The organism is Weissella sp. MSCH1, assembly GCF_045799135.1.
Classification (GTDB): Bacteria; Bacillota; Bacilli; order Lactobacillales; family Lactobacillaceae; genus Weissella.
In genome coordinates this window covers 115,343-171,383 of the sequence record NZ_JBJMBA010000040.1, presented here as the reverse complement: position 1 = coordinate 171,383, position 56,041 = coordinate 115,343, and the positions used below count along the sequence as shown (strand labels likewise).

General features: G+C 46.4%; 57 protein-coding genes, 1 pseudogene and 1 other annotated feature (1 of these 59 only partly in view). Of the genes and pseudogenes, 54 read left to right on the top strand and 4 right to left on the bottom strand.

The annotated features are described in order from the left end of the window. The first annotated feature begins 287 nt into the window (after positions 1-287). The 10 genes from arcA (at position 288) to ACJ28U_RS06450 (ending at position 11,515) form a co-directional block, all read left to right on the top strand. A complete protein-coding gene (gene arcA, locus ACJ28U_RS06495) occupies positions 288-1,526 on the top strand; it encodes an arginine deiminase (protein ID WP_099088303.1) in 1,239 nt (412 codons plus the stop codon). A gap of 29 nt (positions 1,527-1,555) precedes the next feature. Then, positions 1,556-2,602 carry an ornithine carbamoyltransferase gene (gene argF / locus ACJ28U_RS06490; RefSeq protein ID WP_407618739.1) on the top strand — a complete coding sequence of 349 codons (1,047 nt, stop codon included), beginning with the start codon at positions 1,556-1,558 and terminating at the stop codon, positions 2,600-2,602. 2 nt (positions 2,603-2,604) lie between these two features. Further along, positions 2,605-4,038: an arginine-ornithine antiporter gene (gene arcD / locus ACJ28U_RS06485; RefSeq protein ID WP_407618738.1), complete on the top strand. Its 1,434-nt coding sequence runs from the start codon at positions 2,605-2,607 to the stop codon at positions 4,036-4,038. A gap of 17 nt (positions 4,039-4,055) precedes the next feature. Next, the gene (arcC, locus tag ACJ28U_RS06480) at positions 4,056-5,000 is read left to right on the top strand and encodes a carbamate kinase (protein WP_010371013.1); all 945 of its coding nucleotides are present in this window, start codon (positions 4,056-4,058) and stop codon (positions 4,998-5,000) included. A 135-nt stretch (positions 5,001-5,135) separates the two neighbouring features. Beyond that, positions 5,136-5,837 carry a helix-turn-helix domain-containing protein gene (locus ACJ28U_RS06475; RefSeq protein WP_407618737.1) on the top strand — a complete coding sequence of 234 codons (702 nt, stop codon included), beginning with the start codon at positions 5,136-5,138 and terminating at the stop codon, positions 5,835-5,837. Between the two features lie 143 nt (positions 5,838-5,980). Beyond that, a complete protein-coding gene (locus ACJ28U_RS06470; protein ID WP_172437056.1) occupies positions 5,981-6,139 on the top strand; it encodes a hypothetical protein in 159 nt (52 codons plus the stop codon). 514 nt (positions 6,140-6,653) lie between these two features. Then, complete coding sequence (locus tag ACJ28U_RS06465; protein ID WP_010371001.1) at positions 6,654-7,016, top strand: DUF1304 domain-containing protein; 363 nt, start codon at positions 6,654-6,656, stop codon at positions 7,014-7,016. Between the two features lie 566 nt (positions 7,017-7,582). Next, positions 7,583-8,335 (top strand): ABC transporter ATP-binding protein, encoded by a 753-nt coding sequence (locus ACJ28U_RS06460; RefSeq protein WP_099088300.1) that lies wholly within the window; start codon positions 7,583-7,585, stop codon positions 8,333-8,335. A gap of 12 nt (positions 8,336-8,347) precedes the next feature. Then, positions 8,348-10,126: an FtsX-like permease family protein gene (locus ACJ28U_RS06455; RefSeq protein ID WP_407618736.1), complete on the top strand. Its 1,779-nt coding sequence runs from the start codon at positions 8,348-8,350 to the stop codon at positions 10,124-10,126. A 243-nt stretch (positions 10,127-10,369) separates the two neighbouring features. Next, a complete protein-coding gene (locus tag ACJ28U_RS06450; protein ID WP_407618735.1) occupies positions 10,370-11,515 on the top strand; it encodes an MFS transporter in 1,146 nt (381 codons plus the stop codon). A 58-nt stretch (positions 11,516-11,573) separates the two neighbouring features. Here the strand turns inward: ACJ28U_RS06450 and ACJ28U_RS06445 are convergent, their stop codons facing one another. After that, complete coding sequence (locus ACJ28U_RS06445; RefSeq protein ID WP_407618734.1) at positions 11,574-12,122, bottom strand: nucleoside 2-deoxyribosyltransferase; 549 nt, start codon at positions 12,120-12,122, stop codon at positions 11,574-11,576. A 241-nt stretch (positions 12,123-12,363) separates the two neighbouring features. Here ACJ28U_RS06445 and ACJ28U_RS06440 point away from each other — a divergent pair, with 241 nt between their 5' ends. Continuing rightward, complete coding sequence (locus ACJ28U_RS06440; RefSeq protein WP_407618733.1) at positions 12,364-12,708, top strand: hypothetical protein; 345 nt, start codon at positions 12,364-12,366, stop codon at positions 12,706-12,708. Here the strand turns inward: ACJ28U_RS06440 and ACJ28U_RS06435 are convergent. Next, positions 12,705-12,971: a hypothetical protein gene (locus ACJ28U_RS06435; RefSeq protein WP_099088294.1), complete on the bottom strand. Its 267-nt coding sequence runs from the start codon at positions 12,969-12,971 to the stop codon at positions 12,705-12,707. The two genes, ACJ28U_RS06440 and ACJ28U_RS06435, sit on opposite strands and share 4 nt — an antisense overlap. A 112-nt stretch (positions 12,972-13,083) precedes the next feature. On the opposite strand from ACJ28U_RS06435, the gene ACJ28U_RS06430 reads away from it, so the two are divergent. Next, positions 13,084-13,650, top strand: coding sequence for a hypothetical protein (locus ACJ28U_RS06430; RefSeq protein WP_407618732.1), 567 nt, complete (start codon positions 13,084-13,086; stop codon positions 13,648-13,650). Positions 13,651-13,694: 44 nt separating this feature from the next. On the opposite strand, the gene ACJ28U_RS06425 is transcribed toward ACJ28U_RS06430, so the two are convergent. Beyond that, entirely contained in the window at positions 13,695-14,627 is a 933-nt protein-coding gene (locus ACJ28U_RS06425) for a LacI family DNA-binding transcriptional regulator (protein WP_407618731.1), read from the bottom strand. Between the two features lie 223 nt (positions 14,628-14,850). Between ACJ28U_RS06425 and ACJ28U_RS06420 the strand changes: the two genes are divergently transcribed. The 3 genes and pseudogenes from ACJ28U_RS06420 to pgmB all read left to right on the top strand — a co-directional run bounded on the left by ACJ28U_RS06420 (position 14,851) and on the right by pgmB (position 19,125). Continuing rightward, the gene (locus ACJ28U_RS06420) at positions 14,851-16,173 is read left to right on the top strand and encodes an SLC45 family MFS transporter (protein WP_099088291.1); all 1,323 of its coding nucleotides are present in this window, start codon (positions 14,851-14,853) and stop codon (positions 16,171-16,173) included. Positions 16,174-16,188: 15 nt separating this feature from the next. Next, positions 16,189-18,453 (top strand): glycoside hydrolase family 65 protein, encoded by a 2,265-nt coding sequence (locus tag ACJ28U_RS06415; RefSeq protein ID WP_407618730.1) that lies wholly within the window; start codon positions 16,189-16,191, stop codon positions 18,451-18,453. Position 18,454: 1 nt separating this feature from the next. Next, a pseudogene (gene pgmB / locus ACJ28U_RS06410) lies at positions 18,455-19,125 on the top strand (beta-phosphoglucomutase). 106 nt (positions 19,126-19,231) lie between these two features. On the opposite strand, the gene ACJ28U_RS06405 reads toward pgmB, so the two are convergent. Continuing rightward, positions 19,232-19,903, bottom strand: coding sequence for a GntR family transcriptional regulator (locus ACJ28U_RS06405; RefSeq protein ID WP_099088288.1), 672 nt, complete (start codon positions 19,901-19,903; stop codon positions 19,232-19,234). 307 nt (positions 19,904-20,210) lie between these two features. Between ACJ28U_RS06405 and ACJ28U_RS06400 the strand changes: the two genes are divergently transcribed. The 39 genes from ACJ28U_RS06400 to rpiA form a co-directional block, all read left to right on the top strand. Further along, complete coding sequence (locus ACJ28U_RS06400; RefSeq protein WP_407618729.1) at positions 20,211-21,761, top strand: MFS transporter; 1,551 nt, start codon at positions 20,211-20,213, stop codon at positions 21,759-21,761. Then, positions 21,762-23,423, top strand: a complete 1,662-nt coding sequence (locus ACJ28U_RS06395) for a mannitol dehydrogenase family protein (protein ID WP_407618741.1) — start codon at positions 21,762-21,764, stop codon at positions 23,421-23,423. Next, positions 23,416-24,537, top strand: coding sequence for a mannonate dehydratase (gene uxuA, locus ACJ28U_RS06390; protein WP_407618728.1), 1,122 nt, complete (start codon positions 23,416-23,418; stop codon positions 24,535-24,537). Before ACJ28U_RS06395 ends, uxuA begins: the two co-directional genes overlap by 8 nt. Positions 24,538-24,539: 2 nt before the next feature. Next, positions 24,540-25,946 carry a glucuronate isomerase gene (gene uxaC / locus ACJ28U_RS06385; RefSeq protein WP_407618727.1) on the top strand — a complete coding sequence of 469 codons (1,407 nt, stop codon included), beginning with the start codon at positions 24,540-24,542 and terminating at the stop codon, positions 25,944-25,946. Between the two features lie 25 nt (positions 25,947-25,971). Next, complete coding sequence (locus ACJ28U_RS06380; protein WP_010370951.1) at positions 25,972-26,634, top strand: bifunctional 2-keto-4-hydroxyglutarate aldolase/2-keto-3-deoxy-6-phosphogluconate aldolase; 663 nt, start codon at positions 25,972-25,974, stop codon at positions 26,632-26,634. A 1-nt stretch (position 26,635) separates the two neighbouring features. Then, complete coding sequence (locus ACJ28U_RS06375) at positions 26,636-27,592, top strand: sugar kinase (protein WP_407618726.1); 957 nt, start codon at positions 26,636-26,638, stop codon at positions 27,590-27,592. 124 nt (positions 27,593-27,716) lie between these two features. Then, positions 27,717-27,866: a hypothetical protein gene (locus ACJ28U_RS06370; RefSeq protein WP_407618725.1), complete on the top strand. Its 150-nt coding sequence runs from the start codon at positions 27,717-27,719 to the stop codon at positions 27,864-27,866. Between the two features lie 53 nt (positions 27,867-27,919). Next, positions 27,920-28,190, top strand: a binding site (T-box leader). A 98-nt stretch (positions 28,191-28,288) separates the two neighbouring features. Beyond that, positions 28,289-29,188 carry a MetQ/NlpA family ABC transporter substrate-binding protein gene (locus tag ACJ28U_RS06365; RefSeq protein WP_407618724.1) on the top strand — a complete coding sequence of 300 codons (900 nt, stop codon included), beginning with the start codon at positions 28,289-28,291 and terminating at the stop codon, positions 29,186-29,188. 23 nt (positions 29,189-29,211) lie between these two features. Further along, on the top strand, positions 29,212-31,083 hold the full coding sequence (locus ACJ28U_RS06360) for a S9 family peptidase (protein WP_407618723.1): 1,872 nt from the start codon (positions 29,212-29,214) through the stop codon (positions 31,081-31,083). Between the two features lie 161 nt (positions 31,084-31,244). Further along, positions 31,245-31,736, top strand: a complete 492-nt coding sequence (locus ACJ28U_RS06355) for a hypothetical protein (protein ID WP_128735562.1) — start codon at positions 31,245-31,247, stop codon at positions 31,734-31,736. Between the two features lie 58 nt (positions 31,737-31,794). Beyond that, on the top strand, positions 31,795-32,604 hold the full coding sequence (locus ACJ28U_RS06350; protein WP_063083548.1) for a Cof-type HAD-IIB family hydrolase: 810 nt from the start codon (positions 31,795-31,797) through the stop codon (positions 32,602-32,604). A 250-nt stretch (positions 32,605-32,854) separates the two neighbouring features. Beyond that, positions 32,855-33,031 (top strand): hypothetical protein, encoded by a 177-nt coding sequence (locus tag ACJ28U_RS06345; RefSeq protein WP_010370908.1) that lies wholly within the window; start codon positions 32,855-32,857, stop codon positions 33,029-33,031. A 320-nt stretch (positions 33,032-33,351) separates the two neighbouring features. Beyond that, positions 33,352-33,600, top strand: a complete 249-nt coding sequence (locus ACJ28U_RS06340) for a hypothetical protein (RefSeq protein WP_043708469.1) — start codon at positions 33,352-33,354, stop codon at positions 33,598-33,600. Positions 33,601-33,747: 147 nt separating this feature from the next. Continuing rightward, entirely contained in the window at positions 33,748-34,110 is a 363-nt protein-coding gene (gene folB / locus ACJ28U_RS06335) for a dihydroneopterin aldolase (RefSeq protein ID WP_407618722.1), read from the top strand. A 3-nt stretch (positions 34,111-34,113) separates the two neighbouring features. Further along, the gene (folK, locus tag ACJ28U_RS06330) at positions 34,114-34,611 is read left to right on the top strand and encodes a 2-amino-4-hydroxy-6-hydroxymethyldihydropteridine diphosphokinase (protein WP_407618721.1); all 498 of its coding nucleotides are present in this window, start codon (positions 34,114-34,116) and stop codon (positions 34,609-34,611) included. After that, complete coding sequence (gene folE / locus ACJ28U_RS06325) at positions 34,598-35,143, top strand: GTP cyclohydrolase I FolE (protein ID WP_063083539.1); 546 nt, start codon at positions 34,598-34,600, stop codon at positions 35,141-35,143. Before folK ends, folE begins: the two co-directional genes overlap by 14 nt. Next, positions 35,144-36,391 carry a bifunctional folylpolyglutamate synthase/dihydrofolate synthase gene (locus ACJ28U_RS06320; RefSeq protein WP_407618720.1) on the top strand — a complete coding sequence of 416 codons (1,248 nt, stop codon included), beginning with the start codon at positions 35,144-35,146 and terminating at the stop codon, positions 36,389-36,391. Beyond that, a complete protein-coding gene (gene folP, locus ACJ28U_RS06315; protein WP_407618719.1) occupies positions 36,354-37,187 on the top strand; it encodes a dihydropteroate synthase in 834 nt (277 codons plus the stop codon). Before ACJ28U_RS06320 ends, folP begins: the two co-directional genes overlap by 38 nt. A gap of 293 nt (positions 37,188-37,480) precedes the next feature. Beyond that, the gene (locus tag ACJ28U_RS06310) at positions 37,481-38,269 is read left to right on the top strand and encodes an ABC transporter permease subunit (protein ID WP_407618718.1); all 789 of its coding nucleotides are present in this window, start codon (positions 37,481-37,483) and stop codon (positions 38,267-38,269) included. Further along, entirely contained in the window at positions 38,269-38,982 is a 714-nt protein-coding gene (locus ACJ28U_RS06305; RefSeq protein WP_407618717.1) for an ABC transporter ATP-binding protein, read from the top strand. The genes ACJ28U_RS06310 and ACJ28U_RS06305 overlap by 1 nt, the downstream gene beginning before the upstream one ends. A 14-nt stretch (positions 38,983-38,996) precedes the next feature. Next, positions 38,997-39,965 (top strand): aliphatic sulfonate ABC transporter substrate-binding protein, encoded by a 969-nt coding sequence (locus ACJ28U_RS06300; protein WP_407618716.1) that lies wholly within the window; start codon positions 38,997-38,999, stop codon positions 39,963-39,965. Between the two features lie 15 nt (positions 39,966-39,980). Next, on the top strand, positions 39,981-41,489 hold the full coding sequence (locus ACJ28U_RS06295; RefSeq protein ID WP_407618715.1) for an AMP-binding protein: 1,509 nt from the start codon (positions 39,981-39,983) through the stop codon (positions 41,487-41,489). Positions 41,490-41,493: 4 nt separating this feature from the next. Next, on the top strand, positions 41,494-42,651 hold the full coding sequence (locus tag ACJ28U_RS06290) for an acyltransferase family protein (RefSeq protein WP_407618714.1): 1,158 nt from the start codon (positions 41,494-41,496) through the stop codon (positions 42,649-42,651). A 137-nt stretch (positions 42,652-42,788) separates the two neighbouring features. After that, on the top strand, positions 42,789-43,127 hold the full coding sequence (locus ACJ28U_RS06285; protein WP_118123150.1) for a PadR family transcriptional regulator: 339 nt from the start codon (positions 42,789-42,791) through the stop codon (positions 43,125-43,127). Beyond that, a complete protein-coding gene (locus ACJ28U_RS06280) occupies positions 43,128-44,174 on the top strand; it encodes a DUF4097 family beta strand repeat-containing protein (RefSeq protein ID WP_407618713.1) in 1,047 nt (348 codons plus the stop codon). Between the two features lie 200 nt (positions 44,175-44,374). Then, on the top strand, positions 44,375-45,124 hold the full coding sequence (locus tag ACJ28U_RS06275; protein WP_407618712.1) for a hypothetical protein: 750 nt from the start codon (positions 44,375-44,377) through the stop codon (positions 45,122-45,124). A 62-nt stretch (positions 45,125-45,186) separates the two neighbouring features. Then, complete coding sequence (locus ACJ28U_RS06270; protein WP_407618711.1) at positions 45,187-45,357, top strand: hypothetical protein; 171 nt, start codon at positions 45,187-45,189, stop codon at positions 45,355-45,357. A 105-nt stretch (positions 45,358-45,462) separates the two neighbouring features. Continuing rightward, the gene (locus ACJ28U_RS06265) at positions 45,463-46,446 is read left to right on the top strand and encodes a LacI family DNA-binding transcriptional regulator (protein ID WP_099088262.1); all 984 of its coding nucleotides are present in this window, start codon (positions 45,463-45,465) and stop codon (positions 46,444-46,446) included. A gap of 231 nt (positions 46,447-46,677) precedes the next feature. After that, positions 46,678-47,424 (top strand): sugar phosphate isomerase/epimerase family protein, encoded by a 747-nt coding sequence (locus ACJ28U_RS06260; protein ID WP_407618710.1) that lies wholly within the window; start codon positions 46,678-46,680, stop codon positions 47,422-47,424. 2 nt (positions 47,425-47,426) lie between these two features. After that, positions 47,427-48,713 (top strand): gluconate:proton symporter, encoded by a 1,287-nt coding sequence (locus tag ACJ28U_RS06255; RefSeq protein ID WP_407618709.1) that lies wholly within the window; start codon positions 47,427-47,429, stop codon positions 48,711-48,713. A gap of 20 nt (positions 48,714-48,733) precedes the next feature. Beyond that, positions 48,734-49,699: a sugar kinase gene (locus ACJ28U_RS06250; RefSeq protein WP_407618708.1), complete on the top strand. Its 966-nt coding sequence runs from the start codon at positions 48,734-48,736 to the stop codon at positions 49,697-49,699. Continuing rightward, positions 49,699-50,319, top strand: a complete 621-nt coding sequence (locus ACJ28U_RS06245) for an orotidine 5'-phosphate decarboxylase / HUMPS family protein (protein WP_085637773.1) — start codon at positions 49,699-49,701, stop codon at positions 50,317-50,319. The genes ACJ28U_RS06250 and ACJ28U_RS06245 overlap by 1 nt, the downstream gene beginning before the upstream one ends. Continuing rightward, complete coding sequence (gene hxlB / locus ACJ28U_RS06240; protein WP_010370852.1) at positions 50,319-50,861, top strand: 6-phospho-3-hexuloisomerase; 543 nt, start codon at positions 50,319-50,321, stop codon at positions 50,859-50,861. Before ACJ28U_RS06245 ends, hxlB begins: the two co-directional genes overlap by 1 nt. Positions 50,862-51,257: 396 nt before the next feature. After that, positions 51,258-51,455, top strand: coding sequence for a hypothetical protein (locus ACJ28U_RS06235; protein ID WP_143699572.1), 198 nt, complete (start codon positions 51,258-51,260; stop codon positions 51,453-51,455). Positions 51,456-51,558: 103 nt separating this feature from the next. Continuing rightward, positions 51,559-52,551, top strand: coding sequence for a ribose utilization transcriptional repressor RbsR (rbsR, locus tag ACJ28U_RS06230; RefSeq protein WP_010370849.1), 993 nt, complete (start codon positions 51,559-51,561; stop codon positions 52,549-52,551). Positions 52,552-52,727: 176 nt separating this feature from the next. Beyond that, the gene (gene rbsD / locus ACJ28U_RS06225; RefSeq protein ID WP_407618707.1) at positions 52,728-53,123 is read left to right on the top strand and encodes a D-ribose pyranase; all 396 of its coding nucleotides are present in this window, start codon (positions 52,728-52,730) and stop codon (positions 53,121-53,123) included. A 16-nt stretch (positions 53,124-53,139) separates the two neighbouring features. Next, entirely contained in the window at positions 53,140-54,492 is a 1,353-nt protein-coding gene (fucP, locus tag ACJ28U_RS06220) for an L-fucose:H+ symporter permease (protein WP_407618706.1), read from the top strand. A 9-nt stretch (positions 54,493-54,501) separates the two neighbouring features. Continuing rightward, entirely contained in the window at positions 54,502-55,440 is a 939-nt protein-coding gene (gene rbsK, locus ACJ28U_RS06215) for a ribokinase (RefSeq protein WP_407618705.1), read from the top strand. A 14-nt stretch (positions 55,441-55,454) separates the two neighbouring features. Continuing rightward, positions 55,455-56,041, top strand: partial view of a ribose-5-phosphate isomerase RpiA gene (rpiA, locus tag ACJ28U_RS06210; protein ID WP_407618704.1) — the 5' portion only. The gene runs 106 nt beyond the window's last position; the window shows 587 of its 693 coding nt (coding positions 1-587); its start codon is at positions 55,455-55,457; the stop codon falls past the right edge of the window.

The following is a 56,041-nucleotide window of genomic DNA, read 5'->3' as shown; positions in this document are numbered from 1 at the left end:
GTTGAGTTGCCGCTCAACGTCTTTTTCTTTGCCTTTATTACCACTATTATACCAAAAAGCAGGCGCAAACCCTTGATATACATGGGTTTGCGCCTGCTTTTATTCAAAATGTTCAGCTGAGTTTTGTCCCAGCCTCTTTTTGCGCGTTTTTGTGTCTTTAGCGATTTGGCTAAAAATATCTAGACAAAGTGCCATATCGAGGTAATGGGTCTTGGTGCAATAATAATCACGTAGCAAAGGAAACGCTTACAAAAGTGCTTTGTTAAAAGTTCATAAGGGGGAAAATCATGAACAATCCTGCGATTAATGTTAATTCTGAAATCGGGACACTCAAGTCAGTGCTTTTGAAGCGACCTGGGGCCGAGGTTGAGAATATCACACCAGACACAATGGAACGGTTGTTATTTGATGACATTCCATTTTTGAAAATTGCCCAAGAAGAACACGATTTCTTCGCTGATACGCTGCGCGATAATGGCGTTGAAACGTTGTATGTCGATGATTTGGCGGTTGAAGCGTTAGATAGCGATGACGTGATTCGGCACCGGTTTGTCCAGCAGTACCTGGATGAAGCTGGCTACGGTATTGGTACGACACACGATGCCTTGTTTAATTACTTGGAGACGTTTGATACTCGGGACATGGTGACGAAGTTGTATGCCGGTATTCGACGTAACGAGTTTGATTTTGAAAATGATTCTTTGCATGATTTGGCAGGTCGCGATGCGGCGAACCCATTCTTGTTGGACCCATTACCTAATGCGTATTTCACACGTGATCCGCAAGCTTCAATGGGAAACGGTATCACCATTAACCACATGACGTATAAGGCCCGTCAACCAGAGTCGTTGTTTACGGAATTTATCATGCAGTATCACCCACGCTTTGCTGGGCATGTGGATATCTGGCGTGACCGTAACCACAACACACGCATTGAAGGTGGGGATGAATTGATTTTGAACGACCACGTGATTGCCATTGGGGTATCGCAACGCACGTCATCAAAGTCAATTGAAGCCTTAGCCAAGGAGCTGTTTGCTAATCCAAATAGCCACTTTGATACGGTGGTCGCTGTCGAAATTCCGCACAACCACGCCATGATGCACCTCGATACGGTCTTCACGATGGTTAACCGCGATCAATTTACGGTTTTCCCAGGCATTATGGATGCCGGTGGTCAAATGAACATTTTCATTATGACGCCAGGACCTGATGGCACAGTGAAGTTGGCTCACCGCACCGATTTGGGCAAGACGCTGCAAGAAGTGTTAGATCTGCCAGAATTGGATTTGATTGAAACTGGTAGTGGTGATGAAATTGTGGCACCACGTGAGCAATGGAACGATGGGTCAAATACGTTGACGATTGCCCCAGGTGAAGTCGTGACCTACAACCGAAATTATGTCAGCAACGAATTGTTGCGTCGCCACGGCATTATTGTACACGAAGTGATTTCAAGTGAGTTGTCACGTGGCCGTGGTGGTCCACGTTGCATGTCGCAACCAATCTGGCGTGAAGATTTGTAATCAACAGACAAAGATGAGGAGTAAAAATCATGGCAATTAATTCAGTATTTCAAGGGCGTTCATTCTTAGCTGAAAAGGACTTCACATCAGCTGAAATCCAATACTTGGTTGATTTTGGGTTACATTTGAAGACATTGCAAAAGAATCACATCCCACACCGTTACCTAGAGGGAAAGAATATCGCCTTGCTCTTTGAAAAGACGTCAACACGGACGCGTTCAGCCTTTACCACGGCAGCGGTAGAACTTGGGGCACACCCAGAATATTTGGGGGCCAATGACATCCAATTGGGGAAGAAGGAATCTGTTGAAGATACCGCCATTGTGTTAGGCAGCATGTTTGATGGTATTGAGTTCCGCGGCTTCAGTCAGGCGGATGTGGAAGGCCTGGCCAAGCATTCAGGTGTGCCGGTTTGGAACGGTTTGACTGATCAATGGCACCCAACGCAAATGATTGCCGACTTTATGACGGTGAAAGAAAATTTCGGTCATTTGCGTGGCTTAACGCTCACGTTTGTGGGAGATGGGCGTAACAACATGGCAAACTCATTGTTGGTTACTGGGGCCATGCTGGGCGTAAATATCCACATTGTCGCGCCTGAAGAATTGCATCCAACGCAAGAAGTGGTGGATTTGGCCAATACGTTTGCAAAGGAAACCGGAGCAGAGCTACTCGTGACAGCTGATATCGATGCGGGCGTCAAGGGTTCAAATGTTATTTACACAGATGTTTGGGTATCGATGGGTGAAACAGACTGGGAGACCCGTGTGAAGTTGTTGACGCCTTATCAAGTTAATATGGCGATGTTGCGTAAGACGGGTACGCCAGATGATGAGTTAATCTTCATGCACTGCTTGCCAGCTTTCCACGACGTGAATACGAAGTACGGCCAAGAGGTGCAATCTCAATATGGCATCACTGAAATGGAAGTGACGGATGAAGTCTTCCGCAGTAAGTTTGCGCGTCAATGGGACGAGGCTGAAAACCGCAAGCATTCAATTAAGGCGATTATGGCAGCAACGTTGGGTAACTTGTTTATTCCCGATGTGCCAGCGCTTGAAGAAAACGGTAAGTAGCTATGGCAGATACTAAGGATCACGGGATTGCGCTACCGGCCTTAGTTGCCCTTGTTATTAGTTCCGCAATTGGAGCCGGCATCTTTGATTTACCGGCCACGCTTGCGCAAGGGGCAACACCCGGTGCCGCCATCTTAGCCTGGATTATTACTGGGGTTGGCATATTGATGTTAGCGCTTAGCTTAAATAATTTGGTATTGAATAAACCTGAATTAACGGGTGTATCAGATTACGCGCGGGCTGGTTTTGGTGACTTTGCTGGGTTCATTTCTGGTTGGGGGTACTGGCTATCAGCATGGCTTGGTAATGTGGCGTTTGCCACGATGTTAATGTCAGCGCTAGGATACTTTTTCCCGGTGTTGCAGTCCGGCAATAGTGTGCCAGCAATTGTGTTGGCATCACTGGTGTCGTGGGCATTAACGCTCTTGGTGACGCGGGGGATTGAATCAGCTGCGGCAATCAACACGATTGTTACGATTACGAAGTTGGTCCCGATTTTTGCCTTTGTGGTGGTAGCCATTTTGAGCATTAAGGCGGGCGTATTTACGGCCCATTTTTGGCAAAATATGAGCACCAATGTGGGTGGTAAACTCGTTTTTAGTTCAGCAACTGGTACTGGGATTGCCGAGCAAATCAAGAACTGTGTCATGGCAATGATGTGGGTGTTCGTTGGTATTGAAGGCGCCACGATGATGGCAGCTCGCGCCAAGAAAAAGTCCGACGCGGGTAAGGCGACAATTATCGGGTTAATTTCGTTGCTGATTATCTACATGGTGGTCTCAATCTTGCCATATGGCTATCTCTCATTGCAGGAGTTACAACATGTGCAGCATCCAGCTTTGTTGTACTTATTTGAAAGTATGACTGGTCCGATTGGTGGTGCGTTTATCAGTATCGGGTTGATTATCTCGATCTTAGGGGCATGGTTGTCATGGACGATGTTACCGGTGGAAGCAACGTCATTAATGGCAGAACAGGGTTTGTTACCTAAGTGGTTTGGTGTTTTGAATAAGTACCGGGCACCGCAACATTCATTGTTGTTAACTCAGGTATTGATTCAAATCTTCCTGATTACGCTTTTGTTTACTGACGAAGCCTATAATTTTGCCTACTCATTGTGTACGGCAGCAATCGTGGTTTGCTATGTCCTAGTGGGGGCCTATCAACTAAAGCTGGGGTTACAACTGAAAAAGCTGTCGGTTATTCTGCCGGGGCTGATTGCAGTTGTCTTTGAAGTGACCGCGATTGTATTTTCAGGCATGCAGTATTTATGGCTCTGCACGATTCTTTATGTCTTAGGGTTCATGCTGTATGTGAGAGCACGGCGAGAAGTCCAACAGGTGATTTCAAAGACAGAGCTCATGATGATGGGTGTCGTGATTGTTCTTGCACTAGGTGCCATTGTGGCCTTAGCAACGGGGAACTTAAAGATTTAAGTAAAGGAGTGTCGCGAATGACGAAACGAATCGTGGTGGCTCTTGGGGGAAACGCCATTTTGACGGACGATCCCAGCGCAGCCGCACAACAACAGGCAATCCAGCAAACCGCGCAACAATTGATTAATTTCTTAGCGGCTGGGGATGTGCAACTTGTTTTGACTCATGGTAATGGGCCACAAGTCGGTAATTTAGTGCTCCAACAATTACAAGGTAGTTCGGTGAAGAACCCGGCAATGCCGTTAGATACGGTCGGGGCGATGACGCAAGGTGAAATTGGTTTATGGTTGGCTGATGCCTTGAATTATGAAATTAGTATTCGTGGTTTATCACAACGGGTGGCCACAGTATTAACGCGCACGGTCGTTGATGAAGCTGATCCAGCTTTCCGTCAGCCAACAAAGCCAATTGGTCCGTTTTACACGGTTGATGAACTACCGGCGATTAAGCAGCAGTATCCAGATTGGCAATTTGTCGCTGATGCTGGCCGTGGTTTCCGCCGGGTTGTCCCATCACCTAAGCCGGTTAGTATCATGGAGGCCGCTGAAATTCAGGCCTTGGTACAAGATGGCGTGACATTAATTGCCGGCGGTGGCGGTGGTGTACCGGTGATCGAAAAGGAAGGTCACGTGACAGGGGTCGAAGCAGTTATTGATAAGGATTTTACGGCAGCTAAGCTAGCTGAACTGGTCGACGCCGATGAATTGTTGATTTTGACGGCGGTACGCTATGTGGCGAAGGACTTTAACCAACCGTCGCAGACGATGATCAAACGGATTAGCGTGACGGAAATGCAGCAATTGGTAGATGCTGGCCAATTCCCGGCCGGGTCGATGAAGCCTAAGGTTGAAGCAGCTATTAGCTTCGTACGGAATACGGGGCGGCCTGCCGTCATTACATCGCTTGATAATGTGCAAGCATATCTTGCTGATGGGGATGGGACAGTGATTGTACCAGATTAATCGAGTTATAGTTAAGCGAGCGGTCATGCTCGCTTATTTTTTCGTAAACCCAAAAAATTTAAGGGGCTGCCTGCATGAGGACGCTTATAATTAAGGAGGAGAGTTTTTGAGCTGCGATTTCAAGGGGGAAATACAATGCTACAAAATTTCATGACACAGTGGCTGTATATTTCAGACTACGATACAGCCTTGGACCAAGCTTTTATTAGTAAAGCTAAAATAAACGGTGTTGATTTGGAGCAACGCTATATAGCGGTTGTTTTAAGTGGGAATCAACGCAGGATGCCTGAACATCGCTTGGCACTTAATTTGGACGCCAAGCGCCGGATTTATGTTTTGTCTGAGGAAGGCGTGCAACCGTTTTTGGAGGCCTTGTCACCAGACATCTTCGCAGGTGTCGGGGGTGCACACTTTGATATATCGACAGGTATTAAAGAGGCGTTATTTGCCGTGTTGCTGACCAATGAGTTTGAGCGGGTTGTCATCTTTAATCGGGTTGGTTATCTGTATGACCTGGTTAAATCTGATTTGGTCTATCCAAATGTTGCGGCGTACTATGAACGGATTGATGATGAAACCTGGTTGACGTTTTGGGAATATGTCCAGCACCTGTCATCAACAAAAGAGACAGCGTGTTTAATGCTGGTGCATCCCAAGACAATTGTTTATAGGCTAAACAAAATCTGTGCAACTACTGGACTGAACCCAAAGCAAGGCGTTGATTTGTTGCCATTGATTGTGACTTATGTTCGCAAACAGACTGCCTGTTTTGATAACTTGGTAAACGAGCTACAAAGCCTGTCGGACAGTTTGTTGCCACGCGATAAAGTGGACTAGTCCGCTAGTATGGTTAATGAATGGCTACTACGACAAAGTAGACTTTTCCCGGTAGCAAGTTCTAAAATTGTGGATTTTCTCTCATGCCATGTTGCAAGGTTGTATAATGACCGTGAGCAATGGCTTTTAGGAGGGGACCTATTATGCAAACGATTAAAACTTTGGGATTAACGTTAGGACTGTTGGCACTCATTTTGGCGTCTATTTTCTTACATTGGGGGATAGTTGTGACGGTCATTATTATGGCTGTTGCGACGTTGACCTTAATATATGCCACACAATATCGAGATAAAGCAGACTAATATATTAGTAATGGCTAAAATGCTACCAATTATTAAAGTTGGTAGCATTTTTTTGTTAAAAATCGAAAAAAATCTGTCCCATAATCGAAACTAATTTTAATGAAAGGGTTTACATTTTAATGGAAAGCGCTTACAATAATATTTGTGTTAGAGACACGGGGAACGCAATGTTGATGATATAGACTGAAAACGTTTAAGGAATCGGGGACCGTGTTGATAAGTAACGTCGTCATGTTTCACTCTTGCTGTTCGAGTAATCGTTCAATATCTTAAAAACTAGCTGAAAACTCTTCTCCTTCAGAAAATACCGATCGATGAAATTTCTCTCCAGGAAATATTCGAACAGCAAGAGGGTGATGAGACGACTCTTTATCAACATCAACGCTTTCACAATCAAAAAATATTTTGTGGGTCGTCAACCATACCTGAGCCATATCGCGGATACGCGGTGTGGCTTTTATATTATCTATCATGTTATTCTAGTGACATAACTTATGAGGAGATATTAGTCGTTATGATTGGGATTATTTTGACGGTGTTGGTTGCTTTGGAAGCACTTTACATCATGGGCTTAGAGATGTTTGGGTCGCCAAAGAAGCAAGCGGAAACGTTTGAGTTAGAGGAAGAATTTACGAAAGTACCAGAAGTTCGGTCGTTGCTAGGAAATCAAGGTATTTACAACGGTATGTTGGGTGTTTTGATTTTGCTAACGATGGTTGTCCTAAATGGCGCAGCTGAAATGACGATGTTGAAGCTCTTTATGGCTTACATTATCGTGGTTGCGATTTACGGGAGCATGACAGCTGCCAAGAAAATTATCTTGGTGCAAGGATTACCAGCAGCGCTCGCATTGTTGGCATTGATCTTGCACATCTAATGGGGTAAATGGGGTTTCGAGAGTTATTATTAGTAAAAATTTAAGAAGCCCCCTATACTATAGTTATTCCCCGTGGTAGTTACGCTAATGACTATCAGTACAAATATTTGTACGACGCGCCGTAGATATACGGCGCGTTTTTTGTGTGGTTTGATGATGTGTCGTGCTAACGCATGAACCGGAAGGATGACTAGCTAGTCTAGTAGACACTATCTTGGCTGCTGGCATGGTGGGTGGGGTGTGACGTAGTGATTGTCAGGGGTGAACACACAAGTTCGGCCGACCGCCGGTTAGATAAGGCGAACGGACCCAACCCCTTAACCCAATTAGTTGGGTGCTAGCCGGTGCTCGCGCCGGCGGAGTTTACCCCTGGCAATCTTTGGCGAAGTCACACCCCACCCACCATGTTTCGTCGCAACGCGACGACATCACTAAACCAAACTTTCCCCACGTAATTAAAAAATTAACCACCTTATTGTTTTGACATGGCATATTGTTCGTTGTATAGTATGTGTTGTAATATAAATGAAACAAAACAAAAGATATTAATCAGTGGGGAAACGAACATGACAGAACCAGTACTTATTGCGGATAAGCTAAATAAGACATACACCAGCGCAGCCGGGGTGGAACAACACGTTTTGAAGGACTTGTCATTGACTGTCCCACGTGGTGAATTTGTGGCCATTATGGGACCTTCAGGATCAGGTAAGTCAACATTGCTCAATATCTTATCAACGTTGATGAAGCCAACCGAAGGGGCAGTGGCCATTAATAATAAAGATATCCTCCACATGACTGACGATGAAATCTCAAACTTCCGTGGGCGTGACATGGGCTTTATTTTCCAAAGTTACAACTTGATTGAAAGTTTGACGGTGCGTGAGAATATCGCGTTGCCTTTGACACTCCAAAAAGCAAAGACACGGGTGATCAACGATGCCGTCGCGAAGGTGGCAGCATTGCTTCACATCAGTGAGTACTTGGATAAGTACCCATCAGAGTTGTCAGGTGGTCAACAACAACGTGTTGGGGCTGCCCGTGCGTTGGTTCACGAGCCAGCTTTGATTTTTGGTGATGAGCCAACGGGGGCCTTGGATTCAGAAAACGCTCGCGAAATGATGAATTATTTGACGACGATTAACCAAGAACGTGAAATCTCAATTGTGATGGTGACGCACGATCCGTTCTCAGCATCATTTGCCTCACGGATTTTGTTCCTGACAGACGGTCAAATTACGAAGACGTTGACGCGTGATGATCGTTCACGTGAAGACTTTTATAACTATGTGTTGTCAGAACTTGGCAACTTTAACTAGTGGGGTGATAACATGTTTCAAATTGCTTTAAAGTCACTCCGCGCGAAGTGGCGTGACTACACCGTGCTCTTCGTCGGGTTGGTCATTTCAGCAGCTATCTTTTACATGCTGAGTGCCATCGCGTTGAACCGTGATTTTTTGTTAAATAATTCATCAATTGGTCTGATTGTGCCAGTCTTTATGGTCGGTGAATTTTTGCTTGGTGTGATTACGTTTGTGTATTTGAATTTTGCCAACAGCTTCCTGTTGCGGTTGCGTCAGTCTGAATATGGCTTGATGTCAATGTTGGGAGCGAAGAAGTCACAAATTGGTGATTTGTTAATGCAAGAAACGCTCGCCTTGGGTGTCATCTCAACGGTCATTGGTATCTTCGCTGGTATTGGGTTAACAGCCGCCAGTGGTAATTTCTTGATGAATTTGCTGGACACAAAGTTGGCAAACTGGTCAGTATTTTCGTTTAATGCCGCATTAGCAACGTTGGTATTCTTCGTGGCTTTGTTCTTCATTAACGGGCTCTACAACCGTAGCCGACTTAGCAAGCAAGATACGTTGACACTGTTGACGGCGGACAAACAGGTTTCGCAACCAAAGCGTCACAAGATTCTTGATCCAATTCTTGGCTTGGTTGGCTTGGGCTTGTTGATTCTTAGCTATGTGATGATGCCAGGCATCGTGCATCTTGGGTTGTACGGGTTCATTGTTGTCCTTGTGCTTAACGTCTGGGGAACGTACTGGTTTGTGAGCCGGACGTTGAAGATGGTCACGTACGCTTTGCGTGGATCACGTTTCAACAATCGTGGATTACGGTCATTCTTGAACGGACAACTATTGTTCCGTCTACCCGAGTACCAACGTATTTTAACGGTTATTTCAGTTATGTTCGGATTGGCACTTGGCGCCATGTCAGTGGGGCAAGGGTATTATCGTGCCTTGCCGCAACAAGCGCAGTCGGGTCAACCATTCACGGCGGCCTACACGTCAGATAAAATTAGCACGTCAAATTTGAAGGACATCACTTGGGAAGCCACGTATCACTATAGTGTGAATAAGGGCAAGGTGTACTTTAACGGTGACGAGTTTAACGCCAAGAAGTTGCCAACAGTTGTTGAAACTGGCAAGGGAAATGAAACACGGATTAGGTGGTTAACCGGTGATTACATGTTGGCGACGCCGGGTTCAGAATACACGCTAACGAGTATTGCCAACCAAATTTTGGATAAGCAATATGGTGCAACAGCGGTTGTGACACACAACGAGTCTGAAATGGCCGTTGAGGGGGATGTGAAATCAGTTCGCTTGGTGACGGTTAAGAGCTTTGCCGCCAACGAAGCAACACTGACGGCGAATGCAAAGCGTGAAGCTCGTTTGACAGGGACGGCAATGAATCACCAAGCCGGTGTGCCAGGTATGTTTACGTTGCTTAAGAACGTCTTCGGCGGTTTGGAATTCATGGGCATCTTCTTAGGAATTGCCTTCTTGGCGATGCTGGCATCAACGTTGATGTTTAAGGTATTGTCAGGGGTTGCTGATGACAAGCGTCGTTATCGTATCTTGACGATGATTGGAACGAGCAAGCGCCAAGTAACGACTACGGTTGTGAAAGACTTGGGTGTCTTGTTCTTCATTCCAATGATCATCGGAACGTTAGATGTCGTTTTCGGTCTACCAATGTTCAAAGCATTGATGGCGGATCCATACGTCGGCTTTATGCCATCGCTGATTGCAATTGTCGTTTTGTACGTCATTTACTTTGTCATGACGGTCATTTTGTACCGTCGTTTGCTTAAGTAATATCGGACGCATAAACCGTGTTCTTAAATTATTCATGTAATTTAAGGGCAGATACGGTATAATGTAAGTATTCAAAATGCTGTGGAGTAAATGACGTAAAACGTTTGTTTGAGACATCTACGACACCTGAAAGCAGGTTACCTAAACGCGCAAGGTAGCCTGCTTTTTTTGTGCGTGCGCAATCCGGCACATTCCCGTAAAATGAAGGGGCTGGGGAAAGTGTTGAAGTACAGGGGAAATCTTATGCAAAAAACAGCTAAAGTTGGCGTGTTTATTATCATCGTCAATTTTTTAATTTATATTGGCCTCGGGTTGCCTGATTCTGTGTTAGGAAGCGCTTGGCCGGCGGTACGGCAAACTTATCACGTGAATGTCGACTATGTCGGCTATCTAACCGCAATTTCATTAGTCTGTTCATTTGGCTCAACTTTGCTGTATCCGAAATTATCAGCTAAGCTCACGATGGATCGTATTATGATGCTAAGCATGTGGTTTGTGTTAATCGGCTTGCTGGCACTAATGTGGGGTCAAGCTGTCTGGTTGTTAATTGTCGCGGCGATTGCCATGGGGTTTGGGCAAGGCGCTATTGATATCGCGGTAAATGACTATGCGGCAAAGCGCTTTTCAAGTGGTCTAATGAGTATTCTGCACGGCATGTATGGGGTTGGCGTGACGTTGAGTTCATTCGTGATGGCCCTGAGTCTTGTGTTTCCGATGGGCTGGCGTTTGGGTGTGTTAAGCGTCATTGTGCTGCAAGTCATTATCATGGCGGTTGTTATGAGCTCACGACAGGCCTTTCGGGGTGCTGATACAGCTGTAACAGACGATGAAATGACCACCGTGAAACTTACTGGTTCAGATTGGCTATTGCCGGGCTTCTACTTCGTGTACGGTGTTGAGCTGGTGATTGGCAAATATGTCTCTAGTTTTGCCGTTGATCATTGGCAATATAGTGCGACAACAGCGACTAATGTGGCGACGCTGTTTTGGGCCGGTCTGATGGTTGGCCGTTTCTTGACTGGGGTGACAACCCGCTGGCAATCAAATCGGCGGTTGATTCTAACGCATATTATTTTGACAGCCGTCGCGACTGGGAGTATGTTCTTGCCAGTTGAGACATTGCTACCATTCGCTGGCTTCGGACTTGGTCTGGGATTATCTGCCATCTATCCATTGATGATGATGGTGCCATATGCGCGCTACAATGACCAAAAGGCGAAGCGAGTTGTCAGTTGGAACTTGGCGTTTTGCCAAGCGGGGATGGTGGTCTTACCACTAGTAACCGGGTGGACTTACCAAGCCGTGGGGGCGATAAGTCTACCGATTATTATCCTAATTTTGGTCGGCGCAATGCTTGGCTTGGGTAGCGTTATTTTGCGACAACATTAATAACAGTGAAAAAGGCACCGTGCGATGAATCCAATCGCGCGGTGCCTTTAATTTATGATTATAAGATGGCGCCAGTCCACTTCTTCATGGCGATGTTGGTAAAGTCAAACTTTTCCAAAGCAGCGAAACCTTCTGTTGCAAGGTCAACGTTTGAAACGGCCCCGTATGACAACATCAAGTTAACCGGGTGTTCGTTACGATCGCCGACTGTGACCAAAATAGCAGGCTTGTTTGAAGCAGTCATGTAACCAACTTCAAACGCCGTGCCTGAATCTGGATCAGCCGCATCGATAAAGGCCACAATCAAATCAGCGTTGTTCATCGCCGTGATATCAGCCTTGTAAGTCATCGTCCCCCATTCGAAGTCGGGTTCAAAATCCCCGCCTGCTTCGATAACTTGTCCACCGTATTGGTTAAGGAGGGGAACATAGATATCGTTAATTGTTGGGTTAGCCTTCAACGCTTGGTAGCCTTGCATCAAGATATTTTGTTGGTCTTCGTTGAACCAACCTGCGCCAAGATAAATGTTGCGAGTGCGTTGGCCAACAACTTCGCTGGCCTCAGCGATTTGCGCAAGTTCAGAAATCAATTGGTGTTCAGTAAGCATTAAAAATTCCCCTTATCGTATGATTATTAATAGTATAGCAATATTTTTTGAAGATATTTTGGTGACCAACACGTTTTTAACAGCGAAATGCCCGCGCCTGTAAGGACGACGACAGGTAACGCGAATTTTTTAAATTGTTTTGAAAAATAAGATGTCGAATATAAAGGGCGGTTAGGATAGCTTGAAAGTTAATTTTAACCGTGTTATATTAGGTTTAACTTAACGAAGATAGGTGAATAGCATGGCAGATAAACAAACGGAATATCGTCTGTGGCACGGTCGGTTGGCGGCGCTACTTGCGAGTGAAATTGAAGATATTAGATATGACGCTTTTAACGAATTTGATGCCAAAGTCAATGGTGGCTTGATTCCGGTTGTCGCGTTTAAAACGATGCAACGTGATTTTGTGTTGCCAATTATTCAAGCGCACAACCTAGACATGAGTGATTTTTACGATGCAGAGGCAAGCGTCTTGGGGAGTGTGTCGTTAGATGATATTAAGTTTTGGGCGAATTTAGCGACTCGAATTGGTGTGAGTGCTGCTAATGGCAATTGGCGGGCCCGCGATAAGAAAATGTACGTCTAGTCTTGGTGGGTAACTGCAATTTCCAATGTCACGTCGATTTCACGACCGAGCGCATCATAATGCCCATACGTCGGATAAGTGGCGAGAAAGCCAATCGCAGGTTCTTCTGATTGCTGCGCTAAATTGGCAATAAGTTGGCGGGTTTTTGCTTCATCAAATGGGATGTTACGAATGTCAGCATCGAGTTCGACGTCGGCTAAAAACAGGTCTAAGTCGTCATTGCTGAAGAGTGGTTCGCGTTCGTAGAGTAGGGTGTATTTCATATCATGACCTCCTGAAAATCGTGCTATTAAGATAGTACTTATTATAAGAGGATATCAGGGGTGCGTGCTATGATTATGGTACAAACTACTTAGGATAGGGGGGACAACAATTATGGTTGAAACACAGCATCAAGAGGCAATTGAGCAGGTCATTTTGAATTTGAAGGCTCAGGTTGCCGGGTTGAATCAACAAATTGAAGTGTTGTCGAAGTTATTAGAAGTTAAGCATGAAGACGTTAATATTGACGATGTACCAGGTCAATTGAAGCGTGCAGCGACTGAAGTCATGAACAATGATCATTTGAAGATGATTTTGGTTCGTGGTGAGAATTACGAATTCCGTGAACGCTTGATTAACCAAGCGTTCGATACCGGTGTGACCATTGTTGAAGTTGAGCAATTCATGGAAGACTATGAAGCTGGTCAACGTGGTGGTCAAGTTGGGGCGCAAAAGTTCAAGGATCGTTATGATGATTACGAGGTCCTTGTGATTGAAAACTTGGAGCAATTAGCCGGTGATCGTGCTAAGTTGCAAGAAGAATTATTCGATCGCGTATATGCCCGTTCACACGCTGGTAAGTTGACGGTGCTTTCAGGTAATGCGGCCTTTATTATTGGTGGTGAATCTGAAGAGTACTTGCAAATGTTGAGTTTGGGTAAGAATATTTTTGTGGGCTAATAATAGCCAAAAAGCCGGTGGGACTTTGTGTCTCACCGGCTTTTTTAGGCTGTCGTGGCCCCGTGTAGTAATTCTGGTACGACGTAAACCGATGTTACCGTTTCACCAGCCAACTGTTTCATGAGCAAAGCAACCATATGTTGGGCAATGGTTGCAAGTGGTTGCTGAATCGTCGTCAACGGCAACTCCGCTAGTTGATGGATGTAGATACCATCGAAACCAACAATCCCTAAATCAGTAGGTACTGTTAGTCCCTGACTACGGCCAGCCCGTAATGCCCCTAATCCCAACCGATCCGTGGCAGCCACGATACCGGTATTACCGCACAGATTCAAATCAGCTAAAAAGGCTTTGGCTGCGTGCTCATCATTTGGCAGATGATAAATCTCAGTTGTCCGACCAGCTGTTAACATCGCGTCACGGTAACCAACCTCACGATTAATAGCAAATGGTTCAGACATATCGATGCCAAGATAAATCAAGCGCGCATAACCAGCGTCGATCAAGGCGTTGGTCGCCAATTGGGTGCCGGCTTTATTGTCGATATCCACCGACGGAATCCCTGGCTCAGTACCATAAATGACGACAGGGACGGTTAAACTTTGTAAGAGTTCAAAGTCCGTGCCTCGTGCACCACTGACTAAAAAACCATCTACATTCGTTAAATCAAAATTACGATCGTGCCGCATTTCCAATGTGTAACCAGCATGCCGTAATTCATCCGTTAAATGCATCAATAAATGCGCATAATATGGTTCGATTTCATTGATATCATCTAACAAGATGAAGGCGATATTATAGTGCCGATTGTTGGCAAGCGCTCGACCAGCCCGGTTTTGGACATAGCCCAGTTCGGCAATCACTTGCTGGACATCAGCAATAATCTCGGGTGATACCTGATCAGGGTGGTTGAGAACGCGTGAGACGGTCATTTTCGAAACGTGAGCAGCCCGTGCTACGTCTAATAGTGAAACCATAATGATTCTCCTCAAAAATAATGAAAACGTTTTCAAAACAATCTATTTCAATCATAACACGAAAATATGAACGAGATAAGGTCACTCTGGGAAGGCGAAGATGTTACCGGTAACATCCGGAAAACGCTTTCATTTGATTTTGTGGTCGGCTATAGTTGGACTTGTAAATAAAGCGCTTACATTTGCAAACAAAAACACAATGGATTTTATAAGGGGAACGAAAATGACAAATGAGGGGACTCGTCAAAAGCTACCAACGTTACCATTACATACCATTTGGATGTTGAGTTTCGCATTCTTTGGGGTACAAATGGGATTCTCATTGCAGAGCTCAAACTTGGGACGACTATTACAAACACTTGGAGCTGATCCGCACTCGCTGGGGTGGTTCTTTATCCTACCACCGGCCGCCGGCTTGTTCGTGCAACCAATTATCGGCCGTTTATCAGATAAGACATGGAATCGATTTGGACGTCGTATGCCGTATTTGATTATCGGAACGGTTGTGTCAGCCATCGTGATGTTCTTATTGCCTAACGCAGGAAACTTGGGCTTCAAAGCAACAATCGCGTTGATCTTTGGTGCCATCACCATCATGTTTATGGACACGTCATTCAACATGGCGATGCAACCAATCAAGATGGTTGTTGGTGACACGGTTAACGAAGAACAAAAGGGCTACGCTTATTCAGTGCAATCATTCTTGGCTAATGCTGGTTCAGTGTTAGCATCAATTTTCCCATTCGCATTGACGGCGATGGGGGTGGCCAACACGGCTAAGCCAGGCGTCATTCCAGATTCAGTGGCGATTTCATTCTATGTTGGTGCGATTGTTTTGGTGATTACAACCATCATCGCGTTGATTAACGTCAAGGAATACGATCCAGAAACGTATGCCAAGTATCACGGTATTCAAGAAGAAGGGCCAAAAGAAAGTGTGATGCATTTGTTGACGCACGCACCAAGCATTTTCTGGAAGTTGGCAGTTGTGCAATTCTTTAGCTGGGTAGCTTTCCAATACCTTTGGACGTATGGGACTGGGGCGATTGCTGATACGGTTTGGCAAGCAACGGATGCTCATTCAGCCGGCTATCAAGCTGCCGGTAACTGGTTCGGTGTGTTGAGTGCTGTGCAATCAATCGGCGCCGTACTTTGGGCGTTGGTTTTGACGAAGGTGAAGCCAGCGCAAGAGTGCTTCGCTTATGGCGGTAGTTTGCTACTTGGAGCCATTGGGTTCGGCTCAATTTTGTTCATTCATAACCAATGGGCTTTGCTAGTGTCATTCATGTTAATCGGCTTTGCCTGGTCAGCAATTTTGGCTTATCCATTCACATTTTTGACGAATGCATTAGATGGTAAGAATAACGGCACATATTTGGGTCTGTTCAACGGGGCCATCACGATCCCACAAATTGTGGCGTCAGTTGCCTCATTTGGCTTGTTCCCATTGTTGGGTTCATCAATGCCACACATGTTGTTAGTTTCTGCAATTGCTTTGATCATTGCAGCATTGTCAGCGGTGCGTTTGCTCCGTGGTCACGTTTAAAAATAGGGGAATATCATGAAGCGAATTTTTGAAGTTAATCCTTGGACAATTACCTCGCATGAGTTGCAACCAGCGGACAAGCGTTTGCAAGAATCAATGACCTCACTTGGAAATGAGTATATGGGGATGCGGGGTATGTTTGAAGAAACGTATTCTGGTGACTCATTGCAAGGCGTTTACATTGGGGGCGTTTGGTTCCCTGACAAGACGCGTGTTGGTTGGTGGAAAATCGGCTACCCAGAGTACTTCGGTAAGGCGATTAACGCGTTGAATTTTGTGAAAGCAATGATTCAAATTGATGGGGTCACGGTTGATTTAGCAACGGTACCTTACACTGATTTTGAGGTCTCTTTGGATATGCAAGCAGGTGTCTTGCACCGTCAATTTACGGTTAACGGGGTGCAGGTGCAAATCGATCGCTTCATCTCGGTTGCGACGAAGGAATTGGCTGATTTGCGTTGGTCATTCACCGCAGTTGATGGGCAGACCCACGATGTGCAGTTGACGGCATTGATTGATGGCGACGTCGTCAATGAGGATTCGAATTATGATGAAAAATTCTGGGACGTGCTTGATGCAGAAGCAACCAACGACACGGCGTTCTTAATGACGCGAACTGTACCAAATCCATTTGGCGTGCCCCAATTTACCGTGGCGGCTCGGCAACGATTTATGTCAGATTTGCCAGCAATTGATGTCGTGCAAGAAGACAAACAAGTTGGAAATGTTTTTGCGGGTCAAGTTGGTGCGGCAACACAGCGCATTGAAAAGCGTGTGATTGTCACGACTTCACGTGATTATGCAGATGATACGGCTGTTAAGAATGCGACTGACACAATTTTTGCTAGCATTGCATCAGCAACCTATGACGACTTATACCAAGCGCATGCGGCTGGCTGGGCTGAACGTTGGGAAAAGGCGGACGTTCAGATTACTGGTGACGAAGCGGCCCAACAAGGCATTCGTTTCAACTTATTCCAATTATTTGCCACGTATTACGGTAACGATGCGCGCTTGAACATTGGACCAAAGGGCTTTACCGGTGAAAAGTACGGTGGGGCAACTTATTGGGATACCGAAGCATTCGCGATTCCGGTTTATCTGGGCGTGACCGACCCAGCCGTAGTGAAGTCATTGTTGCAGTATCGTTATCAACAACTACCCGGGGCCTATCACAATGCCCAACAACAAGACTTAGCCGGTGCTTTGTTCCCAATGGTGACCTTCGATGGTATCGAATCACACAACGAGTGGGAAATTACGTTTGAAGAAATCCACCGTAATTCGACGATTGCCTACGCTATCTACAATTACACCCACTTGACGGGTGACCGTTCATGGTTGGAAAACGAAGGTAGTGAAGTGCTAGTCGGCATTGCCCGTTTCTGGGCCGACCGTGTTCACTATTCAGCGCGCAACGACGCGTATATGATTCATGGGGTCACGGGACCTAACGAGTACGAAAACAATATTAACAACAACTACTACACAAACTGGATGGCTAAGTGGGTGCTGCAATATACATTGGACAACGCGGACACGTTTACATCGACGTATCAGGAAAAGTTGGCCATTTCGGCAGAAGAAAAGGCGCAATGGCAATTAATTATCGACAAAATGTATTTGCCTGAAGCTGATGTGAAGGACGTCAATGATGTGGATCGGCATATCTTTGTCGCCCATGACACGTTCCTTGATAAGGAATTGATTCCGGTTCGTGATTTGGATGCGTCACAATTGCCAATCAACCAACACTGGTCATGGGATCGCATCTTGCGCTCACCGTACATCAAGCAATCAGATACATTGCATGCGATGTATTATTTCCCAGATGCCTTCACCGAGCAACAAAAACGAGATAATTATGAATTCTACGAGCCGTTTACGGTGCATGAATCATCATTGTCACCATCAGTTCACGCTATTTTAGCAGCTGACTTGAAGATGCCCGAAAAGAGTGTGGCATTCTATCAACGCACGGCGCGTTTAGATTTGGATAACTACAACAACGATACGTCTGACGGGTTGCACATCACGTCAATGACTGGTGCTTGGTTATCGATCGTCCAAGGATTTGCTGGTATGCGTGTGCGTGATGAACAATTGCACTTTGACCCATTCTTGCCAGCTGAGTGGGACGGTTATAAGTTCCGCTTCATGTTCCGTGAGCGTTTGCTTGAAGTGGCCGTCGATCACGATGGTGCGCAAGTAACGTTAATTTCTGGTGATCCATTGACGATTGACGTCTCAGGCGAAACTGTCGCATTGGAGGTGCAATAAGATGACGAAATTTGCAGACATTAAGGGATTTGCGTTTGATTTGGACGGTGTCATTACAGACACGGCTAAATTTCATACGATTGCTTGGCGCCATTTGGCGGAACAACTCCAAGTGACTTGGACGCCGGAACTACAAGAATCGTTGAAGGGCATTGACCGCATGGGTAGTCTCGAAATGATTTTGCAAGCCGGCGGTAAGGAAAATGCGTATACGCAAGCAGAAAAAGAAGGCTTTGCTGCTTGGAAGAACGAACACTATGTCGAGCTCATCTCTGATTTAACACCGGATGATATCTTGCCAGGAATTGCCGCTTTTATTCAGGAACTTAACGATAAGGGCTACCGGGCGAGTGTAGCGTCAGCTTCAAAGAACGCACCGTTTATCTTGGATCGACTGGGCTTAACGGATAGCTTTGTTGGGATTGTTGACCCAGCGACGCTACAGGCTGGTAAGCCGGATCCAGAAATTTTTGTTCGCGCAGCTGAAATTTTGAACTTGCCACCAGACCAAGTCATTGGTTTAGAAGATGCGGCAGCCGGAATTGCGTCAATCAACGGGGCTGGTGAAGTCTCGTTGGGGATTGGGGATGCGACCGTACTGCGGCGGCGGACCTTAATTTCGCTAGCACGGCTGAGGTCACTTTAGCTAACATTGCGGCAAAACTTGATTAACTCACAACGGTGAATAATCTCAAAAAAATAAACCACTCAAATAAGTTTTGCCACTAAAAAGGCCGTCGGTTTCCATTGCGGAGACTGACGGCCTTTTACTGTGATGTCAAAAATAATCAGGGTAACTCGCAATGACGGCTAGTTGATCAGCAATCATGTGCTGTAAGTGGGTGTGTGCGATGCGGTATGCCGTGTCAGCATCATCATGACGCAACGCGGTTAAGATTGCTTGGTGTTCAGCAATTAACGCTTGCCAATCTAAGCGTTGCGATGCCACCCGTAACCAGCGAAAACGGTCGAGTTGTTTCGATAAATCTTTTAACCAGCGCCACAGTAATTCGTGGCCTGTTCGCTCGTAGAAAAATTGGTGAAACGCCTCGTCCCGGGCAAAAAAAGTCGCGGTTTCGTTTGCATCAGTCGCTTGTTCAACTAATAAGTTATCCAACCAATCTAAATCGGCTGGTGTTAAATGGGTTAACGCATCACGCATGATTTGCGGTTCAATTTGTTCGCGGGCATAGCGAGCTTGTTCGGCAACTTGTAAGTCAACCTTCGCAATGTAGGTTCCAGATTGTGGCACCACAGTTAGTAAACCTTCAGATTTTAGTTGCAAGATGGCTTCCCGAATAGGTGTCCGACCGTATGGCAAATCAGCAGTTAACTTGGTTTCAGAAATTTTTTGACCTGGTACCAAGTCGAAGGTCAGAATTTGTTGGCGCAACAGGTGATACGCTTGGTCGCTTTGTAGGGGAGTGTGAGTTTTTCGTGTCGTCGGCATGGCGATACTCCTAGTTTAGTGTTTGGTTTTTGGGTGAATTGCAAACAAATTATGAACTGTTTCGTCGATTTTGATACTATTTTCACAATCCGAAATATAAGAACGAATACATTATAACCGAGCATGGCATGACCTGTATATACGTTTTCACTGAAAAATAACTGACAGTTTCAGTATGTACTTATTTATTATGTGAATTCAGTAACAAGTTGTCACGGAAAATGCAAACGGTTACAATTCTTTGTGTTGAAACTAATATATCAGTTTCCGAGATTATTTGGTTGATTTTACTTTGAGGAGTGACGATATGTCAAAAAAACGTATTTACCAATCTAAGCCGATCACATTAGGTCGAGCAGTTGCTTATGGATTGCCGGATTTGATGGGAGGTGGTGCCTTTACCATCATCGGCGCATTCTTGTTGTATTTCTTTACAACGTTTGCTGGGTTGACTGCCATTCAGGGGGCCACGATTATCGGAATCGCCCGTATTGTTGATGCGGTGACGTCGTTGGTAATGGGAAGTCTTACCGACAATTTCTATCGGACCCGTTTAGGTCAGCGATTTGGTCGCCGCCATTTCTTCTTAACGATTGGCGCACCGCTCATGTTTGCTTATGTGCTGATGTGGATCCCAAACATGGCGTTCTTGTACTACTTAGTTGTTTATTTGCTGTTTGAGATTATTGCCGCCTTTGTTTTGATTCCATGGGAAACACTGCCAACTGAAATGTGCAAGGATTATGCCAGCCGTACCAAGTTGTCATCGGCGCGGATGTTCATTTCAGCCGCTGGAACATTTATGGCAACTTTCGTACCCGGGCAAGTCATTCGCTTGTTGGGTGAAAACAATGCGTCAGCTTACTTCATTAACGCGTTAGTTTTTGCGGCAATCTTTGCGGCCGCGATCTTCATTACAAACATGAATACGTGGGAGCGTGAAGTGACGGAAGAGATGATTGCTGAATTTAACAAGCGGCCAAAGTTGAACCCAATCCAGACCGTCCAAAAGGAAATCAAGGATTACCTCTCAACGTTGCGCATCCGTTCATTCCGCAAGCACTTGGCGATTTACTTGTTCTCATTCACCGGTAAGGACGTCTTTAACACCATTTTTGCTTACTTTGTGGTGTCTTGCTTAGGTTTGACGGTGACTGACTCAGCTAATATTTTGTCATTGAGCTTCGTTGGTATCTTTGTCACGATTGGGGCCGGGGTCTTGATGGTGAAGAAGGGCCCTAAGTTCTTGTTCTTATCAGCCTACAGTTTGATGTTGCTGATGCTGGTTGCCTTCTATGCCGTATTCCAATTGCGTCCGGAAAACATGTTGATGTGGTTGCTGGGAATTGGTTTGGTTTACCAAATTGGTCGCGCCACGTTGGAGTTTACGCCTTGGAACGTCTTCCCGTTGATTCCGGATTTGGATGAATTGTTGACGAAGCAACACCGTGAGGGAATTTTCGCGGCGGTGATGACCTTTGTTCGTAAGTCAACGGTGGCTGTGGCAACATTTGCCGTCGGTGTCATTTTAGAAAAGGGTGGTTACATTGCTGGTGAAACAACGCAAAGCATCGCCGCTCAAAACACAATTGCCGGTGTCTTGGTGATTGGAACAGGTGGATTATTGGTGATTGCGGGTTCGTTTGCGATGACATTGCAATTGAACCGTGAAACGCACGGTATTGTCGTTGCCGAAATTGATCGTTTGAAGGCTGGTGGTGCGAAAGCAGACGCCACACCAAAGGTTCGTGCGGTGGTTGAAGCACTAACTGGTTTTGATTATGACGATGTTTGGGATGACAAAAATGTCCCAACAGTGAAAACAGCGCGGGCTCGCGTAGACATTGAGGAAGATTAAATCATGAAACTAACTGATAACTATATGACAGAACGAGAAGCGTTCACGACGATGGGCATTGAAGTGCCAACGTTTGACCAAGTTGACTTGGTCAAGACAGCTAAGGTTACCCCAACATGGGTGCACTTTGGCGGTGGTAATTTATTCCGTGGTTTTCACTCGGAAGTGGCCCAGGAATTAGTTGCTGCGGGTGAATTGCCGGCTGGCGTGATTGTTGCTGAAACCTACGATGATGCTGTGATTCAAGATGTGTACCGACGATTTGATAATCGCCACTTGAACGTCACGATGAAGGCAGATGGCTCATTGAAGCGCGAGCTAATTGCCTCGGTTTCGGGTAGCTATACTTTTAATCGCGATCACAAAGCCGATTGGCAGACGATGATGACTATTTTTGCCAAGCCATCATTGCAATTAGCGACGTTCTCGATTACAGAAAAAGGCTACAATCTGCGCCAACCAGACGGCTATTTTACTAATCAAGTTTTGGCTGATTTGGCGACAGACCCACACACTACTGCGCCAGGTAATAACATGGTTGCGACGGCCGCGTTACTATTGCACCGTTTTGAAACCAGTGCGACACCAATTGCAATGGTTAGCACGGATAACTTTTCGCAAAATGGTGACCGGTTACGTGAAACGATGCAAACCATTGCCAAGATGTGGGAAACAAACGGATTTGTGGGCGCAGACTTCATGACGTGGCTTAATCAGGATGTTACGTTCCCATTGTCGATGATTGATCGCATTACGCCAAATCCGGCTGCGTCGGTGGCTGAAGCGTTACAAGCAATCGGCTTTGCTGATACGGAGTTAATTCGTACACCGAAGGGCACCAACGTGGCGCCGTTTGCGAACACTGAAGAGGTCCATTATTTGGTCATCGAGGATAATTTTCCGAATGGCCGCCCTGATTTTACCAAAGCCGGGGTGTTCTTAACTGACCGGGCGACGGTGAACGACGCAGATGCCATGAAGGTAACGACGAGTTTGAACCCGTTGCACACGGCTTTAGCTATTTTTGGATCATTGTTAAATTACGATTCAATCGCTGAAGAAATGAAAAATGTCGACTTATTGAAGTTAATCCAAAACATTGGCTACGTAGAAGGACTACCTGTTGTAACTGATCCAGGCATCATCTCACCAAAACAATTCATTGATGAAGTGATTAATAAGCGGTTGCCAAATCCGTACATTCCGGACACACCGCAACGAATTGCCACGGATACGTCACAAAAGTTATCGATTCGCTTTGGCGAGACGATCAAGGCTTATGTTGCCGATGAGCACCGGGATGTGAATGATTTGGTCTTCATTCCGTTAACGCTAGCTGCTTGGGTGCGTTACTTGATGGCGGTCGATGATAACGGACAACAAATGGCTTTGAGTCCTGATCCGTTGTTGGCGACGCTTCTACCAAAGGTTGCGCCGTTACATCTTGGTTATGCCGGTAACTTGCATGATGTCGTGGTTGATATCTTGCAAGATGAACAAATCTTTGGCGTTGATTTATATGAAGTTGGTTTGGGTGTGCGGGTTGAAAATGACCTGGCCCAATTGTTGAGTGGTGAAGGCGCGGTTGCCTGCACCTTGCATAATGCATTGGCAGCGTACGGTCGATACGACGTTGCAGAAGGAGTAGTAAGTTATGGTTAAGATGGGATTTCGTTGGTACGGTTCACAAGATGATCCAATTCCGCTCAAGTACATTCGTCAAATTCCTGGGTGTGATCAGGTGGTCGGCGCGTTGTTTGATATTCCTGTTGGCGAAGTTTGGCCTAAGGAGCGTATCAAGACGCTTAAGGATGAGGTTGAGGCAGCCGGTTTGAAGTTAGAAGTGATTGAGTCGGTTAACATTCACGATGACATCAAAATTGGCTTGCCAACGCGTGACCAATATATTGAAAACTACAAGCAAACGATTCGCAATTTAGCAGAATATGGCATTAAGGTGATTTGCTACAACTTCATGCCAGTTTTCGATTGGGTCCGCACAGATATGCGTTTTGAGTTGCCAGACGGCTCGACTGATTTGGCTTACCGTCACGAAATGGTCCAAGGGACATTGCAAGAGACGCTTGATATGGTGACGAGCCAATCAGAAGGGTTTACCTTACCAGGTTGGGAACCGGAACGTTTGTCAGATTTGAAGAGCCTGTTCGATGCCTATGCCGATGTTGACGAGGACAAGTTGGCGGCCAACATGGCGTACTTCTTGCAAGCTATCATGCCAACATGTGAGGAGATGGATATCAAAATGGCCGTTCACACTGATGATCCACCACGCCCATTGTTTGGCTTGCCACGGATTGTGAAGAACGCAGCTGATTTGCGACGTATCGCTGCGATGTGGGACAGTCCTTACAATGGCTTCACAATTTGCACGGGTTCGCTTGGTGAGAATCCAGCGAATGATGTGCCAGCGATTATTCGTGAGTTTGGGGCGCAAGACAAGATTCCGTTTGTGCATGCTCGTAATATCAAGTTCATGGGTGACAACGGTGATTTCCATGAGTCAGCCCACTTGTCGTCAGAAGGTTCACTCGATATGTATGAAATCATGAAGGCGTTGCATGACGTTAACTTCGATGGTTACATGCGTCCGGACCACGGCCGTGATATCTGGGGTGAAGTCGGGCGACCAGGTTATGGGTTGTACGACCGTGCCTTGGGCCTATCATACTTAAACGGTTTGTTGGAAGCGTTGGCGAAAGGATCAGCTGATACAACGGAAACGGTTGTCATGACCGAAGAATTTGAGATGGTGTAAGCATGGCATTTTTAGATGATAATTTTATGCTTAAAACGACAGTGGCGCAGCGTCTTTATCACGAGTACGCGGCTGATCAGCCGATTGTGGATTACCACTGTCATTTGAGCCCCAAAGAAATTTATGATAATCAACAACCGGCTAATTTGACGCGGTTATGGTTGAGTGAGGGGACGGTTGGCGATCATTATAAGTGGCGGATTATGCGCGCGAATGGCGTGCCAGAACCTCTGATTACGGGTGACGGTGATGACTATGACAAGTTTGTGGCTTGGGCGGGTACATTAGAGCGTGCGATTGGTAATCCACTGTTTGAATGGTCACACCTTGAATTGCGCCGTTATTTCGGCATCAATGAGGTACTGAACCGCCAGTCAGCACCGCAGATTTGGGCACGTGCCAATGAATTGTTGGCCGATCCAGCATTTACACCACGTGAGTTAATCAAGCGGTCGAATGTCGCTGTTGTTGTCACGACGGATGACCCAGCTGATGACTTGTATTATCACCAATTGTTGGCTGATGAAGAAGATGCTTTCCGCGTTTTGCCGGGGATGCGTCCAGATGCTGCCATGGCCATCGAACAACTAGATTTCGCATTGTACATGGAAAAGCTGGCAGCGGTAAGTGGGATTGCCATCGATAGCTTCGCCAGTTTGGTAACGGCGTTGGATCAACGTTTTGAGGCATTCCATGCACTGGGGGGACGTATTTCAGATTATGGACTAAATACGTATCATTATGCAGCCGCAACGCCGGCTGAAATTGAGGATATTTTTGCCAAGGGCCTCGCAAATGAGCCGTTAACGGAGTTGGAAATTGCACAGTACACAACCGCCTTTTTGCAGGTCGCGATGCGTCAAAATAAAGCACATGGTTGGGCAATGCAGTACCACATCAATGCCGTGCGTGCTGCGAATAAGCCACAATTTGATGAACTTGGGCCAAACGTTGGCGGTGACTCGGTTGGGACACAGGCCGACATGCCGGACCAGATGCGCTTACTATTTGAAGAGTCACAACGCCAAGGCATTTTGCCGAAGTCCGTCGTCTACTCATTGAATGATAAGGACTGGTTAGAGTTGGTTACGTTGTTAGGTTCATTCCAAGAAGGGCCTACGCAGAAAATGCAATTTGGGGCGGCGTGGTGGTTTAATGATACGCACGATGGGATGGTGAAGCAGCTCAAATTATTGGCGAGCCAGGGGCTGCTTGCTAATTTTGTGGGGATGTTGACGGACTCACGGAGTTTCTTGTCATATCCACGTCATGAATATTTCCGCCGCATCCTGTGCGACGTGATTGGCGATTGGGTGGCAAATGGCCAAGTACCTGATGACATGGCATATCTCGGCCAAATTGTGACCGAGATTGCCGGGCAAAATGCCCATGATTATTTTGATATTTAATACACTTTACTAAAGAGGGAAAACAATGAAGCGTTTGAACATTCTAAACAAGTTGCAACAGGCTGGTGTGATTGCCGTGGTCCGAGCCGAGTCAGTTGAAAAGGCAGAGTTGATCGTCGACGCCTTGGTCGACGGTGGCATTAAGGGGATTGAATTGACCTTTACAGTACCACAAGCGGACGTCTGCATTAAAAACTTGGTCGACAAGTATCGTGGTACCGATGTCATTGTCGGCTGTGGGACAGTGCTGGATGCAGTGACTGCTCGTTTGGCAATTTTGGCCGGGGCGGAATTTGTGGTGAGCCCCTTCTTTGATGTTGAAACAGCGAAGATGGCCAACCTCTACCAAATCCCTTACATGGCTGGGGCGATGAGCATTACTGAGATGAAAGCGGCGCTTGAATATGGGGTGGACATCGTGAAGTTGTTCCCAGGTTCTGAGGCATCACCGTCAATGGTTAAGGCGGTTAAGGCACCATTGCCACAGGTTAACATCATGCCAACTGGTGGCGTGAATTTGGATAACATGGGCGACTGGATTGCAGCTGGCGTTGTGGCCGTTGGTGTTGGTGGTAGCTTGCTAAAGCCAGCTGAATTTGATGATTATGCGGGCGTAACGGATAATGCGCGCGCTTATGTTGAACGTTATCAACAGTTAACGGCAGCAAAAGAATTAATGGGGGTCTAGCATGAGCGAGGTGTTAACAATCGGCGAGCCAATGGCGGTTTTTGCGTCGACGGAAGCTGATGTGCCATTAGCAGTTGCCTGTAATTATGATAAGTTTTTGGCCGGCGCGGAAGTAAACGTGGCTGTTGGCGTTGCCCGCTTGGGTCACACGGTTGACTATGTCGCACAAGTTGGTGCAGATCCAATCGGTGACTTTGTACGTGCTGAGTTGACGAAGGCCAATGTCGGGACAGATCACGTTGCAGTCACGTCGACGCATACAACTGGGTTGATGTTCAAGCAACGCGTCACGACGGGAGATCCGGCGACTGCTAATTATCGAAAAAATTCAGCAGCGGCAAATTTGATGGCTAACCAAATCGAGAGACTTAACTTAGATGGCGTGAAAATTGCACACTTAACGGGCATATTTCCAGCCATCTCAGCAACGGCACGCGACACAACGTTAGCGCTTTGCCAACGTTTGGCGAGACATCCGGAAATCGTGAAAATCTTTGATACAAATTTGCGACCGGCACTGTGGGAAACCACGGAAGAGATGGTGGCAACGACGAACCAGTTTGCTAAGATGGCCAATATTGTTTTGCCAGGAATTAACGAAGGCGAAATCTTGATGGGGTCGCGCGATCCTGAAACGATTGCGGATTTCTTCATTGGCCAATCGGCGGTCACAGATACGGTGATTGTAAAATTGGGACCAGCGGGCGCATTCGTGAAGACACGTGATGGGCAAACAATGACGGTGCCGGGGTTCCGTGTTACTGAAGTGGTTGATACTGTTGGCGCAGGCGATGGCTTTGCCTTAGGGGTAATCACCGGCCTACTTGATGGTCTTGATTTATATGACGCGGTGCAGCGCGGTAATGCGGTTGGTGCAATGGCCGTGCAGGCAGCCGGCGATAATGACGGCTACCCAACACTAGTTGAACTTGAAACGTTTATGGCGCAACCTGTTTAATGACGTAACTTCATCAGTTTGCCAATAAAATATAAATGGTACGTCATCACCCGGGATACGTTGTATAGACACTTATTTTTGTTATAATTAAATTAATTATATGTTTTAGAAAGAGGTCGGTGCAATGGTGTATGAAGAGTTGCGTAATGATGGACAAAAATTAGCAGACTTGGCAGATGTGCGGTCGGCGGATGCTGTGTACCAAGCATGGATTGAAACGGGCAAGAAAACATATTCTCACGAAGAAATGTGGTCGCAATTGTTGAATGATTAAAACTCAATGACAAAAGTTGTTGACAAATTAGAAGGACGCGCATAATATAATCAACATCGACGAAGACGAGATGTAGTAGCAACGGAAAAATCCGCAGAGAGCTGGCGTTTGGTGAAAGCTGGTGTTTGGCAAGTTGTGAAAATGGTCTCTGAGTCTGTGTGGTTCTGCGAGCAGTAATGTAAGTGGTACCCGGGTGCGCCCGTTATAGCGCAAGCGTATATCCGGCGGCCGTTGACTAGTCCGGCCACAAGGCGTACGTCTCAAGCTTATTTGGGTGATCAAATAAGGAAACTGGGTGGTAACACGAGTCATTTCGTCCCGGGGATGCTAGCAATAGCGTTCCCGGGCTTTTTGTTTATTCGGCCAAATAAGCAAACTTGGTTATCCCAATATATTATTAAAAAATCATGGGGATTATTATTATGAGTAAGTTTGTAACAAGTGCAGTTTTGACATTGGCAGTCGCTGGTGCGGTGGTACCCGCAACGACAATCGTGGCCTCAGCTAATAGCAACAAGGAACTTAAGACGGTGAAGGTCGGAATCAATTCACCATCAAAGACGGATCAAGCCGTTTGGAAAATTGTTGAGAAGAATGGTGAAAAGCACGGCATTAAGATTAAGTTGGTGACCTTTACTGATTTCAACCAGCCAAACGCCGCTTTGAAGCAGGGTAACATTGACGCCAATGCGTTCCAACACTATGCGTTCTTGGCTGATTGGAACAAGGCGCACAAGTCTAATTTGCAACCAGTTGGTGAAACAGTACTTGGCCCAGGGCGCTTGTACTCTGACAAATATAAGTCAGTTAAGGACATTCCAGATGGTGGTACCGTGGCTGTTGCCAATGACCCAACCAACGAAGCACGCGCCCTGTTCTTGTTGCAAGCAGCTGGTTTGATTAAGATTAAGGCCGGCGTAACGAGCCCAACAGTGAAGGACATTGTCTCAAGTGCCAAGCATTTGCACGTTAAGGAATTGGCGGCTGACCAAACATTGGCTAGTTTGAAGTCAGTCGACGCGGCGGTCATTTCAGCCACCTTCGTGGAAGCAGCTGGTCGCAATCCAAACTCAGCGATTTACGTTTGGAATGCGAACAACAAGCAATCACATCAATGGGTTAACATTATCGCTGCCCGCCATGATGACGCTAAGAAGTGGTACATCAAAGCGTTGGTAAAGTCTTACCAAACGAAGGAAGTGGGTCAGTACATTAATGACCATAATAATGGCACGGAAATCGCAGCTTGGCAGGGTGCACCGAAGGCTAAGATTGTGACGGCCGACACGGCGTCATCAGCTTCTACGGCATCATCAAAGTAAAGTCATTTAACGGGGGAATTACAATGGGGGCAACACAACTAACGGCACTTCGGTCACTATCACAGCCGGTCATACTGGCTGGTCAATTATACGCAGCACAAAGCTATGTTGATGACATCGCTAATGATTATCAGACGGATTTGATCAGCGTTGTTAATCAAACTGCCACGACACTGGCAACGAATATTTCGCAGTTAACGGCTACCGAGCACGCGTTGTTTTATCAACAATCTGGGCAAGTTTATCGTCGCACGGGCGATGGCCAAGTGACCCAGTTAACACAGACAAGCCACAAAATTGTGAGTTTTGCGCCCACACCAGATGGCACCAAAATTGTGTTTGCTGTCCTGGTTTCAGATGCAGAAGCATTTAACACGGTGAGCGATCGACCACAGGTGCGCCACTACACAAAGCGTCGTTATAAGGCGGACGGGGTTGGTTTTACCGATGAGCAACGTCACTTTGACGTGTATGAAGCAACGATTGCCGGTGAAACCCGCCGATTGTTGACAACGGATTTGCCAGTGCAAGTGGCTGACACGACGACGACACAGGCATTGTTGATTGCACAAACGACTACCGAGGATGCGGATGAGTTACACTCAGCCTTGCAGTGGTTGAATCTGGCGACCGGCGATATCACACCGCTGACGACGGCTGTTGCGGAAGTCCACGAGGCGTCGATTGCGCCGGATGGGCGACAGGTGTTGTTCATCGCTAATGATGACCAATATCCTAATCGTCGGGTTGCCAGTTTATACCATTTTGATGGCGAAGCAACGGCCATTGCGTTTGATCAAGAAGAACTGTTAGCTGAGCCGAACTCAGATATCGTGGTGCAAAATCAAGCCCGACATGTCCGTTGGCTGGATAATGACACTTGGTTATTTGAAACTGGCTTCCATGGTCACACCCGTGTGTATCAAGTGTCAGCCACAACGAATCAGTTGTTGCTGGATACACCGCAATACTTGCAGGACTTTACAATCGGTAAAGACACTGTCATTTTTGCGCAACAAGATACAGCTCATCCCAGCCAATTGTTGGCGCTCGATTTAGTAACACAAGCTACGCACATCGTCTTTGACGCCAATGCAGCGTTACAATTCCCACGCGCTGAAAAGTATGTCTTCAGTAGTGAAGATGGCTCGCCAGTGGATGGTTGGTTCTTGGCAGCGCAACGTGATGCACCGGCACCGGTTGTGTTGTACGTGCATGGCGGACCGCATGGGGCTTATGGGGATGCCTTTTTCTGGGAATTCCAGCGTTTTACCGAAGCAGGGTATAACGTGGTGTTCACGAACCCACATGGTTCAACCACGTATGGCCAGGACTTTATCAACGCCGTGGTTAATCACTATGGCGAACAAGACTTCCGTGATGTAATTGCCGGTTTGGATGTCGCATTGCAACGCTTTGGTGAGTACATCGATGCCAGTCAGCAAATCATTATCGGTGGTTCGTATGGTGGCTTCATGACCACTTGGGCGATCGGTCACACCAGTCGATTCGAAGCAGCGATTTCACAACGGCCAGTTACCGAGTGGTTACACCTGACCGGCGCCAGTGATATTGGCTACAATTTTGTGCAAGACGAAATGGGTGCCAATCCCTACACGCCAGCTGGTCGTGAGGAATTAATTAAGCGTTCACCAATTACGTATGCCGCACAAGTGAAAACACCACTGCTCATGTTGCATGGTGAGTATGATCTCCGAACGCCCATTGCACAAACCGAGATGTATTACACCGCCATTAAAACATTGACAGATACGCCGGTTGAAATGGTGCGTTTCCCGCAAGCTTGGCATGGGGTGTCACGAAATGGCTTACCAAACTTACGTGAGACTCGTTTGACCGTCATGTTTGATTGGCTAAAAAAGACACTAGCATAGCGATAATATAAACACCGCCTCCGTACAAACAGTGCGAAGGGCGGTGTTTTTCGTTGTATAACTATATATGTTTATGTGAATATAAATTTCTGTCCTTATATATATTGGCGTGGGGTACAATAGAACAAATAAGTGATTTGAAACGTGGGTTAATAAGAGATATGAAAATAACGAAAAATACGGTCATGCTGGGAATTGCGACAATCGCAGTGCTAGTTGTCGCGATGCTGGGTGTTGCGAAGGGCACTAAGCATGAATCAACGACGACGAAGCATGTGGCGGCAAGTCTGTCAGCAGCTAAATTACCAAGCAGTAGTCAATCGATTGCCTCGTCACAATCAACGAGTAGTCAAGCCGATGACGTATCGGCTTCATCAGCAACGTCGGTGACAACAGCCACGGCGACGAATGATGCTAAGCCAACGGACGCTGATCAGAGTTACGCGGATGCGGTGGCGTTGGCAACACGTGAGGCCCGTCAAACCGTTACATCAGACCGTTACCGCTTTGTGGGGCCAAAGGGTGGTCGTAATACAGATAAAGAAATTAAGATTGGTTTCCAGAAAATTAGTAACAACCAAGATAGCGCACAAGGTTATGCCTTTTTAGTTTATGATCGCGCGGGAAAATTATTACGTCGCGAAGGATTCTAAGATATTACTAGCATCTGTCAGATTTGTATGCGAAACTGGCAGTACGGAGGGGTATCTTATGACATTACCAAAATTAATCGCTGTCGATTTAGACGGCACATTTTTTGATGACCACCAGCAAGTTAACGCTGCCAAGTTTACGGCGTTATTGGATCGTTTAGATGCAGCTGGTGGCCATTTTGTTGCAGCAACGGGGAATAGCCGCGACGTGGTGGATCATTTTTTGGCACCGTTTGTCGGTCGTTTTGACTATGTCATCCAGAATGGTGGCCAGGTTGTCACCAAGGACAACGAAACGTTAGCCTTACACGGCTTGGATCAACGACAGTTGGAACTTGTTAAGGCGACGGTTGAGGCCGACGATTTGGCACCACGCCACGGAAACGTCTACAGCACAGCGACGGATGGGTACATGATGCGCGCCGATAAAGGTCAGGGTGAATTGTATCAAAATATGGTGATGGAGTTTCCAAATTTGATTTTTATCGATGATTTATCGGAAATCCCTGATCCAGTAATCAAGATTATTTTGAACTGGCCCGAGTCTGAAGCGACACCATTTATGGCCAAGCTAAACGCCGAACTCGCAGGTACGGCGCACGTCACAACGTCTGGCTTTGGCATGATTGATGTGGTGGCGCCGAATGTGAACAAGGCGGTTGGATTGCAGACGTTGGCGAACCACTATGGGGTGACGTTTGCGGACATGATGGCCTTTGGGGACGGCGCAAATGACATCGAGATGTTGCAGGCGGTTGGTCAGCCATTTGCAATGACCAACGCAGCGCCTGCTTTGCTTGAGCAGTTCCCCCAGACCGTCGCCGATAACAATCATGACGGTGTATTAGACACAATTGCGACATTCTAGGCGGTTCATTTCGTTAGTAAAGGTATCAGGCCTGATAATAACGATATGGAGGTACGGGGATGAAGGGATTTGAATTGGTATTTGAGACAACAGTTGTGAACCTTGCAACAGCCACCTTACGACTGCGGTCGGTGACGAAAGTTGAAAAGACAGGGTTCAAGTCCGAAGCAAATAGGTAAACTAATCGTTTCTCCATTTAAGGTTTCACTGATAAAATAATAGTAGAAACAAGATTGGAGGAACGAATGTCATGACATCATCACTATATATGTTGTTCAATCAAACGACAGGGACTCCGGAATTAGGGGCCTACTTCGTGACTGAACTAGACGCCAAAAAGTATATGTATGCTCACGGCATGCAAGGTTACACGGTTGTGAAGCCAGCACGATTGACTTTTGACAAGCCAACTCGTAAGCGTGCATAAAATCAGAATGATAGAGGACCTGGGTAACTGGGTTCTCTTTTATTTTGCCTGCATGATGTTGCATCGCATCTACTCAGCTACCTTGGCTGATAATCAAAAAATCATGAGTGGATTTCGGCTGCTGGCATGGTGGTTGGGGTGTGACGGAGTGATTTGCCCAGGTAAATCTTAGGCGGAGTCACGCTCCAACCACCATGCCTCGTGCGGTAGCACGACAAACAACATAAAACTGAATACCCGCCGTTTGTGTTAATCAGGCTACTCGCGTTATAATTGTAAGGATAATAAGTAACTGTTGAGAAGTTGGAAACGAGAGTGGTATGTTAACAGTCATCAAACAGCACGAAGATGAAAATGTGATTGTTTACGATTACTACATCGAAGGGCGACAAGATGTTTACGAAGATACCGGCCACATTGTCATTGAGTCGATGGGTGGTTCTGCGACTTGGCGCGCCGTAAACGATGATACAGAAAAGTATCTAAAGCAAGCCATCACCGCGTTGATCATGAAACGCAACGAAAACGGTGGTGTGTACCCAGATAACTTAAAGGTTGTGCAGGGTTAACAAAATTGAATAAGAGAGTCAGCAAGAGACACAAAACCGCTGGCATGGTAAACAGATGATGTTTATTATGCTAGTGGTTTTTTTATTAGCTATTTTCGAGTATGATAATTACTAAAAATAACAATAAAGTTTGTAACGGGGAGAATAATGGGGAAGATAAAATTACCAAACATGCGGTTTTACACCTTTAATGGCGTGCATGCGGAAGAAAAACGGTTGGGGCAACAGTTGAGCGTGGATGTGATCGTGCATTATCCCATTGAGCGCCTGGTACAAGGGGATGACTTGGCAACGACAATTTCTTATAGTGCGGTGTATCGCACTGTCGAACGCGTTGTGACAACGAATCAATTTGACTTAATCGAGTCGGTCGCATTGTTAGTCATGCGCACCTTGCAAACGGAATTCCCACAAGCCACGCAGGTCGATGTTGCGGTTACCAAGCACGCTTTACCAGTGCCTGGTATCTATGACCCGTTTACCGTTTCCGTATCGACGGCGGAGGAATAACACATGACTACAGCATATCTGAGTATCGGTAGTAATCTTGGCGACCGCCAGCAGCACTTACAAACGGCAGTGACCCTGTTAAAGGCCCATCCCGCGGTTAACCAGGTGGTGGTATCGGCCTTGTATCAAACCGAACCGGTTGGACCAGTACAACAGGATGATTTTTTGAATATTGCGGTGCGGTTGGAGACGACTTTGACGGCGCCGGATCTGTTAGATCTCCTGCATGAGATTGAACAGGCTGGTAACCGGGAACGTCAAATTCATTGGGGCCCCCGGACGATTGATTTAGATATTTTATGGTTTGGCGAGTCAGTAATCAACACAGCCACGTTACAGGTGCCACATCCGGAAATGGCTAATCGGTTATTTGTCTTGGCGCCCTTGCGTGAAGTGGCAACACCAGCACGGGTAGCAACCGTAACCGACTTAATTGCAGCGACAACGGATACGAAACAAGTCATGAGAATAGGGGAGTTTGAAGACCATGCAAACGAGTGAAGAAGATGTGCGGCGGCTACTGACGGCGATTGGAGATGATCCGTCCCGCCCAGGTTTGATAGAAACACCCGCCCGAGTCGTGAAAGCCAACGCTGAAATTTTTGCGCATACTGGTGAAACCACGTTTACTGACTACAAATTATTTGAGGTAGCCACAGACACCGATATGGTCGTGGTGGCTGACATCCCGTTTTATAGCATGTGTGAGCACCACTTGCTGCCATTCTTTGGGACGGTTACGGTTGCCTATCAACCAAAACAGCAGGTAATCGGGTTGAGTAAAATTCCACGCCTCGTCGATTGGGCGGCTCGTCGACCAAGCGTGCAAGAAGGACTAACGACATTGATTGCAGATGAGCTATCGCGCATTGTGTCAGCTGAAGGCGTCGCGGTACATATTTCAGCCCGGCATATGTGCATGGAGATGCGCGGTATCAACCGGCCTGGTACAACCACGACGACTCAAGTCACGCGCGGCATTTTCAAGACGGATGCCATGTTGCGCCAAGAATTTCAACAACAGGTGCACTAAATGCGGACCTATGAAGAAGTGCTTAGCTTGATGGACAGCGGTTGGCGTGTCGATGATGCGGGCCGTTTGAATTTTTTGCGCCAGGTGAATAAATGGCTAGGTCAGCCAGACCGGCAACTTCGGCTTGTCCATGTGGTTGGAACGAATGGCAAGGGATCGGTTGTTGAGATGACAGCCCGCATACTAGAAGCGGCTGATTATCAAGTTGGCACGTTTACATCACCTGCCATGTTTGATGCACGTGAACAGGTACAATTAAATCATCACAGCATGTCAAAATCAGCAGTGGTCCATTGGTATGAACACATTCGCACGGTCTTAATGGCCCACGGCGAGGAACCGGCCGCATTATCAGCCTTTGAATATTGGACGTTTATGGCCTTACTTTATTTTGCTGATACCCATGTCGATGTTGCAATTATTGAGGCGGGATTGGGCGGTAAACAAGATGCCACCCATGTGATTAGTCGGCCGGCCGTGGTTGCGGTTACGCCAATTAGTTTGGACCACATGCAATGGTTAGGCGGCACGCTTGAAGCGATTGCGACTAATAAAGCGGCGGTTATTCAACCAGGCAGTCGTGTGGTGAGCGCGCAACAGGAACCGAGCGTTACGGCTATTTTGCAACACGCTACGCAGCAAACCCAAGCAGCCTGGCAGGCAATTGATGTACCGGTCGAAATTTTAGCAGATACGCCAGCGCAGCTACGCCTTCAAATTGCGGGTGCGCCTTATGAGCTTGGGTTACGCGGACAAATGCAGGCTGAAAACGTTCGGCTGGTTTGGCAAATTTTAGCGCAACTCGACTTACCAACGACACCTGAAAGTCGGCAATTAGGCTTATCACAAGCGACGCTATTTGGTCGGTTAACGGTGACTGGACGGGTGATTTATGATGGCGCGCATAACCCAGCGGGTGCTCAGCAGTTAGCTAATGAATTGGATCGCTGGGGGTTACGGGGACACGTTATTTTGATTCTGGGGATGCTAGCCGATAAAGATACCGCGGCAATTCAAGCAGCGTTAACACCGTTAGCGCGCCAAGTGATTGGCGTGACGGCGGATAATCAACGGGCTATGTTGGCGACTGACATCGTCCAACACACTGCTACGTTAGGTGAGGCGATGACACAGGCAAAACAACTCGCAACAGCGACGGATTGGATTGTTGTTGCTGGTTCGTTCTATACGATTAAAGGGGTAATCACACATGGCGATTTGGCAAGTGAACACGACGCGTTTATCTGATGACGCTGGGTTAATTATTGGCATTTTAAATACCAGCCCGGAATCGTTTTACGACGGTAATCAGGTAGCCACAGCGACCGCCTCGGTTGCACGAGCGTTGCAGTTATACGCGGATGGGGCCGACATCGTCGAAGTGGGTGGTCAGACAACGCGACCTGGCTTTCAAGCGCAGGGACTTGAATTGACGCCCGATCTGGAGATTGAACGCACGATACCCATTATTAAAGCGATTAAGCAGGCGCAACCGCAGGCATTAGTGGCGATTGATACGTATAAGTATGAGGTGATGGTCGCAGCGGTGAACGCCGGTGTTGACGTGATTAATGACGTGAATGGGTTTACGGACGATCCACGCAAATTAGCGTTCTTGGCGACAACGCCGGTTGGGTTGCTGACGATGTGGAATCCCCGCCAAGCGCATGTTGCTAACGTGCGAGCTGGTCTTAGAGATTGGGCAATGGCTAATTTGAACACTTTAACAACAGCTGGCATTGCTGCAGACCGAATTTTACTTGATCCGGGGCTTGGTTACGCCAAAGATAGTGCATTAGCGCATGATTTGGCGATTATGAAGCACGTTGACGTTCTGGCAGAGTTAGGTCGGCCAATTTTAGTTGCAGTCTCGAATAAAGGATGGGCCAAACAACTGCTCGGGTTAGATAAACAGCACCGCACAACAGTATCACTTGTGGCAGCGCAAGCGATGATGGGCCGTGGTGCCCGCGTTTTGCGAGTGCATGATGTCAAACAAACCCGTGATATGCTGCGCGTGTTGGCAGCCATTGCACACGTTTAAGCGCCATTTTAGGTATCGTTAGCCTTGGTTTAAGGAACTACCGTTATAGTTAATCATGTTGACAGGGGGAACACCTAATCAACACAAACCAAATGTGACAACTCATAACTCTCTCTAAATAATGATCGCCTGTCGCCCAGCAGGCTGGATCCGAAAGACCCGTTAGCTAAACAGCTAACGGGCTTTTTGTTATAGAAAAATGAAAATATTCACGTTGTTGTCATTGAGTTTTCATTAAGGGAGAATTGCTATATTGGTTGAATTGAAAATTCTGAATTAAAGGAGCGACTGTTGTGAAAAAATCAAATAAGCAGGACAAACGACAGGCGGAAAACCTTTTACCGTGGTTAATTCCTATTGTATTGATTATTGTTTGGCAGGTAGCGGTCGATGCCAAGTGGATTGACGCAACCTATGTGCCAAGTCCATTGGCGGTCTTGGATCAAGGGGTGACATTATGGCAGGCTGGCACGCTGCAACAAAATATGGGAATTTCGTTATACCGGGCCACGATGGGATTGCTAATCGGCGGTGCGGTTGGCTTTGTGCTGGGTGTTGCGAATGGTCTATCCCGCATCAGCCACTCATTGTTCAACTCGACTATCCAAATGGTGCGTAACATTCCGCACTTGGCATTAATTCCGTTAATCATCATTTGGTTTGGCATTGGCGAACCAGCCAAAGTCACGCTGGTTGCCATCGGCGTCATGTTCCCGATCTATATCAATACCTTGCACGGTATTCAATCAATCGACCCGAAGTTAATTGAAATGGGGCAATCGTATCGATTAACGAAATGGCAGATGTTTACGAAAGTGATTTTTCCTGGCGCCATGCCAACCATCCTGATGGGCTTACGGTATGCGCTTGGGGTGATGTGGACGACGTTGATTGTTTCTGAAACGATCTCGGCCAGTTCCGGCATTGGTTACATGGAAACGAATGCCCAACAATTTTTGGATATGCCAACCATCTTTTTAGCCATCATTATCTATGCCATTTTAGGAAAAGTATCAGATTGGATTGCGGCATTGTTGGAATCGATTTTGTTAGACTGGCAAGCTAGTAAAGGAGGCCGTTAATGGCAACGGATGATTTAATACAACTCACGGATGTGACGAAAAGTTATCAGCAACACACGGTGTTACATGACGTCAATTTAACGATTAAAACGGGTGAGTTTGTGGCATTTGTAGGTGAGTCGGGTGGTGGTAAATCAACGCTGCTCCGTTTAATAGCGGGTCTTGAACCAGCCACAACGGGTCAGCTAACGATGGATGGCCGACCAGTTAACGGTTTGAATACAGTCGCTCGGGTGATGTTTCAAGATGATCGACTCTTGCCTTGGATGACGGTCCTTGAAAATTTGTCATTTAAGTCACGCGATATGAATGAAAAAGTACGCGCCCAAGAGTTGCTTGATCTTGTCCAACTCCACGATTTTGCGAATTATTATCCTAATCAATTATCAGGTGGGCAAAAGCAACGAGTTGCACTGGCGCGAGCGTTAATGGCGTCGCCTAAATTACTGTTGCTAGATGAGCCGTTGGGGGCACTGGATGCCTTAACGCGTTCACGCATGCAAGAGCTGATTGCGGACATTGTGGATCAAGAAAATCTCACCACGATTTTAATTACCCACGACGTTCGTGAAGCTGCAAAAATGGCGGATCGTATTGTCGCCATTAAACATGGCACAACTGGGTTAACCGTCCCCGGTCATCGTCATCAAACTGATGAAATGGCCATGATAGCGGTGGCAAATAAGGTCCAAGAATTTATTCTGTCAGATTAAGGTGAGGCATGAACATGAAAAAACGATGGCAAAAAGTAATTTTAGTCGTGCTCCTGTTTTTCTGGGCAGGTGGGACTTACTATGGCTACCAACAGACAACCGGTTCACATGATAAGTTACAAAAGGTGACGATTGGTTACCAAAAAGGTGGTCCAGTTGACGTGTCACGGTCGCGCGGCGTGCTTGTTAAGAAGATGAAGGAACTTGGTTATCGAGTGGTCTTTAAAGAATTTGCAGATGGTGCATCTGAAATGCAAGCGCTAGCAGCGGGTAGCATTAACTACGCGCGGACAGGTGATACGCCACCGGTCACGGCAGCGGCATCTGGCACGGATATTGCCTACATTGCAGCCGGTGCGAGTCGATCATCCGGGTCAGGCATTTTGGTACAACAGGATTCAGATATCGATTCAGTGAAGGCGTTGCAAGGTAAAAAGGTGGCGTACACCCAAAGTACGTCTTCACAATTTTTGTTGCTGCAAGCCTTGTCGAAGGCGGGCATGTCAGCTTCAGATATTGAGTGGGTCAACATGAAACAAGCCGATGCGGCGATTGCCTTCGCCAAGGGTGACGTTGACGCGTGGGTTACATGGGATCCGTACACGGCACAAGGTCAAGTGACGCAACAAGCCAAATTGTTAACGAACGGAGATGGTTTATCGCAGAATCGTGATTTCATCTTATCAACGCAACAGTATGCAAAAAAGCACGAAGCGGTTAGCGAATACCTTGTGAAATACTTGTCTGAAGATATGACGTGGGCAAATGAGCATCCCAAGGCGTTGACAAAGCTGCTCACGAAGGCATTGGGCATGAAGCAAACGATTGTCGCTAAAATGGTTGATCGGCGCGATTGGACATTGACGCCGATGACCAAGGCAATTGCAAAGGAAGCGCAGACGATTGCCGATGTTTTCTATGAAAATGACTTAATCAAGCAACGCATTAACGTCAGCGATGATGTGATTTACGTGTCAGAATAACGAAGGGAGTATGAGATGACAGTTTTAACGAGGGACTTGCAGGCACAATTGACAGCGCATGCCGATGATGTGATGTTAGTCTCGTTGACGGATGAACGCCAATATACCGGCCAGCAGGTGACTGCGCTGGTCGAACAAATGAAACAAGCACTGGCTGACCAAGCAATCGGTGCGGGGGATGTCGTATTAATCGCCTTGGCCAATCATTGGCTGTACCCGATTTTGGAACAAGCCTTATGGGAAATCGGCGCAATTGCGCATCCAGTGGCACCAACTTCGGGGGTGCGTGAAATTCTCGATGAGTTTGCAGATTATCACTATACAGCCGGCATCTTTGCGGAGAGTTTCCGAACAGCCCTTGCCATGCAACCGGACTTTTTGGATCAGACATTCGCGATTCACGAGCAACCAGTCTATTTTTATCGCTATCAGCAGGGTGAATCATTGCAGAATGGGATGACGCTAAGTGATGACAGTCTGGCCGTTATTCTAAACACCTCAGGGTCTACTGGCAAGCCAAAGCGGGTTGGGTTAACGCACACGCAACTTGCGAACTCTGCGCACCACATTGCTGCCTCACAGCGTTTAACAAATCAGGATGCCACAATGGTGGTGATGCCGATGTTCCACGTCAATGCGCAAGTGATTGCGATGCTGAGCACGCGTTTGTCGGGTGGCAAGCTGGTCGTTGCTGAAAAATTTTCGGCTTCCAAATTTTGGGAAGCTGTGGCAGACCATCACGTCACGTGGGTGTCAATTGTGCCAACGATTGTTCAGATGTTGCAGCAAAATGAACGCGCTCGGGCGGCCTTCACGCGTCGCCAAGCGGACGTACAGTTAAAATATGTTCGTTCGGCATCGTTTTCACTGCCGGCAGAACAATTGGCTGCGTTTCAAGACCAATATGGTATTCCAGTCATTGAGGGTTACGGGATGACGGAGGCGGCTTCGCTGATTGCGTTAAATCCATTTGACGCCCCGAAGCCGGGTACAGTTGGCTTACCAGTGGCGACTGAGATTGCATTGCTGGTGGATAATCAGGTAACTAATGCACCAAATCAAACCGGTGAAATCCTATTGCGCGGGGACCATGTCATTACAGATTATGTTGATCCAAAATCAAGCGCCTTTCATGACGGTTGGTTACGGACGGGTGATTTAGGTCGTTTTGACGATGACGGCTACCTGAAAATTGTTGGTCGCATCAAAGACATCATTAGTCGTGGCGGCGAAAAAGTTGCGCCAGCTGCGATTGAGGCAGTCCTACGACAACTCGACTTTGTGGCTGACGTGGTAGTCGTTGGGACACCGGATGCATTGTATGGTGAAGCGGTGACGGCAGTGGTGATTCCAACGGCAACTGACCTGACTGAAGCTGAGATGACAACTAAATTGTTGGAACATGCCAGCATAAACTTGTCGCAACCAGCGCGACCAACGCAGGTGTTCTTTGTTACGGATTATCCACGTAACCCAACCGGCAAAGTGATTCGGCCACAATTAGCCGCGACGATAGGAAAGTAGGCGCATGGCAGAAAAAAAGAAACGACCTTATCTATATGAGGTGGATATCTTACGATTGATTTTTATAACGGGTGTGTTGTTAAATCACACCACCAGTATGATGGGTGGTCATATGGGGGCTGATTCCTGGGAGAATCATTTCCTGGACGCGACGCACTTATCGCTACACTTTACCCGGATGGGCTTTATGTTCATTACTGGCTTAGTGTTATTCCTACAGCATTATCATAAGGAACTCCATGTCTGGTCATTCTGGAAAAAACGTTATTTAGGCGTTGGTATCCCGTTTGTGAGTTGGACCGCTATTCTGTTAGCCGGTGACTTAATCGGCACAGGCAATTTTTCATGGGCGACATTCTGGCCTAAGTTTGGCTATCTGGTCACGCACGGAACGGATTACTATATGTATTACATCATCGTGACGATGCAACTGTACCTGATTTTCCCAGCTTTGGTTTGGCTATTTAAGCATTTCAAGCATGGCCACGGCCAAATTTTATTGGTGTCATTTTTATTTCAAATCCTCATGTTAGTGTTCATCAAGTATGGGTTGCCACATCTTGATACGTCGGGGTGGCCATTTTTGTTGAAAAACTATGGCTTTAGTTTGCTGGTCTACCAGTTCTACTTTGTCTTGGGGGCGTTTGCGTCAATTCATTACGAAGCGTTCAAGCAATTTATTACGACCCATCATCGCTTCATTGGTTGGAGTACGGTGGTGTTGGCCGTGGGAACGATTGGCGAGTATTACTACAATTTGAATGTACTGGGGTTGAGTCTGAAAAAGACGCTGGAAATTCACCAACCGTATATTTTCATCTATGATTTGTTTATTATTGGCTTTATCATTTGGAGCGGGCTGCAATACGCCAAGTACCGTGATAATGGCTTGCCACAATGGTTCGTAAGTTTTGTCTCAACCGGTGCTAAAGTCGGCTTTGGCATGTACTTGGGACAAACAGTGGCGCTTGAAATTGTTAATTTGGGTGTAACGGCACTTAATTTGCCAACGTTTTGGAATTTTGTAACGTTACCACTGGTGTTTATTATTGTGGTGGCGGTCGATTATGGCATGTCGCTATGCTTCTTCAAAATCCCGCCATTTGGCTTTTTGGTCGGACGGCCCCAGTGGCATGTGTCACGTTTGTGGTCAGCAAAATAAATAGCAATACAAAAGGTTGGACATGTAGATGTCTGGCCTTTTATTTTTCCGCTATTACCTAACGTGAGTAATTACCTTGACACGCACAGTAATCCGGTGTAAATTACTGTGTGTCGCAAAGTAATGGAGAAAACAACATGGCAGAAATATCAAAAGATTTGATTCGCGGGCACACAGATACGATTGTGCTTAACATTTTGGCCCAGGGAGATTCATACGGTTACCGTATCGTACAAGATATCAAGACGATGTCGGGTGGGCAGTATGAAATTAACGAAGCCACACTGTATACCGTGTTCCGGCGCCTACAAAAGGCCGAGTACGTGACACCATACTACGGCAATGAAACGCAAGGTGGTCGGCGCAAGTACTACGCCATTACCGAGGCTGGTAAACAAGCTTTGGCCGAAGCGCAGGCTGCATGGGATGTGGCAAAAGTTGTCATCGATCAACTCATGACCGGAAAGGTAAACTAAATGATGAATGAAATTATTGCACAAGCATTGGCGCCAGTATTTGCAGGCGTTAAGCTAACTGATGAAGTAAATGATTTTTATGAAGAAGTGCGCGCTGATTTAGCTGAAGCTGCTCAAGATAAAATGGCAACGAATGCGATGTTGTCACAAGAAGAGGCAGTGAAATCGGCGTTGACTGAAATGGGCGATTTACATGAAGCCGTTAAGATGATGGCGGATGATGAAACGTTAACGCCGGCGCCGCGGATTGAACCTATTACAGGTAAGCCGGGCAATGTGGAACTGACGGTTGAAGCAGCCGGTCTTCGTAAAGTGAAAATTGACGGGCATTATACAGATGTGCGATTGACGATGAGCGAAACAGCTGAGTTTACGGTTAAGACCATGCAACGTGGTTATTTCAACGGTGAAGTGGCGTTTAAGACAACTGACGGGCAACTAAAAATCACGATGCCGGAACCAAAGAAGTGGTCATTTTTGGTGCCGTTTGCTCACCCACACCAAACGATTGAACTCGGGGTGCCAGCAGAATTTGCAGGTGAGTTAGCAGTTGAAACCAAAGCGGGTAATGTGTGGATTGAAAACTTAGTGACCCCAGCATTGACGTTGGTATTGGAAGCTAAGACTGGCAGTGTCCGGATTGCTGACGCGGAGATGCACTTAACCCGTGTGAAGATGAAGGCGGGTAACTTGCACATGGATAATGTGGCGACTGAGTTTGAGACTGATGTGAAGAGTGGTAACACGAAGGTGGTTGCTGCAAAGGGCTTCGGCCAACTGGCTGGTCAAAGCGGTAATTTGACGGTTGATTGGGATGAGTTGCAAGGGGATGTCCACTTGCGCTTGCGTTCCGGCAATATCAAGAATGTTTTGCCACAAACGGCGTCGTTTAAGTTCGATGCTCAAAGTGAATCCGGCGTGGTTAAGGTCACGCGCGACGGTGAATTCGATGTGAAAACCATGTCCTACGTGAAGGGCGAAACGGATGGCCGTGCTGAGTATTTGGTAAAGGCCCAAGTGAAGTCTGGTAATGTCAAAATGATGTAAATCAAACGGCGCAATCATGATGGTTGTGCCGTTTTTATTAAGCTCTATCAGACAAAATCCCATAATCGTCAGACAAAACAGTGATTAATTGCAAGATGTTTAAATAATCCGCAAATGGTGGTGATGCCAGGCGCTTTCGTGCATGATAGTTCAGTCTCACAAAACTGGTGAGACTAATTTTTTGATGTGGGGGCGTACTGATGACAACAACTATTGTCATTAATAAGCAGGGTTATGCAGTGAAAGACCTGCATGTATTCGGGGAGACGGTGACGATTTCACCGGAACGAACAGTTATGATTGTGGCCTGCCAAGTCAATGGGATGACAACGGCTGCCGTGGTGTACCAAGCAGACGGTACCTTCATGGGTATTGCGCAATCGAGCAATACGTTGATGCAACAGTTAGAACAGGCGTCGGGTTATTTTCGTCGACACCAAGTCCAAACGATGCAACGCTTGTTACCAAAAACGTTGGATCCTGATGCGAAATCATTACCGTGGGTGAAAGGGCAGGACGCGTTTATGCCGATTACCTGTTATACCGATGGACCAACAACGTGGGTGAATACGGCCTTTTTGACAGCAATCGAAACGCAGGGGTTTCAAACGCGATTAGTCATGGATGGGGCACCAGATATCGTGACCAGCAAGGGGCGTAACAAGTTTATTAAGCAGCTGACGGCCATTAAAATCATCAGTTTGTGGATGTGCCAAGACCTGTATGGTCGCGGGTCGCAGTTAGAACGGGCGATTTTGCCAATGATTAATTGGCCGGATAATGCCCCAATCAATGTGGACCAGGCAGCTTTACAGGCCTCACGTGATTTAACGTGTTTAACCACCCTTGGCGAACGCCTAAAACTACCTGTCGATGAAGAAACTACTTTAGCAGATCTACAGCGACAGGCGCGTCTAAATATTTCTCAACGTGATATGAAAACGTTTTAACGGTAAAAATGTTCGTTTTAGGATAAAATCGGAGGTAAGCATACAGAGAGTGGGTAGAAAAGATGTACGTGATTAAATGTTCAGATAGTTACTTAATAGGCGCAGCTGTTAACCATACGTGGCAAACGGCCACCAGCGCTGATTTGGCAAAGCGATTTGAAGCAAAGTCAGATGCGGAAGCCTTTCTAGCAAAGTACGAGTTAGCCGAAGTTGGTAAGATTGTAAAACTGTAGTGATTAGTTAATGCGTCGACGCGAAAACGTCGGCGCATTATTTGTCTCATTTGGATTAAATGCTATACTTTGAATTATCACAATCTGAAAAGGGGATGTTCTTCAATGGCAAATGAAGAGAAATTGAATATCAATGACATTGCAGAACGGGCAGGGGTCAGTATTGCCACAGTGTCACGATATCTCCATGGCCGACTTGAGAAAATGTCGGATAAAACCGCGAATCGCATTAAGCAAATCATCGAAGAAACGGGTTACGTACCTAACGCCTCAGCGGTCCAATTGATGACGCAACGTAGTGGTCTGATTGCCATCGTGGCTGCAGATGTGGATGATTATTTTTCAACGGAATTCTTCAAAGGGGCCTCATCGATTCTTGAAGCGGAATCGTACACCGGGGTGCTTTTTGACACGAATTCATCAGTTAAGCGGGAAGTATCATTGCTAGATCGCATCAGCCAACAAAATTTTGATGGTGTGATTATGCAACCAATTTCGGCTGATAATGAAGTGCTACAAAAGCACATTAAAAAGAATTTGCCGGTCGTTTTGGTTGACCGTGAGACAACGGGTGGCGACTATGACATGGTTGTGACGGATAATGAACAGGCTGCAAAACGGGCGGCGCAACACTATCGTGACCAAGGCTTTGCGAACGTTGTTGTGATTTCCGAGCCAATTGCCAACGTGTCAACGCGTACAGCGCGCTGGCGTGGGGTGCAAGCAGTTTATCCAGATGCCCAAATGATTGAAATTGCGCATCCAGGGATCATTGGCGCAGAGCAGGTACAAGCGATTATTAGTCAATTGCCAACCGATGCCCCAACCGTCGTGTTCTTTTTCAAGGAACGATTGATGTTGGAAATCTTACCGCACATGATTCGTGAAAACGTCTTGACCGCGCAACTACAAGTGACTGGTTTTTCAGACACAAAACTTGCACGCGACCTTAATCCAAACGTAAAGCTAATCCAGCAAAACCCTTTTCTGATGGGGGCTTCGGCGGCTGAGTTGCTCTTGCGCCGGTTGGACAAAAAGGCGACGAAAACGCAAACTGAAAAAATTGTTATTGCGGCGACTTATGAATAGACTGTTTACAACACCCAACTTGGGTGTTATTCTTTTCACGTAAGGTTAAGCGCTTACCTAACTTGTGAGTAAGCAAGATTAGTTAGCGGCTTAATTTTAGCGGGCCATTGTGCCCATATATTTTTGGATATTGGTTAAGCGCTTAACCTAAAATGACAGCAGATATTTTAGAGATTAGGTGAGCAATGGTGCGGTTTGACGAAATGGTGCCACTGTTCTTAGGGGAATGACATGGCAAAGCTATTTTTGAACACATGGATTTTTGAGGATGTGGTGAAGCAAGGACGGACGCAAGCCGAGTTAATTGCCCAAGTTAAGGAATTGGGGGCCGACGGCATTGAAGTTCGGCGCGAATACTTCCACGATTTGTCAACGGAACTTGCAACGGTACACGAAGCGGCTGCGACAGCAGATTTGGCTGTTGCATTAAGCATCCCGGATGAATTGTTTGTCAACGGGGCAGTTAATGAAAAGTTACCGCAGTACATTGCGGAGCTACAAACACTAGGCGCAGTTAAAGCGAAGTTCAATTTGGGTGATTACGCCAACTTTACTGGCGACCTGGCAACGGCCTTTAAGGACTGGCCAGCTGATATCACCATCAACATTGAGAATGATCAAACGGCATTAAGCGGTCACCTGGAACCAATCCACGCCTTCTTGCAAGACGCAAAGACAGCGGGAGTTGAAATTGGGTACGTTTATGACCTGGGTAACTGGGCATTCACGAAGGGAGACGCGGTAAAGAGCGCTGAACTATTGGCACCTTATACCGATTACGTGCACTTTAAGAATGCAGCTGACACGGACAATGGGTTGATTGTAACGACTGATTTGGCTGAAGGCTTGTTCGATTGGGAAGCCATTTACAAGCTATTCGACAAAAACGTTGATGTTGCCTTGGAATTCCCAATGGCAACTAATGAACAAATTGCCGCACAAGTGACGATGTTACGTCACGCAATGGAGGCTCGTTAATCATGGTTAACACGATTATTGCAATTTTATTGTTGCTGACATTTGTCGGTTTTATCTTCTACATCTTCAAGGGTGGTAACTTGATGGTTGGCTTCTTCGTGATGGCAATCCTCTGGGCAGTCATCGGATTAGTACCATTTGATGTTGCCATTAAGAAAGTTTTCGCTGAGCCAGCGTTGAATTATGGGCCAACGATTATCTACATTGCGTTTGGATCATGGTTCGGTCGTGTCTTGGTTGATTCGGGTATTGCGCCAGCCATTTCACAACGCACAGCGAAGGCGGGTAAGAAGAATGTGATGCTGGCTGCCATTTTGGTTATCTTGGTTACGGCCTTGATTTTCATTAGTGCGTACGGGGTTGGGTCAGTTATCGCGATCGGAGTTATCTTGTTGCCAATTCTATTGTCACTTGGTATTCCACGTAAGATTGCTTTGCCAGTCTTCTTGATGTCGGTTGGTGCACCAATGTACTTGAATTTGGTGCTTTTCAACCAAATCAAGGCTTTCTTTCCAAAGGCTGACTATAGTGGCAAGTATTTGATTTTTGGTATCACAGCCATGGCCGTGCAACTGGTGGCGGTTATCATTTACCTCTTTATGCACCGCAAGTCATTTGATGCCTCAAAGGCGGATGAGAACTTGAAGTTGGTTGGTGCTGAAGTCTCAACAGAAGAAATTAAGATTCCATGGCCGGCCTTTATTGTGCCGGTTGTGCCAGTCTTTATGAATTTGGCGTTTAAGTGGGATGCCGTACCATCGTTGATTTTGGCAACCTTGTTGGCGATGTTGCTAACGGGTAAGATGCGCCACTGGAAAGCATTTATCGACTTCCTGAACGATACCATTCAAACAGCGATTTCAGATATTGCTGGATTGATCATGTTCTTGATGGCGCTAATCATGTTCTCCGGCGCGGCCCAAATTAATGCGGCGCGTTTCCAAACGTTGTTGACGTCAATTTTGCCATCAAACATTTGGATTTTGGCCTTGGCACTTGGAATTGCTGCACCATTGGCGTTGTTCCGTGGTCCGTTGCACGTTTGGGGTGCTGGCGCTGCCACGGCTGCCGTTTTGGCGGGAGCACACATTTTCCCAGATGCCTTGTTGTTGCCTTTGATGTATGTGCCAAGTTTGATGGCGGTGTCGACTGATTTGACGCAATCATGGAACGTTTGGGCCTTGAAGTACATGAAGGTCGACAGTCGTGAACTGTTGAAGCAGGGTGTGCCGGTAATGTGGATTGTTTCAATCATTAACGTTATTTTGGCCGTTTTGATTATCAAGTAAGAGATTGAAGGATTATAATCATGAGTGAATTTTTGACGATTGGTGAGCCAGTTGTGACGTTCATGTCGAAGGACGCGGACGCTAGCTTGGTCGACACCATTAATTACTTTAAGTTGTTGGGTGGCGCAGAATTAAACGTGGCCATCGGGGTACAGCGTTTGGGTCACACAACGGAATATGTGAGTCGCTTAGGTGCTGATCCATTAGGTGGTTATGCCAAGAAGCAAATCTTGGAACATGGGGTTGGCACGACTTTCGTGACCGAAGATGCAGATAACTGGACGGGATTCCAATTGAAGCAGATGGTGACGACTGGGGATCCACAAACGTTTAACTACCGCACGGGTTCAGCTGCAGCACACTTGTCAGCTGATGTGTTGGATGACGTGAAGTTGGACGACGTGAAAATTGCCCACATGTCAGGGATTTTCCCAGCGTTGTCAGAGACCTCAAACAAGGCCTTCCGTCACTTGATGGATCGCTTGGTCGCCGCTGACAAGTTGATCACGTTTGACCCTAATTTGCGTCCAGCCCTTTGGAACGACGATGCCCGTATGATTCGTGAAATTAACAAATTTGCAAAGTCTGCGGATATCATTTTGCCAGGTAGCAACGAAGGTAAGATCTTGATGGGTAGTGAAGACCCTAAGGATATTGCGGACTTCTACTTGAATCAAAGTGAGCGGACGAAGGTTGTCATCGTGAAGGTTGGGCCTGCCGGGGCATACGTGCAAACACGTGATGCAGACGGCTTTATGGTCCCCGGCTTTAAGGTCGCTAAGGTAGTTGATACAGTGGGTGCTGGTGATGGCTTTGCTCTTGGTGTGATTACGGCTTTGTTAGAAGACAAGTCATTACGTGCTGCCGCCATGCGTGGAAACGCAGTTGGGGCCTTGCAAGTGCAAACACCAGGTGACAATGATGGTTATCCAACACCAGCGGAATTGGCAGCATTTTATGTCGCAGAAGGAGTAAGTGAAGACTAATGAAGTTACAAGTAGCAATTGATCGTGTGTCATTAGCACACGCCATTGCATTGGCGAAGGACCTTGATGGTATCGCTGATGTGATTGAACTCGGTACATCTTTGGTAAAGGACTATGGCTTGATTGCCTTGTCAGATATCAAGGCAGAAATTAAGCATTCAGAATTGTTGATGGACTTGAAGGCCATCGACGAAGGTGTTTATGAATTCAACAAGGGGTTTGAAGCCAACGCCGACATTTTGACGGTCATGGGGTCAGCCGACTTATCGACAATCAGTGCCGTATATGAGGTGACGGAAAAGGCGGGCAAGACAATGTTGATTGACTTGCTGAACATGACGGATGAGGAGATTGCACCGTTGATGACGTTTGATCACGCTATCTTTGGATTGCACCACTCACACGATAATGCCACGAACTTCGATGCAGCCGGGTCAGTTAAACACTTCCACGAACAATTCCCAGCGGCCAAGCGCATTGCCGTGGCTGGCGGGATTGATTTGGACCAAGTGAAAAAGCTGTCAGCGGATGGCATTGCTGAAATTGCAATTGTTGGTGGAAAGATTGCCGGTGCAGCTGATCCAGTTGCAGCCGGTCGTGAATTTAAGGAGGCACTATAATGGCTTTAGTAAATGAAGTATTGTCAGAAATTCAAGAAGTGATGACACAAGTAGATGACGCCCAACTGGACGCTGCTGAAAATATCATCACGAAGGACAAGCGCATCTTCGTATTGGGCGCTGGCCGTTCAGGTTTGATGGTGAAGGGCTTTGCCATGCGTTTGATGCACATCGGATACACGGTGTTCGTCATTGGCGAGACGATTACGCCGTCAATTGCTGAAGGGGATGTCTTGGTGGCGGTCTCAGGTTCTGGTACAACGGGTTCAGTTGTTGGCCCTGCGCAAAAGGCAGCTGACAATGGTGTCCACGTAATTGGCGTGACGTCAAACCCAACCTCACCATTGGCAACTTTGGGTGAGGCCACGATTGTGGTGCCTGGTGCTACCAAGGCTGGTGACGGAGTGAAGTCAATCCAATTGTTGAGCACGTTGTTTGATCAAAGTGTGCACATTACGTTGGATATTTTGACGTTGATGATTAGCCGTCGTGACCACGTGTCAAATGACACTGCCAAGGCCACGCACTCAAACATGGAATAGTATTACATTAAGTTTCAAACCTTTACTCAAAAAAATCTCACTGAAAAAAATAAAGTGGCTCCCTGGTGATGCGGGGAGCCGCTTTTTTGCAGTCAATTTTTGTGGGTATGTGGCAAAGTCATAACCATCGCCACTGCAGAAATTAGTTTGACGATGCGTATGACAACGTATAATGGGCTGCCATGATTTGGTGAAAAAAATAAATCAGCTATAAAGGCTAAAACAAAAATTAGGCCGTAAATCCAAAATTTCATTAATGCTCCTTGTGTCGATGTTTTTCTGTACCTGTCCAACATAACAAATAATTGAGATGGGTGAGTATTTGTTTATTAACGCAGAGATAATACATATAGAACGCAAAACCAGTAATTACCGGATAAGAGGCGTAAGATTGATATGACAATTTTTGAAATGGGGTTAATGAAGATGTATGTGATTGAATATTATGGTGGGTACGTTGGCGATGCGGTGAATGGTCAGATCCAGACGACCTTTAGTCCGTTTACGGCGAAGCAGTTTTGGTCTGAGATAGATGCACAGAACTTTATGTATCAACACGGCATTGCGTTTGTGGGGAAGATTGTCCGGATGTAGTTGGGTGCTAATTTCATAAAGTCGGCCGCAAGATAGCTATTTAGTAAATGGTTTTACAGGTATAATGATAACCATACTAGATTGTGGAAGGAGACTGATTGTGATGAAAAAAGCGTCGATTAAAGATGTGGCAAATTTAGCAGGTGTGTCACCGACAACGGTCTCACAAGTGCTGAATAAACGAAATGATCATTTTCCACAGGAAACGATTGATAAAGTGCTTGCTGCACAGAAAGAACTGGGCTATGTGCCAAATCAAAGTGCGAAGAGCTTGCGTGGTAATGCGAATCCTTTGATTGGGGTGTTGGTACCTAGTTTGCGGAATCCGTTCTTCTCAGATTTAATGCAAAGTATGCAAGAACACGCGCACGGCGTGGCTGACCTAGCGTTTTTTTCGGCGACGGATGACGAGATTGATCAAGCTATTTTGACGTTGATTGGGCGTGGCGTTAATGGCTTAGTAATCGCACGTATGTTGCCACACGTGCAAGATGTGAACACCTATCTCAATAAGCAGAAGTTGCCATACGTGGTTTTGGACCAAACCAATGATGATAGTGATGCTGATTCCGTGAAGACGAATGAATACCAAGGTGGGGTGACGGTTGCTGAACATTTGCTACAATTGGGCCACCGTGATGTTGCACTGATTTTGCCTGACTATCTAACGGAAAATTTGCGTGAGCGTATTCAAGGCTTTGAAGATACGGTCAATCAGACGGCGAACACCAGTATTACACGTTTTGAAACGTCGATGTCGAAACACGGCGGGTTAGCAATTGCCTCACGTGTTAAACGAGCAAACGTGACAGCGGCATTTGCCCTAAACGATGAATTGGCCATTGGCTTATTACGTGGTTTGAAAAATGCTGGCGTGGACGTGCCCAAAACATTTAGTGTGGTTGGCTATGACAATACGGACTATTCAGAATTTATGGTACCCTCAGTAACCACGGTCACGCAGCCAGTTTGGCGAATGGGGCAGATTGCTCTAGACATGGTATTAGCTCGGATTAACGATCCGAGCATCGCTAAGCAGACGGAAATTTTAGATACTCATTTAATTATTAGAGAATCAACAGATTCGATTAAATAACATTGATATGATGCCAATCAAGCATTAAAAACGACGTGTTTTTAGTGCTTGATTTTTTTATTTGGGCAAATGTAAGGGTTTACATTGTGCTTATTCGGTGTATATTAAAACTTGTAAAACGATTTACAAAAACGATTTACATAGAAATTATAACGTTTGTTTGGGGGACATTCATCATGAAGAAGGTTGGAATTTTGAATTCTGAGCTAGCTTACACGGTAGCACAAATGGGGCATAAGGATACGTTGGCGATTGGGGATGCCGGTTTGCCGGTACCAGCGGGTACCAAGAAGATTGACCTGGCCGTCACGTTCCAAACGCCAGATTTCCAAACGGTACTTGAAAATGTTTTGACGGAAATGCAGGTTGAAGCCATCACGTTAGCCGAGGAAATCAAGACGGAAAATCCAGATCAGCTAGCGGCAATCTTAGCAGTTTTGCCAAATGTTGATGTGACGTTTGTACCGCATGAGGAATTTAAGCAACAATTGGGGGCCACACGGGCAGTGGTTCGAACGGGTGAATCACATCCGTTCGTTAATATTATTTTGCGTAGTGGCGTGGCATTTTAGTCGAAGGGGATAAATCATGGAAAACATGGGGGCGAAGGTTGTACGGCCTTTTACAAAGCATATTGATGAATTGTCGGATGGGTATTTAACGAAGACGCCGTTGTTCCAATTCATTGTCATTTCGCTAATCTTCCCAATGTGGGGAGCGGCAGCTAGTCTGAATGACATCTTAATCACGCAGTTTAAGACAGTCTTTCAACTGAATGATGCCTCAACCGCATTCGTGCAGTCGGCGTTTTACGGTGGGTATTTCTTAATTGCGATTCCGGCATCATTGGTTATCAAGAAAACATCTTATAAGTTTGCGATTATGTTGGGGCTAATTGCTTACATTATTGGCGCAGGATTATTCTTCCCGGCTTCACGTGTTGCAACGTACTCAATGTTCTTATTTGCCATTTTTGCTATCGCGATTGGGTTGTCGTTCTTGGAAACGGCCAGTGATACTTATAGTTCAATGCTTGGACCTAAGAAGTATGCGAACTTGCGTTTGAACATCTCAGCCGCATTGACCCCATTGGGAGATATTGCTGGAATTCTACTTGGAAAGTACATGATTTTTAGCACAGGCGGTAATTTGGCGACCAAGATGGCGGGCATGCATGGGGCTGAACGAATTGCCTATGGTGAAAAGATGTTGCAATTAACCTTGCAACCATACAAGTACATCATCGGTGTCCTAATTATTATGTTGTTGATCTTGGCTGTGACCAAGATGCCAAGCGCTAAGCCAAAAGTTGAAACACTGGCTGGTGAAGAGGCGACTGCAAAAGCCACTTTGGGTGAAACCATCAAGTACTTGTTGGGAAACTTCCGTTACAAGAAGGGCATCCTTGCCCAGTTCGTTTACGTTGGAATGCAAACAACGGTTTGGTCATTTACGATTCGTTTGGCTTTGGATTTGAATAAGCAAATTAGTGATGCGGATGCCACAACCTTTATGGTCTATTCATATGCGATGTGGTTCGTTGGTAAAGTGGTTGCCACATGGTTCTTGGGTCGTTATAAGGTCGCAACCGTGTTGAGTATTTACTCAGTGTTGGGAACTATTACGTTACTGGTCACGACATTCGGCCAAGGCATGATTGCGGTTTACGCAGCTGTGTTTGTGAGCTTCTTCTTTGGTCCTCAATGGCCAACGATTTACGCCCACACATTGGATAATGTCGCGGATAAGAAGTATACCGAAACGGCCGGTGCCATTTTGGTAATGGCGATTGTTGGTGGTGCAGTATGGCCACTGTTCCAAGGGGTGGTATCTGACTGGTCTGGTTCAATGCAATTGTCATTCATTGTGCCAACCATCGCATTTATGATCGTGTCATGGTACTTCATCTCTGAAATGAAGTATGCAAAGGAAGAAAAGTAGGTAATTGTGATGAATAAGATTGTTGTCATTGGTAGTTTGAATTTGGACATTATTCAAAATATTTCGCGTTTACCATTGCAGGGTGAGACGCTGCGAGTTGATTCGCGTGGCACGAATTTAGGTGGTAAGGGTGCGAACCAGGCAGTTGCGGCAGCCCGCCAAGGTGCCGACGTGAGTTTCATTGGGGCTATTGGTCAGGATGCAGCAGGTGTGCAATTCAGGAATTTGCTTGAAGATGAAGGCATTAACACAGCTGGCCTGGTTGAAAAAGAAGACGCTACAGGTACCGCAACGATTTTGCTAGAAGAAGACGGCCACAATACGATTTTGGTGTATGGTGGTGCGAACATGAAGCTGACAGCAGACGATGTGGTGAAGTCAGAACAACTTATTGCGGAAGCTGATTTCGTGATTGCACAGTTTGAAGTTGCCCAAGAGGCGGTTGCGAAGGGATTCTATCTGGCTAAGAAATACGGTGTCACGACAGTGCTTAACCCAGCACCGGTCTTGAATTACAAAGATATTGATCCAGCAATTCTTGCTGCAACGGACATTATTGTGCCGAATGAAACGGAAGCAGCTGCTTTGCTAAATTGCGAACCATCAACTGATTTCGATGATTTATTGGATATTAGTGATCAATTTGCGGATCTATCAATTACGGGTACGATTGTGACTTTGGGTGAAGATGGGGTTTACTACAAGTTAGCTGGCCAAGATGCACGCACCCAACCAATTTTTAAAGTGAAGGCGGTCGATACAACCGCTGCGGGTGACACATTTATTGGGGCGACGTTTGCTTACCTAAATGCTGATTGCACGAATATTGATGACGCAATTCAATATGCATCCAAGGCGTCGTCAATTGCGGTTTCACATTCAGGGGCTATTCGGTCAATCCCAACGAAGAAGGCTGTGTTGGCATCATTAAATTTGGTACATGCATAGTTGGAGGTGATCTGATGGACACATTAGAACAAAAGCGCGCGGCTGGAAAGTACGCTGCGACGTTAATTGAAAATGGCATGGTTGTCGGTCTTGGCACAGGTTCAACGGTTAAGTTTTTCGTCGAAGAACTGGGACGCCGCGTCAATGAAGAAGGATTAGACATTGTCGGGGTGACAACCTCAACGCGCACAGCTGAACAGGCCAGGACGTTAGGCATTGCTTTGGCAGATGTAGATGATGTTGACCACATTGATATTACCGTCGATGGTGCTGATGTTGTTGATGCACAATTGAACGGGATTAAAGGTGGTGGAGCGGCGCTGTTGTACGAAAAGGTTGTCGCTAAAAACTCTCGCCGGAATGTTTGGATTGTTGATGCGTCAAAGGTGCACGAGGAACTGGGTCATTTTCCATTGCCAGTTGAAGTTGTCACTTATGGTGCTGAGCAGCTGTGCCGGGTCTTTGATAGCCATGGCTTGCACCCGGTGCTACGTCGTACGGCTGATGGGGAGCCGGTGAAGACGGATAACGGGAATGAGATTGTAGATTTGCATTTAGATACGATTCCGTTTCCAAGTGAATTAGCGAATTGGTTAGCCAA

Excerpts from the sequence above, each read along its gene's own strand:
- arcA (WP_099088303.1), top strand. The coding sequence starts at position 288 with ATGAACAATCCTGCGATTAATGTTAATTCTGAAATCGGGACACTCAAG.
- argF (WP_407618739.1), top strand. The coding sequence starts at position 1,556 with ATGGCAATTAATTCAGTATTTCAAGGGCGTTCATTCTTAGCTGAAAAG.
- arcD (WP_407618738.1), top strand. The coding sequence starts at position 2,605 with ATGGCAGATACTAAGGATCACGGGATTGCGCTACCGGCCTTAGTTGCC.
- arcC (WP_010371013.1), top strand. The coding sequence starts at position 4,056 with ATGACGAAACGAATCGTGGTGGCTCTTGGGGGAAACGCCATTTTGACG.
- ACJ28U_RS06475 (WP_407618737.1), top strand. The coding sequence starts at position 5,136 with ATGCTACAAAATTTCATGACACAGTGGCTGTATATTTCAGACTACGAT.
- ACJ28U_RS06470 (WP_172437056.1), top strand. The coding sequence starts at position 5,981 with ATGCAAACGATTAAAACTTTGGGATTAACGTTAGGACTGTTGGCACTC.
- ACJ28U_RS06465 (WP_010371001.1), top strand. The coding sequence starts at position 6,654 with ATGATTGGGATTATTTTGACGGTGTTGGTTGCTTTGGAAGCACTTTAC.
- ACJ28U_RS06460 (WP_099088300.1), top strand. The coding sequence starts at position 7,583 with ATGACAGAACCAGTACTTATTGCGGATAAGCTAAATAAGACATACACC.
- ACJ28U_RS06455 (WP_407618736.1), top strand. The coding sequence starts at position 8,348 with ATGTTTCAAATTGCTTTAAAGTCACTCCGCGCGAAGTGGCGTGACTAC.
- ACJ28U_RS06450 (WP_407618735.1), top strand. The coding sequence starts at position 10,370 with ATGCAAAAAACAGCTAAAGTTGGCGTGTTTATTATCATCGTCAATTTT.
- ACJ28U_RS06445 (WP_407618734.1), bottom strand. The coding sequence starts at position 12,122 with ATGCTTACTGAACACCAATTGATTTCTGAACTTGCGCAAATCGCTGAG.
- ACJ28U_RS06440 (WP_407618733.1), top strand. The coding sequence starts at position 12,364 with ATGGCAGATAAACAAACGGAATATCGTCTGTGGCACGGTCGGTTGGCG.
- ACJ28U_RS06435 (WP_099088294.1), bottom strand. The coding sequence starts at position 12,971 with ATGAAATACACCCTACTCTACGAACGCGAACCACTCTTCAGCAATGAC.
- ACJ28U_RS06430 (WP_407618732.1), top strand. The coding sequence starts at position 13,084 with ATGGTTGAAACACAGCATCAAGAGGCAATTGAGCAGGTCATTTTGAAT.
- ACJ28U_RS06425 (WP_407618731.1), bottom strand. The coding sequence starts at position 14,627 with ATGGTTTCACTATTAGACGTAGCACGGGCTGCTCACGTTTCGAAAATG.
- ACJ28U_RS06420 (WP_099088291.1), top strand. The coding sequence starts at position 14,851 with ATGACAAATGAGGGGACTCGTCAAAAGCTACCAACGTTACCATTACAT.
- ACJ28U_RS06415 (WP_407618730.1), top strand. The coding sequence starts at position 16,189 with ATGAAGCGAATTTTTGAAGTTAATCCTTGGACAATTACCTCGCATGAG.
- ACJ28U_RS06405 (WP_099088288.1), bottom strand. The coding sequence starts at position 19,903 with ATGCCGACGACACGAAAAACTCACACTCCCCTACAAAGCGACCAAGCG.
- ACJ28U_RS06400 (WP_407618729.1), top strand. The coding sequence starts at position 20,211 with ATGTCAAAAAAACGTATTTACCAATCTAAGCCGATCACATTAGGTCGA.
- uxuA (WP_407618728.1), top strand. The coding sequence starts at position 23,416 with ATGGTTAAGATGGGATTTCGTTGGTACGGTTCACAAGATGATCCAATT.
- uxaC (WP_407618727.1), top strand. The coding sequence starts at position 24,540 with ATGGCATTTTTAGATGATAATTTTATGCTTAAAACGACAGTGGCGCAG.
- ACJ28U_RS06380 (WP_010370951.1), top strand. The coding sequence starts at position 25,972 with ATGAAGCGTTTGAACATTCTAAACAAGTTGCAACAGGCTGGTGTGATT.
- ACJ28U_RS06375 (WP_407618726.1), top strand. The coding sequence starts at position 26,636 with ATGAGCGAGGTGTTAACAATCGGCGAGCCAATGGCGGTTTTTGCGTCG.
- ACJ28U_RS06370 (WP_407618725.1), top strand. The coding sequence starts at position 27,717 with ATGGTGTATGAAGAGTTGCGTAATGATGGACAAAAATTAGCAGACTTG.
- ACJ28U_RS06365 (WP_407618724.1), top strand. The coding sequence starts at position 28,289 with ATGAGTAAGTTTGTAACAAGTGCAGTTTTGACATTGGCAGTCGCTGGT.
- ACJ28U_RS06360 (WP_407618723.1), top strand. The coding sequence starts at position 29,212 with ATGGGGGCAACACAACTAACGGCACTTCGGTCACTATCACAGCCGGTC.
- ACJ28U_RS06355 (WP_128735562.1), top strand. The coding sequence starts at position 31,245 with ATGAAAATAACGAAAAATACGGTCATGCTGGGAATTGCGACAATCGCA.
- ACJ28U_RS06350 (WP_063083548.1), top strand. The coding sequence starts at position 31,795 with ATGACATTACCAAAATTAATCGCTGTCGATTTAGACGGCACATTTTTT.
- ACJ28U_RS06345 (WP_010370908.1), top strand. The coding sequence starts at position 32,855 with ATGACATCATCACTATATATGTTGTTCAATCAAACGACAGGGACTCCG.
- ACJ28U_RS06340 (WP_043708469.1), top strand. The coding sequence starts at position 33,352 with ATGTTAACAGTCATCAAACAGCACGAAGATGAAAATGTGATTGTTTAC.
- folB (WP_407618722.1), top strand. The coding sequence starts at position 33,748 with ATGGGGAAGATAAAATTACCAAACATGCGGTTTTACACCTTTAATGGC.
- folK (WP_407618721.1), top strand. The coding sequence starts at position 34,114 with ATGACTACAGCATATCTGAGTATCGGTAGTAATCTTGGCGACCGCCAG.
- folE (WP_063083539.1), top strand. The coding sequence starts at position 34,598 with ATGCAAACGAGTGAAGAAGATGTGCGGCGGCTACTGACGGCGATTGGA.
- ACJ28U_RS06320 (WP_407618720.1), top strand. The coding sequence starts at position 35,144 with ATGCGGACCTATGAAGAAGTGCTTAGCTTGATGGACAGCGGTTGGCGT.
- folP (WP_407618719.1), top strand. The coding sequence starts at position 36,354 with ATGGCGATTTGGCAAGTGAACACGACGCGTTTATCTGATGACGCTGGG.
- ACJ28U_RS06305 (WP_407618717.1), top strand. The coding sequence starts at position 38,269 with ATGGCAACGGATGATTTAATACAACTCACGGATGTGACGAAAAGTTAT.
- ACJ28U_RS06300 (WP_407618716.1), top strand. The coding sequence starts at position 38,997 with ATGAAAAAACGATGGCAAAAAGTAATTTTAGTCGTGCTCCTGTTTTTC.
- ACJ28U_RS06295 (WP_407618715.1), top strand. The coding sequence starts at position 39,981 with ATGACAGTTTTAACGAGGGACTTGCAGGCACAATTGACAGCGCATGCC.
- ACJ28U_RS06290 (WP_407618714.1), top strand. The coding sequence starts at position 41,494 with ATGGCAGAAAAAAAGAAACGACCTTATCTATATGAGGTGGATATCTTA.
- ACJ28U_RS06285 (WP_118123150.1), top strand. The coding sequence starts at position 42,789 with ATGGCAGAAATATCAAAAGATTTGATTCGCGGGCACACAGATACGATT.
- ACJ28U_RS06280 (WP_407618713.1), top strand. The coding sequence starts at position 43,128 with ATGATGAATGAAATTATTGCACAAGCATTGGCGCCAGTATTTGCAGGC.
- ACJ28U_RS06275 (WP_407618712.1), top strand. The coding sequence starts at position 44,375 with ATGACAACAACTATTGTCATTAATAAGCAGGGTTATGCAGTGAAAGAC.
- ACJ28U_RS06270 (WP_407618711.1), top strand. The coding sequence starts at position 45,187 with ATGTACGTGATTAAATGTTCAGATAGTTACTTAATAGGCGCAGCTGTT.
- ACJ28U_RS06265 (WP_099088262.1), top strand. The coding sequence starts at position 45,463 with ATGGCAAATGAAGAGAAATTGAATATCAATGACATTGCAGAACGGGCA.
- ACJ28U_RS06260 (WP_407618710.1), top strand. The coding sequence starts at position 46,678 with ATGGCAAAGCTATTTTTGAACACATGGATTTTTGAGGATGTGGTGAAG.
- ACJ28U_RS06255 (WP_407618709.1), top strand. The coding sequence starts at position 47,427 with ATGGTTAACACGATTATTGCAATTTTATTGTTGCTGACATTTGTCGGT.
- ACJ28U_RS06250 (WP_407618708.1), top strand. The coding sequence starts at position 48,734 with ATGAGTGAATTTTTGACGATTGGTGAGCCAGTTGTGACGTTCATGTCG.
- ACJ28U_RS06245 (WP_085637773.1), top strand. The coding sequence starts at position 49,699 with ATGAAGTTACAAGTAGCAATTGATCGTGTGTCATTAGCACACGCCATT.
- hxlB (WP_010370852.1), top strand. The coding sequence starts at position 50,319 with ATGGCTTTAGTAAATGAAGTATTGTCAGAAATTCAAGAAGTGATGACA.
- ACJ28U_RS06235 (WP_143699572.1), top strand. The coding sequence starts at position 51,258 with ATGACAATTTTTGAAATGGGGTTAATGAAGATGTATGTGATTGAATAT.
- rbsR (WP_010370849.1), top strand. The coding sequence starts at position 51,559 with ATGAAAAAAGCGTCGATTAAAGATGTGGCAAATTTAGCAGGTGTGTCA.
- rbsD (WP_407618707.1), top strand. The coding sequence starts at position 52,728 with ATGAAGAAGGTTGGAATTTTGAATTCTGAGCTAGCTTACACGGTAGCA.
- fucP (WP_407618706.1), top strand. The coding sequence starts at position 53,140 with ATGGAAAACATGGGGGCGAAGGTTGTACGGCCTTTTACAAAGCATATT.
- rbsK (WP_407618705.1), top strand. The coding sequence starts at position 54,502 with ATGAATAAGATTGTTGTCATTGGTAGTTTGAATTTGGACATTATTCAA.